At 67.7% G+C, this 56,137-nt stretch carries 54 protein-coding genes and 1 tRNA gene (1 of these 55 cut by a window edge); 33 read left to right on the forward strand and 22 right to left on the reverse strand.

Features of this window, described 5'->3' with window-relative positions:
• Positions 1–160 precede the first annotated feature (160 nt).
• Positions 161–1,444 carry an SGNH/GDSL hydrolase family protein gene (locus BSE24067_RS20825; protein WP_151066587.1) on the reverse strand — a complete coding sequence of 428 codons (1,284 nt, stop codon included), beginning with the start codon at positions 1,442–1,444 and terminating at the stop codon, positions 161–163.
• A 196-nt stretch (positions 1,445–1,640) separates the two neighbouring features.
• Between BSE24067_RS20825 and paaA the strand changes: the two genes are divergently transcribed.
• The 9 genes from paaA to BSE24067_RS20870 all read left to right on the forward strand — a co-directional run bounded on the left by paaA (position 1,641) and on the right by BSE24067_RS20870 (position 9,040).
• Positions 1,641–2,639, forward strand: coding sequence for a 1,2-phenylacetyl-CoA epoxidase subunit PaaA (gene paaA, locus BSE24067_RS20830; RefSeq protein WP_151066589.1), 999 nt, complete (start codon positions 1,641–1,643; stop codon positions 2,637–2,639).
• 36 nt (positions 2,640–2,675) lie between these two features.
• Positions 2,676–2,960 (forward strand): 1,2-phenylacetyl-CoA epoxidase subunit PaaB, encoded by a 285-nt coding sequence (paaB, locus tag BSE24067_RS20835; protein ID WP_006752453.1) that lies wholly within the window; start codon positions 2,676–2,678, stop codon positions 2,958–2,960.
• A 10-nt stretch (positions 2,961–2,970) separates the two neighbouring features.
• On the forward strand, positions 2,971–3,774 hold the full coding sequence (gene paaC, locus BSE24067_RS20840; protein WP_151066591.1) for a 1,2-phenylacetyl-CoA epoxidase subunit PaaC: 804 nt from the start codon (positions 2,971–2,973) through the stop codon (positions 3,772–3,774).
• A 25-nt stretch (positions 3,775–3,799) separates the two neighbouring features.
• Positions 3,800–4,363 (forward strand): 1,2-phenylacetyl-CoA epoxidase subunit PaaD, encoded by a 564-nt coding sequence (gene paaD, locus BSE24067_RS20845; RefSeq protein WP_151066593.1) that lies wholly within the window; start codon positions 3,800–3,802, stop codon positions 4,361–4,363.
• Positions 4,364–4,365: 2 nt separating this feature from the next.
• Entirely contained in the window at positions 4,366–5,454 is a 1,089-nt protein-coding gene (paaE, locus tag BSE24067_RS20850) for a 1,2-phenylacetyl-CoA epoxidase subunit PaaE (RefSeq protein ID WP_151066595.1), read from the forward strand.
• A gap of 129 nt (positions 5,455–5,583) precedes the next feature.
• Positions 5,584–6,405, forward strand: coding sequence for a DUF1835 domain-containing protein (locus BSE24067_RS20855; protein ID WP_151066596.1), 822 nt, complete (start codon positions 5,584–5,586; stop codon positions 6,403–6,405).
• Positions 6,406–6,421: 16 nt separating this feature from the next.
• Positions 6,422–7,027, forward strand: coding sequence for a TetR/AcrR family transcriptional regulator (locus tag BSE24067_RS20860; protein ID WP_151066598.1), 606 nt, complete (start codon positions 6,422–6,424; stop codon positions 7,025–7,027).
• Positions 7,028–7,262: 235 nt separating this feature from the next.
• On the forward strand, positions 7,263–7,898 hold the full coding sequence (locus BSE24067_RS20865) for a GNAT family N-acetyltransferase (protein WP_151066600.1): 636 nt from the start codon (positions 7,263–7,265) through the stop codon (positions 7,896–7,898).
• 758 nt (positions 7,899–8,656) lie between these two features.
• A complete protein-coding gene (locus BSE24067_RS20870) occupies positions 8,657–9,040 on the forward strand; it encodes a DUF805 domain-containing protein (RefSeq protein ID WP_170297528.1) in 384 nt (127 codons plus the stop codon).
• A gap of 17 nt (positions 9,041–9,057) precedes the next feature.
• Here the strand turns inward: BSE24067_RS20870 and BSE24067_RS20875 are convergent, their stop codons facing one another.
• Entirely contained in the window at positions 9,058–9,573 is a 516-nt protein-coding gene (locus BSE24067_RS20875; RefSeq protein ID WP_151066604.1) for an Lrp/AsnC family transcriptional regulator, read from the reverse strand.
• 212 nt (positions 9,574–9,785) lie between these two features.
• On the opposite strand from BSE24067_RS20875, the gene hppD reads away from it, so the two are divergent.
• A complete protein-coding gene (gene hppD / locus BSE24067_RS20880; RefSeq protein WP_151066606.1) occupies positions 9,786–10,883 on the forward strand; it encodes a 4-hydroxyphenylpyruvate dioxygenase in 1,098 nt (365 codons plus the stop codon).
• A gap of 166 nt (positions 10,884–11,049) precedes the next feature.
• Here hppD and BSE24067_RS20885 read toward each other — a convergent pair whose 3' ends face one another.
• Positions 11,050–11,244, reverse strand: coding sequence for a hypothetical protein (locus tag BSE24067_RS20885; protein WP_151066607.1), 195 nt, complete (start codon positions 11,242–11,244; stop codon positions 11,050–11,052).
• A gap of 318 nt (positions 11,245–11,562) precedes the next feature.
• On the opposite strand from BSE24067_RS20885, the gene BSE24067_RS20890 reads away from it, so the two are divergent.
• Positions 11,563–15,153 (forward strand): indolepyruvate ferredoxin oxidoreductase family protein, encoded by a 3,591-nt coding sequence (locus BSE24067_RS20890; RefSeq protein ID WP_151066609.1) that lies wholly within the window; start codon positions 11,563–11,565, stop codon positions 15,151–15,153.
• 168 nt (positions 15,154–15,321) lie between these two features.
• Here BSE24067_RS20890 and BSE24067_RS20895 read toward each other — a convergent pair whose 3' ends face one another.
• Positions 15,322–17,592, reverse strand: a complete 2,271-nt coding sequence (locus BSE24067_RS20895; protein WP_151066611.1) for an NADP-dependent malic enzyme — start codon at positions 17,590–17,592, stop codon at positions 15,322–15,324.
• A gap of 457 nt (positions 17,593–18,049) precedes the next feature.
• Here BSE24067_RS20895 and BSE24067_RS20900 point away from each other — a divergent pair, with 457 nt between their 5' ends.
• From BSE24067_RS20900 to BSE24067_RS20930, 7 genes are all read left to right on the forward strand, one after another.
• The gene (locus BSE24067_RS20900) at positions 18,050–18,736 is read left to right on the forward strand and encodes an orotate phosphoribosyltransferase (protein WP_006752465.1); all 687 of its coding nucleotides are present in this window, start codon (positions 18,050–18,052) and stop codon (positions 18,734–18,736) included.
• A 248-nt stretch (positions 18,737–18,984) separates the two neighbouring features.
• Positions 18,985–19,587 carry a YbhB/YbcL family Raf kinase inhibitor-like protein gene (locus BSE24067_RS20905; RefSeq protein WP_151066613.1) on the forward strand — a complete coding sequence of 201 codons (603 nt, stop codon included), beginning with the start codon at positions 18,985–18,987 and terminating at the stop codon, positions 19,585–19,587.
• A gap of 220 nt (positions 19,588–19,807) precedes the next feature.
• Positions 19,808–20,380: a flavodoxin family protein gene (locus tag BSE24067_RS20910; protein ID WP_151066614.1), complete on the forward strand. Its 573-nt coding sequence runs from the start codon at positions 19,808–19,810 to the stop codon at positions 20,378–20,380.
• Positions 20,381–20,568: 188 nt separating this feature from the next.
• The gene (gene argC, locus BSE24067_RS20915) at positions 20,569–21,519 is read left to right on the forward strand and encodes an N-acetyl-gamma-glutamyl-phosphate reductase (RefSeq protein WP_151066616.1); all 951 of its coding nucleotides are present in this window, start codon (positions 20,569–20,571) and stop codon (positions 21,517–21,519) included.
• A 428-nt stretch (positions 21,520–21,947) separates the two neighbouring features.
• The gene (locus BSE24067_RS20920) at positions 21,948–23,357 is read left to right on the forward strand and encodes a DUF2957 domain-containing protein (protein ID WP_151066618.1); all 1,410 of its coding nucleotides are present in this window, start codon (positions 21,948–21,950) and stop codon (positions 23,355–23,357) included.
• Between the two features lie 157 nt (positions 23,358–23,514).
• The gene (locus tag BSE24067_RS20925; RefSeq protein ID WP_151066620.1) at positions 23,515–24,756 is read left to right on the forward strand and encodes a DUF2957 domain-containing protein; all 1,242 of its coding nucleotides are present in this window, start codon (positions 23,515–23,517) and stop codon (positions 24,754–24,756) included.
• A gap of 16 nt (positions 24,757–24,772) precedes the next feature.
• Entirely contained in the window at positions 24,773–25,606 is an 834-nt protein-coding gene (locus BSE24067_RS20930; RefSeq protein WP_151066622.1) for an OmpW/AlkL family protein, read from the forward strand.
• A gap of 210 nt (positions 25,607–25,816) precedes the next feature.
• Here BSE24067_RS20930 and BSE24067_RS20935 read toward each other — a convergent pair whose 3' ends face one another.
• Positions 25,817–26,737 carry a LysR family transcriptional regulator gene (locus BSE24067_RS20935; RefSeq protein WP_151066624.1) on the reverse strand — a complete coding sequence of 307 codons (921 nt, stop codon included), beginning with the start codon at positions 26,735–26,737 and terminating at the stop codon, positions 25,817–25,819.
• Between the two features lie 98 nt (positions 26,738–26,835).
• Between BSE24067_RS20935 and BSE24067_RS20940 the strand changes: the two genes are divergently transcribed.
• Positions 26,836–28,131: an MFS transporter gene (locus BSE24067_RS20940; RefSeq protein ID WP_151066633.1), complete on the forward strand. Its 1,296-nt coding sequence runs from the start codon at positions 26,836–26,838 to the stop codon at positions 28,129–28,131.
• 202 nt (positions 28,132–28,333) lie between these two features.
• Here the strand turns inward: BSE24067_RS20940 and BSE24067_RS20945 are convergent, their stop codons facing one another.
• Positions 28,334–28,969, reverse strand: a complete 636-nt coding sequence (locus BSE24067_RS20945; RefSeq protein WP_151066626.1) for a LysE family translocator — start codon at positions 28,967–28,969, stop codon at positions 28,334–28,336.
• Between the two features lie 71 nt (positions 28,970–29,040).
• Entirely contained in the window at positions 29,041–29,910 is an 870-nt protein-coding gene (locus BSE24067_RS20950; RefSeq protein ID WP_151066627.1) for an NAD(P)-dependent oxidoreductase, read from the reverse strand.
• 95 nt (positions 29,911–30,005) lie between these two features.
• On the opposite strand from BSE24067_RS20950, the gene BSE24067_RS20955 reads away from it, so the two are divergent.
• Positions 30,006–30,794: a Mut7-C RNAse domain-containing protein gene (locus BSE24067_RS20955; protein WP_151066629.1), complete on the forward strand. Its 789-nt coding sequence runs from the start codon at positions 30,006–30,008 to the stop codon at positions 30,792–30,794.
• Positions 30,795–30,975: 181 nt separating this feature from the next.
• On the opposite strand, the gene BSE24067_RS20960 is transcribed toward BSE24067_RS20955, so the two are convergent.
• Complete coding sequence (locus tag BSE24067_RS20960) at positions 30,976–31,209, reverse strand: hypothetical protein (RefSeq protein ID WP_151066631.1); 234 nt, start codon at positions 31,207–31,209, stop codon at positions 30,976–30,978.
• 370 nt (positions 31,210–31,579) lie between these two features.
• Here BSE24067_RS20960 and BSE24067_RS20965 point away from each other — a divergent pair, with 370 nt between their 5' ends.
• From BSE24067_RS20965 to BSE24067_RS20980, 4 genes are read left to right on the forward strand one after another with little or no spacing between them, the layout of a single operon-like run.
• A complete protein-coding gene (locus tag BSE24067_RS20965) occupies positions 31,580–32,785 on the forward strand; it encodes an efflux RND transporter periplasmic adaptor subunit (RefSeq protein WP_174904839.1) in 1,206 nt (401 codons plus the stop codon).
• A gap of 10 nt (positions 32,786–32,795) precedes the next feature.
• The gene (locus BSE24067_RS20970; RefSeq protein WP_151066532.1) at positions 32,796–33,494 is read left to right on the forward strand and encodes an ABC transporter ATP-binding protein; all 699 of its coding nucleotides are present in this window, start codon (positions 32,796–32,798) and stop codon (positions 33,492–33,494) included.
• 18 nt (positions 33,495–33,512) lie between these two features.
• A complete protein-coding gene (locus BSE24067_RS20975) occupies positions 33,513–34,667 on the forward strand; it encodes an ABC transporter permease (RefSeq protein WP_151066531.1) in 1,155 nt (384 codons plus the stop codon).
• A 4-nt stretch (positions 34,668–34,671) separates the two neighbouring features.
• On the forward strand, positions 34,672–35,838 hold the full coding sequence (locus BSE24067_RS20980; protein WP_151066530.1) for an ABC transporter permease: 1,167 nt from the start codon (positions 34,672–34,674) through the stop codon (positions 35,836–35,838).
• Positions 35,839–35,879: 41 nt separating this feature from the next.
• Here BSE24067_RS20980 and BSE24067_RS20985 read toward each other — a convergent pair whose 3' ends face one another.
• Positions 35,880–36,506 carry a DUF2239 family protein gene (locus tag BSE24067_RS20985; protein ID WP_151066528.1) on the reverse strand — a complete coding sequence of 209 codons (627 nt, stop codon included), beginning with the start codon at positions 36,504–36,506 and terminating at the stop codon, positions 35,880–35,882.
• Positions 36,507–36,651: 145 nt separating this feature from the next.
• A complete protein-coding gene (locus BSE24067_RS20990; RefSeq protein WP_151066527.1) occupies positions 36,652–37,374 on the reverse strand; it encodes a glutathione S-transferase family protein in 723 nt (240 codons plus the stop codon).
• A 98-nt stretch (positions 37,375–37,472) separates the two neighbouring features.
• Between BSE24067_RS20990 and BSE24067_RS20995 the strand changes: the two genes are divergently transcribed.
• From BSE24067_RS20995 to BSE24067_RS21005, 3 genes are all read left to right on the forward strand, one after another.
• Entirely contained in the window at positions 37,473–38,387 is a 915-nt protein-coding gene (locus BSE24067_RS20995) for a LysR substrate-binding domain-containing protein (protein WP_208455067.1), read from the forward strand.
• A gap of 218 nt (positions 38,388–38,605) precedes the next feature.
• Positions 38,606–39,946, forward strand: coding sequence for an MFS transporter (locus BSE24067_RS21000; RefSeq protein ID WP_151066523.1), 1,341 nt, complete (start codon positions 38,606–38,608; stop codon positions 39,944–39,946).
• 63 nt (positions 39,947–40,009) lie between these two features.
• Positions 40,010–41,410, forward strand: a complete 1,401-nt coding sequence (locus BSE24067_RS21005) for an enolase C-terminal domain-like protein (protein WP_151066521.1) — start codon at positions 40,010–40,012, stop codon at positions 41,408–41,410.
• A 46-nt stretch (positions 41,411–41,456) separates the two neighbouring features.
• On the opposite strand, the gene BSE24067_RS21010 is transcribed toward BSE24067_RS21005, so the two are convergent.
• Positions 41,457–42,449 (reverse strand): arginase family protein, encoded by a 993-nt coding sequence (locus BSE24067_RS21010; RefSeq protein ID WP_151066519.1) that lies wholly within the window; start codon positions 42,447–42,449, stop codon positions 41,457–41,459.
• Positions 42,450–42,528: 79 nt separating this feature from the next.
• Here BSE24067_RS21010 and BSE24067_RS21015 point away from each other — a divergent pair, with 79 nt between their 5' ends.
• Positions 42,529–43,200: a CGNR zinc finger domain-containing protein gene (locus BSE24067_RS21015; protein WP_244130563.1), complete on the forward strand. Its 672-nt coding sequence runs from the start codon at positions 42,529–42,531 to the stop codon at positions 43,198–43,200.
• A 104-nt stretch (positions 43,201–43,304) separates the two neighbouring features.
• Here BSE24067_RS21015 and BSE24067_RS21020 read toward each other — a convergent pair.
• From BSE24067_RS21020 to BSE24067_RS21040, 5 genes are all read right to left on the reverse strand, one after another.
• Positions 43,305–43,380 (reverse strand) — tRNA-Ala (locus BSE24067_RS21020).
• A gap of 64 nt (positions 43,381–43,444) precedes the next feature.
• A complete protein-coding gene (locus BSE24067_RS21025) occupies positions 43,445–43,804 on the reverse strand; it encodes a c-type cytochrome (RefSeq protein WP_151066518.1) in 360 nt (119 codons plus the stop codon).
• On the reverse strand, positions 43,801–44,598 hold the full coding sequence (locus tag BSE24067_RS21030) for a BON domain-containing protein (RefSeq protein ID WP_151066516.1): 798 nt from the start codon (positions 44,596–44,598) through the stop codon (positions 43,801–43,803). The genes BSE24067_RS21025 and BSE24067_RS21030 overlap by 4 nt, the downstream gene beginning before the upstream one ends.
• Positions 44,599–44,615: 17 nt before the next feature.
• Positions 44,616–45,200 (reverse strand): SIS domain-containing protein, encoded by a 585-nt coding sequence (locus tag BSE24067_RS21035; protein ID WP_151066515.1) that lies wholly within the window; start codon positions 45,198–45,200, stop codon positions 44,616–44,618.
• Between the two features lie 127 nt (positions 45,201–45,327).
• A complete protein-coding gene (locus BSE24067_RS21040; RefSeq protein WP_174904843.1) occupies positions 45,328–45,756 on the reverse strand; it encodes a YraN family protein in 429 nt (142 codons plus the stop codon).
• 46 nt (positions 45,757–45,802) lie between these two features.
• On the opposite strand from BSE24067_RS21040, the gene rsmI reads away from it, so the two are divergent.
• Positions 45,803–46,681 carry a 16S rRNA (cytidine(1402)-2'-O)-methyltransferase gene (rsmI, locus tag BSE24067_RS21045; protein WP_151066511.1) on the forward strand — a complete coding sequence of 293 codons (879 nt, stop codon included), beginning with the start codon at positions 45,803–45,805 and terminating at the stop codon, positions 46,679–46,681.
• Positions 46,682–46,786: 105 nt separating this feature from the next.
• Here the strand turns inward: rsmI and BSE24067_RS21050 are convergent, their stop codons facing one another.
• Complete coding sequence (locus tag BSE24067_RS21050; RefSeq protein WP_151066509.1) at positions 46,787–47,398, reverse strand: septal ring lytic transglycosylase RlpA family protein; 612 nt, start codon at positions 47,396–47,398, stop codon at positions 46,787–46,789.
• A gap of 659 nt (positions 47,399–48,057) precedes the next feature.
• Here BSE24067_RS21050 and BSE24067_RS21055 point away from each other — a divergent pair.
• The 3 genes from BSE24067_RS21055 (at position 48,058) to BSE24067_RS21065 (ending at position 49,908) form a co-directional block, all read left to right on the forward strand.
• Complete coding sequence (locus BSE24067_RS21055) at positions 48,058–48,702, forward strand: MBL fold metallo-hydrolase (protein WP_151066506.1); 645 nt, start codon at positions 48,058–48,060, stop codon at positions 48,700–48,702.
• Positions 48,699–49,358, forward strand: coding sequence for a 3'-5' exonuclease family protein (locus BSE24067_RS21060; protein WP_151066504.1), 660 nt, complete (start codon positions 48,699–48,701; stop codon positions 49,356–49,358). Before BSE24067_RS21055 ends, BSE24067_RS21060 begins: the two co-directional genes overlap by 4 nt.
• Before the next feature lie 79 nt (positions 49,359–49,437).
• Positions 49,438–49,908, forward strand: a complete 471-nt coding sequence (locus tag BSE24067_RS21065) for an Lrp/AsnC family transcriptional regulator (RefSeq protein WP_006477376.1) — start codon at positions 49,438–49,440, stop codon at positions 49,906–49,908.
• 43 nt (positions 49,909–49,951) lie between these two features.
• On the opposite strand, the gene BSE24067_RS21070 is transcribed toward BSE24067_RS21065, so the two are convergent.
• The 3 genes from BSE24067_RS21070 to BSE24067_RS21080 form a co-directional block, all read right to left on the reverse strand.
• Positions 49,952–51,109, reverse strand: a complete 1,158-nt coding sequence (locus BSE24067_RS21070) for a cation diffusion facilitator family transporter (RefSeq protein WP_151066503.1) — start codon at positions 51,107–51,109, stop codon at positions 49,952–49,954.
• A 234-nt stretch (positions 51,110–51,343) separates the two neighbouring features.
• Positions 51,344–51,637 carry an H-NS histone family protein gene (locus BSE24067_RS21075; RefSeq protein WP_151066536.1) on the reverse strand — a complete coding sequence of 98 codons (294 nt, stop codon included), beginning with the start codon at positions 51,635–51,637 and terminating at the stop codon, positions 51,344–51,346.
• A 354-nt stretch (positions 51,638–51,991) separates the two neighbouring features.
• Positions 51,992–52,651 (reverse strand): HugZ family pyridoxamine 5'-phosphate oxidase, encoded by a 660-nt coding sequence (locus BSE24067_RS21080; protein ID WP_151066502.1) that lies wholly within the window; start codon positions 52,649–52,651, stop codon positions 51,992–51,994.
• Positions 52,652–52,916: 265 nt separating this feature from the next.
• Between BSE24067_RS21080 and BSE24067_RS21085 the strand changes: the two genes are divergently transcribed.
• Positions 52,917–54,131, forward strand: a complete 1,215-nt coding sequence (locus tag BSE24067_RS21085) for an MFS transporter (protein ID WP_151066501.1) — start codon at positions 52,917–52,919, stop codon at positions 54,129–54,131.
• A gap of 111 nt (positions 54,132–54,242) precedes the next feature.
• On the opposite strand, the gene BSE24067_RS21090 is transcribed toward BSE24067_RS21085, so the two are convergent.
• Positions 54,243–55,385 (reverse strand): branched-chain amino acid ABC transporter substrate-binding protein, encoded by a 1,143-nt coding sequence (locus tag BSE24067_RS21090; protein WP_151066500.1) that lies wholly within the window; start codon positions 55,383–55,385, stop codon positions 54,243–54,245.
• 432 nt (positions 55,386–55,817) lie between these two features.
• A protein-coding gene (locus BSE24067_RS21095) for an NAD(P)H-dependent flavin oxidoreductase (RefSeq protein WP_151066499.1) crosses the window boundary here: on the reverse strand, positions 55,818–56,137 show its end. The gene runs 763 nt beyond the window's last position; only the last 320 of its 1,083 coding nucleotides appear in the window; the start codon falls outside the window, past its right edge; it ends in the stop codon at positions 55,818–55,820.

Here is a 56,137-nt window from a genome sequence, read left to right on the forward strand (position 1 = left end):
CTAGGCACCCATCCCACCCCGCGCAACCCCTTTGTGAAAATATTTTTGAAAAAGCCCCCGTGCGCTGCCGCGCACGGCGGCTTTGGGCCGAGCGGACAGCGATCGTCGGAGCCCGTCAAGCAGTCCGCCACTCCTCGCGTCCTCTATACATATGGCGCCATCAGTCGCCGCGCACCATCGCGTGCAGTTGTTCCACCGGCACGGCGTCGGCCATCGCAGCGTACCCAGCGTCGCTCGGATGAATGCCGTCGCCACTGTCGTACCGGCGCTGCAGCACGCTCGGTCGCACAGGATCGCGCAGCACCGCATCGAAATCGACCACCCCATCGAAGCCGCCGCCGCTGCGGATCCACCGGTTCACCTCGAGCCGGATCGCCTCTCGCCCGGCCGGCAACGCGGCCGGCGTAAGCGTCGCGCCGAAGACCTTCACGCCACGGCGGTGCGCGGCATCGATCAATCGGCGATAGCCGTCGATCAGCGACGCGGCCGTAACCTGCGTGTGCGGGCTGTCGCAATCGAGCCCCGCTCGCGGCGGCATCGCCGCGAAGTTGATGTCGTTGATGCCGATCAGCACGATCGCCGCTTTCACGCCTGCCCGCGACAGCGCATCGCGCTGGTACCGCGACGCCAGCGACGTGCCGTAGCACGCCGAGTCGCTGAGCAGCCGGTTGCCGCTGATCCCGAGATTCACGACGCCGAACGACGCCGAACCGGACTCGGCCAGCCGGCGCGCGAGCGCGTCGGGCCAGCGGCGGTTGCGGTTCAGGCTCGAGCGCAGGCCGTCAGTGATCGAGTCGCCGATCGCGGCGACCGTCGCCCGCGCCGGGCCGCCCTCGACCGCAAGTTCGGTCACCCACGCATATTGGGTAAAGCGCGTGCGGAATGCGCCGGCGCCCGGATCGCTCACGTGATCGCCGGGCGCCGACACGTAATTGACCTGGTTCGACACACGGTGCCATACCGTCATCCGCTGGTTCGGCCCCATCCGCAGGCTGATCGCATATGGGCGCCCGGCCGCCACGTCGATCGCCACCGGGTCGCTTTCGAGTTCCTGGCCCGGCGCGAGCGTCACCGACGCGTTGCCGCCGAAGCGCACGGCAACGCTCGCCGCATCGGCCAACGCCGCGCCTTCGCCCGCGCGCGCGAGACCTGCCGCCTCGATCACCAGCGGTGCGCGACCGTACGCATTGCTCACGCGAATCCGCGCGGCGCGTCCCGAGACCGTCGGGTAGACGATCTGCCGGACCGTCCGCCCGGCCACGTCGGGTGCGCGGTACAGCGGCGGCGGCGCAGCCAGGTCGGGAATCGGCTGCAACGCCGTCGCCCACGCGGCGACCCAGCCGACGGACGCGACTGGCGTGGCCCCCGCCGCCGAAGCGCCGAGCGGTGACAGGAAAACGGACGCGCCCAACACGGTCGCGACGAAACTGCTTCGAAATGACATCGGCGAAATCCTCATCGGAAAGCGGGCATTGTGCCGCAGAAGCCGCCACCGTCACGCGCTCTGCATCCCAATCATGGATCACGCCCCGGCGACCCTCGTTTACCCGAGTCATCCCCGAAAATCCGCAAGAAGTTTATTAACCGACCGGTCGGTTGGTTTATACTTCGCTCACATTCAACCGGACGAGAACTCCGCCATGTACACGCAATCCCTCGACATCCCCGGCAACGTCGCGCCGCTCGACGCCGCAGCCGAGTCGCCCGAGCAAGCGCGGTTCGACGCGGTCATGGCCGCGGACGGCAAGATCGAACCGCAGGACTGGATGCCCGATGCCTATCGCAAGACGCTGATCCGTCAGATCTCGCAGCATGCGCACTCGGAAGTCGTCGGCATGCTGCCGGAAGGTAACTGGATCTCGCGCGCGCCGAGCCTGAAGCGCAAGGCGATCCTGCTCGCGAAAGTCCAGGACGAAGCGGGCCACGGCCTCTATCTATATAGCGCGGCGGAAACGCTCGGCGTGTCGCGCGATTCGCTGATCGACGCGCTGCACGCCGGCAAGGCGAAATACTCGAGCATCTTCAACTACCCGACGCCGACCTGGGCCGACGTCGGCGTGATCGGCTGGCTCGTCGACGGCGCCGCGATCATGAACCAGATCCCGCTGTGCCGCTGCACGTACGGCCCCTATGCGCGCGCGATGATCCGCGTGTGCAAGGAAGAGTCGTTTCATCAGCGCCAGGGTTTCGATGCGCTGCTGTCGATGATGAAAGGCACCGACGCGCAGCGCGCGATGGTCCAGCAGGCCGTGAACCGCTGGTGGTGGCCCGTGCTGATGATGTTCGGCCCGAGCGACGCGGATTCGGTCCACAGCAATCAGTCCGCGAAATGGGGCATCAAGCGGATCTCGAACGACGACCTGCGGCAGAAGTTCGTCGATGCGACGGTCGAGCAGGCGAAGGTGCTCGGCGTCACGCTGCCCGACCCCGATCTGAAATGGAACGACGCGCGCGGCCACTACGACTACGGCGCGATCGACTGGGATGAATTCTGGCGCGTCGTGAACGGCGACGGCCCGTGCAACAAGGAGCGCCTCGCGACCCGCGTGAAGGCGCACGACGACGGCGCATGGGTGCGCGAAGCCGCGCTCGCGCACGAAGCGAAGCGCCGCGCCCGCGCCGAACAGCACGCCGCCTGAGCGGCAACCACCGAATACAGGATTCAGGAGAGAGTGATGAACAAGGAATGGCCGATCTGGGAAGTGTTCGTGCGCAGCAAGCAGGGCCTCGATCACAAGCACTGCGGCAGCCTGCACGCGGCCGATGCGTCGATGGCGCTGCGCATGGCGCGCGACGTCTACACGCGCCGCCAGGAAGGCGTGAGCATCTGGGTAGTGCCGTCGTCGGCGATCACCGCGTCGGATCCGGCCGAGAAAGCCGAGCTGTTCGAACCGGCGGGCGACAAGATCTACCGTCACCCGACGTTCTATACGCTGCCCGACGAAGTCAACCATATGTAACGCCCGCGCCATGACCATCACGCCCGAACACCTCTCCTACGTGCTGCGCCTCGCGGACAACGCGCTGATCCTCGGTCAGCGCAACGCCGAATGGTGCGGCCACGGCCCGATCCTCGAGGAAGACATCGCGCTCACCAACATGAGCCTCGACCTGATCGGCCAGGCCCGCATGCTGTATACGCTCGCCGCCGAGCTCGAACGCCAGCTCAACGGCACCGCGAAGACGGAAGACGATTACGCGTATTTCCGCACCGAGCGCGAGTTCGCGAACTTCACGCTCGCCGAGCTGCCGCATTACGGCCCGCTCGCCGGCACCGCGCACGCGGACAAGGACTACGCGGTGACGATCGTGCGCAACTTCCTCTACGCGACGCTGATGTTGCACGTATGGGCCGCGCTCGAAACGTCGACCGACGCGCAACTCGCGGCGATCGCCGCGAAATCGGTGAAGGAGACCCGCTATCACGTGCAGCACGCGCGCGAATGGCTGGTGCGCCTCGGCGACGGCACCGACGAATCGCATCGCCGCGCACAGGCGGCGCTCGACTACCTGATTCCGTACACGCGCGAATTTTTCGCGGCCGACGCAATCGACGCGGCAATCGCCGAGGACCGCATCGGCCCCGCACCGGCCGCACTCGAAGCCGCATGGCGCGCGGACGTGGACGATGCGCTCGCCGAAGCGACGCTCACGCTGCCGGCGCCCGTGCAGCACGTCACGACCGGCAAGCAGGGCGAGCACTCGGAGCACATGGGCTACCTGCTCGCGGAAATGCAGAGCCTCGCGCGCCAGCACCCCGGCGCGAGCTGGTAACTGGCCGACCCAACGGAGCCCGACGATGTCCGTTCAGACTGCCGCCACCGCACATGCCGCCCCCGCCGCGCACCGCAACGACCCGCTGCTCGCGCGTGCGTGGGACGTGCTCGAAGCGGTGCCCGATCCAGAAATCCCGGTCGTGTCGATCCGCGAGCTCGGCATCCTGCGCGACGTCCGTCGCGCGGACGACGGCGTGCTCGAGGTCGTGATCACGCCGACCTACTCCGGCTGCCCGGCGATGTCGCAGATCGCCGAGGACATCGCCGCGGCGCTGCAGGCCGCCGACCTGCCGCCTCACCGGATCGAGACGGTGCTCGCGCCCGCGTGGACGACCGACTGGATCACGCAGGAAGCGCGCGACAAGCTGCGCGCGTACGGCATCGCGCCGCCCGTCGGCCAGTGCGGCAGCGCCGCGCCGCGGGAAAACGTCGTGCGCTTCGTGCCGCGTCCGGCGGCCGCGCCGGTTTGCCCGCGCTGCGGCTCCGCGAACACCGAGCGGCTCGCGCAATTCGCGTCCACGGCGTGCAAGGCGCTGTATCGCTGCGTCGACTGCCGCGAACCCTTCGACTACTTCAAACCCTACTGAATATGGCGACCCCGCAATTTCACCCGCTGCGTATCCGCGACGTGCGGCCCGAAACCGCCGACGCCGTCACCGTTTCGTTCGACGTGCCGCCGGAGCTGCGCGACGCGTATCGCTTCACACAGGGCCAGTTCGTCACGCTGAAGACCCACATCGACGGCGAGGAAACGCGCCGGTCGTACTCGATCTGCGTCGGCACGACCGACTACGACCGCGACGGCGAACTGCGCATCGGCATCAAGCGCGTGCGCGGCGGCCGCTTCTCGAACTTCGCGTTCGACTCGCTGAAGCCCGGCCACACGATCGACGTGATGACGCCGGACGGCCGCTTCTTCACGCACCTGAATGCCGACCACGGCAAGCAGTACGTCGCGTTCTCCGGCGGCTCCGGCATCACGCCGGTGCTCGCGATCGTGAAGACGACGCTCGAACTCGAGCCGCGCAGCACGTTCACGCTGATCTACGGCAACCGCAGCGTCGACGCGATCATGTTCGCGGAGGAACTCGAGGATCTGAAGAACCGCTACATGAACCGCTTCGTGCTGTATCACGTGCTGTCGGACGACCAGCAGGACGTCGAGCTGTTCAACGGCGTGCTCGATCAGGCGAAGTGCGCGGAATTCCTCGCAACGCTCGTGCCGGCCGACGCGATCGACGAAGCGTTCATCTGCGGCCCGGCGCCGATGATGGACGCAGCCGAAGCCGCGCTGAAGGCGGCCGGCGTGCCGCCGGCGAAGGTGCACGTCGAGCGCTTCGGCACGCCGCTGCCGCAGGCCGGCGCGCCCGTCGTCGAGATCACCGACGAGACGCCGGCCGCCGATCTCGAAATCGTGCTCGACGGCAAGAAACGCAAGCTGCGCCTGCCTTACGAGGGCGCGAGCCTGCTCGACGTCGGTCTGCGCGCGGGCCTTGCGCTGCCGTATGCGTGCAAGGGCGGCGTGTGCTGCACGTGCCGCGCGAAGGTGATCGAAGGCGAGGTCCGGATGGAAAAGAACTACACGCTCGAGGACCACGAAGTGAGGGATGGCTTCGTGCTCACGTGCCAATGCCACCCGATCAGCGACAAGGTCGTCGTGAGCTTCGACGAGCGTTGAGCGGCGTCGTACCGGCGCGCGGCGCCGGTTTCTCGTCGTCACACATCTCGCTTACACTAGGGGCCGCCGGCCGGCTGGACATCGCAACGTCCGCCCGGCCGGCGGTTTTCTTTTGTTGACGACAGGCCGATGAGTACCATTCACGTGATTCAGGGCGGCACTGCCGCCGCGTCGCTGCGCGAGGCGCTCGAGCTGGCCGGACGCGACGAGCGTGTCGTCGGATTGCTCGACGATCTCGCGGTCGGCCCGCTGAAGGGCGCGGACGAGACGCCCGACACGCGTGCCTCGTTCTGGCAGCGCGTGCTCGGCGACCAGATTCCCGACTGGAACGCTGAAATCGAAGCCGAATTCGCGCGCCTCGACCAACTCGCGATGGACACCGGTCAGGTGGTGGTCTGGCATGCGCCGAGCGTCGGCGACAAGCTGCTGCTGCGCCGCGTCGCCTATCACCTGCGCAACGTGCCGCAGCGGCTGAACGAGGTGCGGCTGTCGGCGGCCGATCTCGACGCGGCGCAGCGCGCGGCGCTGACGCGCACCGACCAGGCCTGCGCGACGGGGATGTTCCCGCCGGCGGCGCTCGCCCGCAAACGACCAGCCGCCGCGCCGGTCTCGGTGCTGCGCATCGGCCGCCTCGCGCTCGAATGGCAGGAGGCGAAGCACCTGAACGCCGAACTGCGCTACTGGATCAGCAATACGATCAAGAGCGGCTCCTACGCCGATCTGGACGCGCTGATCGTCGCGCACGCAGAATCCGGCTGGCAACCCGCGCAGCATCTCGTCGGCGCGATCATGGCCGGCGCCGATCGCGGCGGGCTGTTCGTCAGCGACTCGATCGCATGGTGGCGCTGCCGCGAACTCGCGGCCGCGGGCCGGCTCGAGCTGCAGGACGACGCGCCCGCCGCCCTCTCTTCCACGCAGGTGCGCGCGCCGGCCGCGCCCCGCCAACGCTAACTTTCCGCATTCGACCATGGCCCGTACCCGAGCGCCCGACCACGAATCCCAGCGCGAACAGATCCTCGATCTCGCCGCCGAGAAATTCGCGCAGACGAGCTACCCGAGCACGTCGATGTCCGATCTCGCAACCGCGAGCGGCACGTCGAAGGCGCGTCTCTATCACTATTACGAAAGCAAGGAAGCGATCCTGTTCGACCTGCTCGACCGCTACACGAAGCGGTTGATGCTGATCATCGCCGAGGTCGAAGGTGCGAGCCAGCGGCGCGGGCTCAGCGAGCGCGACGCGTTCGCCGAACTCGTTCGCGCGTTCCTCGCCGAGTACGAGACGTCGCACAGCCGCCACGTCGCGCTGCTCAACGACGTGAAATATCTCGAGGACGCGCAGCGCGAAATCGTGCTCGATCGCCAGCGCGACATCGTCGCGGCCTTCGCGCGCCAGCTCGCCCGCGCGTATCCGGACCGGATCTCGAAGGAGAACCAGACGTCGGTCACGATGATGGTGTTCGGGATGATCAACTGGACGTTCACGTGGCTCAAGCCGGGCGGCCGCCTCGGCTACCGCGACTTCGCCGAACAGGTGATCGACCTGATGGAACACGGGCTGTCGCCCCGCGCGTGATTGCCGCACAGCAGCATGCGTTGCGCGGCGGGTACACTGCGACGGGCTGCCGCGCATTTCATATGACGAATTTTAAATCTCCATAAAATCAGCGACTTACAGAATGAACTAAGCGGATTTAGAATTCCTCCTCAGCACAAATAACGTCAAATACGGGTTTTCCCCAACCCCGCTCGGGTAGAATGCTGTTGCGTCGCACAAGCCGTTTGTGCAGCAACACACTGAGGAACCCACGATGAACACGCAATCGAACCGCCGTGCCGCTGCTGTGGGCCAGGCCGGTACTGCGCCGGTTCTCGTCAGGGAACTGGCTTCCAAAGACCGTGAGCGCATGCTCACCCACTTTCTCTCGCTCAACGAAGAGGACCGCCTTCTGCGCTTCGGCCAGATGGTGCCCGATCATGTGATCGAGAACTATGTCCGCACGATCGACTTCGGTCGCGACACCGTGTTCGGCGTGTTCGACCACGCGCTCGAGCTGATCGGCGTCGGCCATCTGGCCTACCTGCCGGCGGAAGGCGACACGCGCACGGCCGAATTCGGCGTGTCGGTGCTCGAAAGCGCACGCGGCCGCGGCGTCGGCTCGAAGCTGTTCGAGCGCGCGGCGATCCGCAGCCGCAATACGCGCGTGACGACGCTTTACATACATTGCCTGTCGCGCAACGCGACGATGATGCACATCGCGAAGAAGTCGGGGATGCGCATCGAATACGCATACGGCGAAGCCGATGCGTACCTGTCGCTGCCGCCAGCCGATCACTCGACGATCCTCGCCGAAATGCTGCAGGAGCAAGCGGCGGTGTTCGACTATGCGCTCAAGCGCCAGGCGCACCGCACGTCGAAGTTCATCGAATCGCTGATGCCGGCTTGACGCAGCCCTGACTCGCCAGTCTCACGTACCTCGCACGCTGTCGCTGCAGCGTGCGGGAACGGGACGCGCCGCCTTTCGTGCTCGATGGATATCGACATCGCCGGCACTCCATCGCCGCACGGATACTGCCCCCTTCGCAGTACACATCCTGGTATGTTTCCCGCGCGCCCGGTTAAGCGATCGCCGACAAAGCGCAGTCAAGCCCGTCTGTCGCTGGACGGTACTCCCGCAGAAGAGCAATCACTTTCGTAGCTGTCCCGTTGATCTTTCGCCGCCTGTCGACAGATGATCGGCTACTTATTTCATTCGGCGAAAGATCGGAAGCGAGGGGCCGGCTACCAGGGGTCCCACCGGCGTCTACCTGTTGATCGAGCAACTGCACGCAAAATCCGGACTGCCGTCGTTGGCCAACACGATTGGCTCGTCCAATCTGCAAATCTACCGGACCGTTGCCCAACTGTAAGAGACTGCCGATATCTACATCGACAATCAACGGGCCCTGTCTGGCGAGATGACCATGTGGCAAATGCTCAAGGGAGCGTTCGGTATCGATGTCGTCACGCGCCCCAATGGTAAAACCCGCTCTCCCTATATCTTCGGCACCGATCCCCTACCCGACATCCAACTCTACCGGCACGCAAAATCCGTATTTATGCAGCGCCATGGCGGACAGTCTCCGGCCACGGCAATGGCGAAATACCATCGCCAGACCCGAGAGCTCATCCGACTCAATACAATCGGCGAAATCGGAGATGACGATGAAAACCGCGCTGCATGCATGGCTGAACGGCTATCGGCGCATGCTGTCATTTCGTGGCCGAGAGCGGCGCCGCGATTTCCTGTGCTTCCTGCTAGGCCATTACCCGCTTTTTTACCTCCTGATCACGCTGAGCAAATGGTCACACAACCGGCTTTCCGCCGACCCGACACTGACCTCACTCCTGCTGTTCATGGCCGGGCTTGCGTCGCTATGCGCGACCCTGGCCTACAACGTCAGGCGTCTGCACCACAGCAATCGCTCCGGCCTGCTATGCATCGGCTACTTCCTGTTCGCAGCCCCCATCGTGATCCTCGTGTCGCTGTGGCTCGCACCACGCAACACCGATAACCGCTACGGCCCCGATCCGCGCCGCGCGGCGTAGACGCCACACGTCGCCCGTCAACGAATCGGCAACGCCGTCGTCTCCTTGAAGCACTCCAGCGAAAAGCTCGTCTTCACGTCGATCACCGACGGATGGTGCAGCAGATGCTCCTGGACGAAGCGGGAAAAATGTGCCATGTCCTCGACCTGCACACGCAGCAGGTAATCCATGTCGCCCGTCATCGCGTGACACGCGACGACTTCCGGCCAGGTCTGCACGGCCGCACGGAACAGTTCCGCGTGCGTCGCCCCTGCCCGCGCGACCGTCTCGTCCGTCCGGCCCGGCGCGACGCCGCCGCGCTTCTCGAGCCGCACGCTCACGTACGCGAGCAGATCGAGCCCGAGCTTCTGCGGATCGAGCAGCGCGACGTAGCCGGTGATCACGCCCATTTCCTCCAGCCGCCGGATCCGCCGCAGGCACGGGCTCGGCGACAGGTTCACCCGCTCGGCGATCTCCTGATTCGACAACCGGCCATTCTCCTGAAGAATCGCGAGAATTCGCCGGTCGATGGCGTCCAATTCGACCTGCGCCATTTTCTGCCCTCCGATGATTATTTCGAGACCGGAAATTGCGCCATCGTAGGGACGGACAATTAAGTTCGCAAGTTTACGCTCCGCGCCGCCCGCTACACTTTGTCGCATGGACCGATGCTGCGCGCGCACCGCCGCACGCATCGCCTTCCCCATGACACCGGCCCGAGCATCCGAGCGCCCCGGCCGATCGCAAAGCAGACAGGAGACACGGCATGCAGATTCCCAACTGGGACAACCCCGTCGGCACCGACGGCTTCGAATTCATCGAATACACCGCGCCGGATCCGAAAGCGCTCGGACAACTGTTCGAACGGATGGGTTTCACCGCGATCGCGCGCCATCGCCACAAGGACGTGACCGTCTACCGTCAGGGCGACATCAACTTCATCATCAACGCCGAACCCGATTCGTTCGCACAACGCTTCGCGCGCCTGCACGGCCCGTCGATCTGCGCGATCGCGTTTCGCGTGCAGGACGCCGCGAAGGCGTACAAGCACGCGCTCGACCTCGGCGCGTGGGGCTTCGACAACAAGACCGGCCCGATGGAGCTGAACATCCCGGCGATCAAGGGCATCGGCGACTCGCTGATCTATTTCGTCGACCGCTGGCGCGGCAAGAATGGCGCGCAGCCGGGCGCGATCGGCGACATCAGCATCTACGACGTCGACTTCGAGCCGATCGCCGGGGCAAATCCGAACCCGGTCGGCCACGGCCTCACGTACATCGACCACTTGACGCACAACGTGCATCGCGGCCGCATGCAGGAATGGGCCGAGTTCTATGAGCGGCTGTTCAACTTCCGCGAAGTGCGCTACTTCGACATCGAAGGCAAGGTGACAGGCGTGAAATCGAAGGCGATGACGTCACCGTGCGGCAAGATCCGCATTCCGATCAACGAGGAAGGCTCGGACACGGCCGGCCAGATCCAGGAATACCTCGACGCGTATCACGGCGAAGGCATCCAGCACATCGCGCTCGGCACGAACGACATCTACGGCGCGGTCGACGGCCTACGCAGCAAGGAAGTGAAGCTGCTCGACACGATCGACACGTATTACGAGCTGGTCGACCGCCGCGTGCCGAACCACGGCGAATCGCTCGACGAGCTGAAGAAGCGCAAGATCCTGATCGACGGCGCGCGCGACGATCTGCTGCTGCAGATCTTCACCGAGAACCAGATCGGCCCGATCTTCTTCGAGATCATCCAGCGCAAGGGCAACCAGGGCTTCGGCGAAGGCAACTTCAAGGCGCTGTTCGAATCGATCGAGCTCGATCAGATCCGCCGCGGCGTCGTGCAGGACAAGGCCTGACGCGAGCGGCCGGGAAGCCGGCTGGCCGTGCGAACCCGCGGCAGCCGGCAGCCACCGAGAGCAATCGGCGGCAACCGGTGACACGAAGAAAAAGGGCGGGAATCGCGAGATTCCCGCCCTTTTTCGTTTTCCCGTTCCGGCGCGGCCCGGCAGCCGCGCGAACGGATCAACGCACGGCCGCCTTCGGCGCGACGGCGCGCGTGGCCGCCGGCTGCGCGTCCACCTCCTGCACCGGCGCGAGCTGGCGCATCTGCGCGCCGGCTGCTGCCAGCGCGCTCGCGCCTCGCGCGTGCGCCGGGCCGGTCATCGCGAAAAACGCGGCGGACACGATCAGAAAACTCTGGATATGACGTGTGTTCATTGCACCTCCTTTAAAACTGCCGGCGCCTCCCCGGCGCGTCGAAACGAGCCGACACGACCGGGCACCTCCGGCAGGCCGACAAGATTAACGGCATTTGAACGACGAAGGGACCGGCTTTACATGCTTTTACATGATGTAACGCATCCTTCCGCGCAATTTCATTGACGCGCCGCGGCACGCAGGCCGGTGGGCGGCGGGTTTATCCCAGTGCTACCATCACCTGAAACCGGCCAATATGCCGGCCACTGCCGACACGTTCACAAGACGTCGACGCAATCGAAGTTTTGGTGATCCCAAACTGGGTGGAGGAGACTGTTAATGAATGCCCCGCTAGACGCAGACCAACGCGCGTCGCTCGAAGCCGCGCTGAAGTCCGTCACGCTTGACGACAAATACACGCTCGAACGCGGCCGCGCGTACATGAGCGGCATCCAGGCGCTCGTGCGCCTGCCGATGCTCCAGCAGGAACGCGACCGCGCCGCCGGCCTCAACACCGCCGGCTTCATCTCCGGTTATCGCGGCTCGCCGCTCGGCGGCCTCGACCTGTCGCTGTGGAAGGCCAAGCAGCACCTCGCCGCCCACCAGATCGTCTTCCAGCCCGGTCTCAACGAAGATCTCGCCGCCACCGCCGTGTGGGGCTCTCAGCAGGTGAACCTGTATCCCGGCGCGAAATACGACGGCGTGTTCGGCATGTGGTACGGCAAGGGCCCGGGCGTCGACCGCACCGGCGACGTGTTCAAGCACGCGAACTCGGCCGGCTCGTCGAAGCACGGCGGCGTGCTCGTGCTCGCCGGCGACGATCATGCGGCGAAATCGTCGACGCTCGCGCACCAGTCCGAACACATCTTCAAGGCGTGCGGGCTGCCGGTGCTGTTCCCGTCGAACGTGCAGGAATATCTGGACTTCGGGCTGCACGGCTGGGCGATGAGCCGCTATTCGGGCCTGTGGGTCGCACTCAAGTGCGTGACGGACGTGGTCGAATCGTCGGCATCGGTCGACATCGACCCGCATCGCACGGAGATCGTGCTCCCCACCGACTTCATCCTACCGGAAGGCGGGCTGAACATCCGCTGGCCGGACCCGCCGCTCGTGCAGGAAGCGCGGCTGCTCGACTACAAGTGGTACGCGGCGCTCGCGTACGTGCGTGCGAACAAGCTCGACCGGATCGAGATCGACTCGCCGAACGCGCGCTTCGGAATCATGACGGGCGGCAAGGCGTATCTCGACGTGCGCCAGGCGCTGATCGACCTCGGGCTCGACGACGAAACCTGCGCGCGGATCGGCATCCGCCTGTACAAGGTCGGCTGCGTGTGGCCGCTCGAGGCGCAGGGCGCGCAGGCGTTCGCGCGCGGCCTCGATGAAATCCTGGTCGTCGAGGAAAAGCGCCAGATTCTCGAATACGCGATCAAGGAAGAGCTGTACAACTGGCCCGATGCGCAGCGCCCGCGCGTATTCGGCAAGTTCGACGAAAAGGACGGCGCCGGCGGCGAATGGTCGGTGCCGATGGGCAACTGGCTGCTGCCCGCGCACTACGAGCTGTCGCCGGCGATCATCGCGAAGGCGATCGCGACGCGCCTAGACAAGTTCGAGCTGCCGTCCGACGTGCGTGCGCGCATCGCCGCACGGCTCGCGGTGATCAACGCGAAGGAAATGGCGCTCGCGAAGCCGCACGTGCAAACCGAGCGCAAGCCGTGGTTCTGCTCCGGCTGCCCGCACAACACGTCGACCAACGTGCCGGAAGGCTCTCGCGCGATCGCCGGGATCGGCTGCCACTACATGACCGTGTGGATGGACCGCAACACGAGCACCTTCAGCCAGATGGGCGGCGAAGGCGTGCCGTGGATCGGCCAGGCACCGTTCACCGACGAGAAGCACGTGTTCGCGAACCTCGGCGACGGCACCTATTTCCATTCGGGGCTGCTCGCGGTGCGCGCGGCGATCTCGTCGAAGGCGAACATCACCTACAAGATCCTCTACAACGACGCGGTCGCGATGACGGGCGGCCAGCCGGTCGACGGCGTGCTGACGGTGCCGCAGATCACGCATCAGCTCGCGTCCGAAGGCGCGAAGAAGATCGTGATCGTCACCGACGAGCCGGAGAAGTACGACAGCCAGAAGGCGTTGCTCGCGCCCGGCGTGACGGTCCATCACCGCGATCAGCTCGACGACGTGCAGCGCGAGCTGCGCGAGATCGAGGGCACGACGATCCTGATCTACGACCAGACCTGCGCGACCGAGAAGCGCCGCCGCCGCAAGCGCGGCACGTATCCGGATCCGGCGAAGCGCGTCGTGATCAACGATGCGGTGTGCGAAGGCTGCGGCGACTGCTCGGTGCAGTCGAACTGCCTGTCGGTCGAGCCGCTCGAAACCGAATTCGGCACGAAGCGACAGATCAACCAGTCGAGCTGCAACAAGGATTTCTCGTGCGTAAAGGGCTTCTGCCCGAGCTTCGTCACGGTCGAAGGCGGCCAGTTAAAGAAGCCGAAAGCCGTGTCGGTCGACGGCGGGGCGCTGCCGCCGATTCCGGAGCCGACGCTGCCGGCGATCGACCGCGCGTACGGCGTGCTCGTCACGGGCGTGGGCGGCACGGGCGTCGTCACGATCGGCGCGCTGCTCGGGATGGCCGCGCACCTGGAGAACAAGGGCGTGACCGTGCTCGACGTCACGGGCCTCGCGCAGAAGGGCGGCGCCGTGATGAGCCATGTGCAGATCTCGCACGCGCCGACCGACATCCATGCGACGCGGATCGCGATGGGCGAAGCCGACCTCGTGATCGGCTGCGACGCGATCGTCACGGCCGGCGACGAATGCACGTCGCGGATGCGGCACGACGCGACGCGCGTGGTGGTCAACAGTTCGCAGACGCCGACGGCCGAGTTCATCAAGAACCCGAACTGGGCGTTCCCCGGGCTGTCCGCCGAGAACGACATCCGCGCGGCGGCCGGCGAATCGGTCGACTTCATCGACGCGAACCGTTTCGCGGTTGCGCTGCTCGGCGACGCGATCTACACGAACCCGTTCGTGCTCGGCTATGCGTGGCAAAAGGGCTGGCTGCCGTTGACGCTCGCGTCGCTCGAACGCGCGATCGAGCTGAACGCGGTGTCGGTCGAGAAGAACCGCGCGGCGTTCGACTGGGGCCGGCGCGCTGCGTACGATCTCGCGAGCGTGAAGCAGGCCGCGGCCGGCGACGCGCGCCCCGCGCAGGGCGCGACGGTGATCGCGCTGCACACGAAGAAGGCGGTCGATGCGCTGATCGCGAAGCGCGTCGAGTTTCTGACCGCGTACCAGAACGCCGCGTACGCATCGCGCTATGCGGCGTTCGTCGACAAGGTGCGGGCAACCGAACGCGCGCTCGCGGACGGCGACGCGACGCAGGAGCCGCTGACCGAAGCGGTCGCGCGCAACCTGTTCAAGCTGATGGCGTACAAGGACGAATACGAGGTCGCGCGGCTGCAGTCCGATCCGGCGTTCCTCGCGCGTCTGTCGTCGCAGTTCGAAGGCGACTGGAAGCTGAAATTCCACCTCGCGCCGCCGCTGTTCGCGAAGACGGATGCACACGGCCATCTCGTGAAGAAGGCGTACGGCCCGTGGATGCTGTCGGCGTTCCGGCTGCTCGCGAAGGGGAAATTCCTGCGCGGCACCGCGCTCGATCCGTTCGGCCACACCGCGGAACGCCGGACCGAGCGCGCGCTGATCGGCGAGTACGAAGCGCTGATCGGCGAAGTGCTGGCAGGGCTGAACGCAGCCAATCGCCCGCTTGCACTGGAGCTGGCGGCGTTGCCGGACGGCATTCGCGGCTACGGCCACGTGAAGGAGAACAACCTGCGCGCGGTGCGCCAGAAGTGGGACACGCTGCTCGCGAAGTGGCGTTCGCCGACGGGCGGGCAGTCAAATCAGCAGGTCGCGTAGCGGAGCGCGGCGGGCGTTCGCGGTCTGAACGCCCGCCGCCGCACGGCCGGTGTCGGCGCTCAGCGCTCGACGCTCGGCGAGTTCCACAAAAAAAACGCCACGGAACGCTGGTTCCGTGGCGTTTTCATTTGCGCCGCGCATCGCGCGCGGCACACGCAGCGCGCGAACTTACTTCGTGTTCGCGTTCGCGGCAGCAACGGCCGTCATGTTGATGATCCGGCGCACGGTCGCGGCCGGCGTCAGGATGTGGACCGGCTTCGCCGCGCCGAGCAGGAACGGGCCGACCGTCACGCCTTCACCGCCGACCATCTTCAGCAGGTTGTACGCGATGTTCGCCGCTTCGACGTTCGGCATGATCAGCAGGTTCGCTTCGCCCGACAGCGTCGTGCCCGGGAACGCGGCCTTGCGGACCGCTTCGGACAGCGCCGCGTCGCCGTGCATTTCGCCGTCGACTTCGAGGTTCGGTGCACGCTCGCTGATCAGCTTGCGGGCTTCGGCCATCCGGCGCGACGACGCCGACGGCGCGCTGCCGAAGTTCGAGTTCGACAGCAGCGCAGCCTTCGGCGTGATGCCGAAGCGCTCGATCTCGGCGGCGGCCTGGATCGTCATGTCGGCGAGCTGTTCGGCGCTCGGCAGCTCGTTCACGTACGTGTCGCACAGGAACAGGTTGCGGCCCGGCAGCATCAGCAGGTTCATCGCCGCGTAATGCTCGGCACCCTGCGCACGGCCCAGCACCTGCTCGATGAACTTCAGGTGCGTGTGGTACGTGTCGATCATCCCGCAGATCATCCCGTCCGCATCGCCCAGGTGCACGAGCATCGCGCCGATCAGCGTATTGAACTTGCGCAGCGCGGCCTTCGCGACTTCCGGCGTGACGCCGTCGCGCGCGCCGATCTCGTGGTACGCCTGCCAGTAGCGGTGGTAGCGCGTGTCGTCTTCCGGATTCACGATCTCGAAATCGACGCCGGCCTTCAGCTTCGAGCCGATCTTCGCGAGGCGCATCTCGACGACCGACGGACGGCCGATGATGATCGGCTTCGCGATCTTCTCCAGCAGCACGAACTGCGCGGCACGCAGCACGCGCTCGTCTTCACCTTCGGCGAACACGATGCGCGCTTCCTTCTTCTTCGCGGTCGCGAACACCGGACGCATCACCATGCCGGTGCGGTAGACGGTCGCGCCGAGCTGCTCGCGGTAGGCGTCCATGTCCTGGATCGGGCGCGTCGCGACGCCCGAGTCCATCGCGGCTTGCGCGACGGCCGGCGCGATCTTGATGATCAGGCGCGGATCGAACGGCTTCGGAATCAGGTAGTCCGGCCCGAACTCGAGCGAATGGCCTTCATACGCCTTCGCGACTTCCTCGCTCTGGTCGGTTTCCTCGGCGAGCTCGGCGATCGCGCGCACGCACGCGAGCTTCATTTCTTCCGTGATCGTCGTCGCGCCGACGTCGAGCGCGCCGCGGAAGATGAACGGGAAGCACAGCACGTTGTTGACCTGGTTCGGGTAGTCCGAACGGCCGGTCGCGACGATCGCGTCCGGGCGCACGGCCTTCGCGTCTTCCGGGCGGATTTCCGGTTCCGGGTTCGCGAGCGCCAGGATCAGCGGGCGGTCGCCCATCGTCTTGACCATGTCCTGCTTCAGCACGCCCGCGCTCGAGCAGCCGAGGAACACGTCCGCGCCGACGATCGCGTCGGCAAGCGTGCGCGCATCCGTGGTCGCCGCATAGCGCTGCTTCGACGGATCGAGGTTGCCGCGGCCTTCGTAGATCACGCCCTTCGAATCGGCGACGAGGATGTTCGACTTCGTGAGACCGAGGTTCACCAGCAGGTCCAGACACGCGATCGCGGCCGCGCCCGCGCCGGAGCACACGAGCTTCACGTCGGCGAGCTTCTTGCCGACGACCTTCAGGCCGTTCAGGATCGCGGCCGACGCGATGATCGCGGTGCCGTGCTGGTCGTCGTGGAAGACGGGAATCTTCATGCGCTCGCGCAGCTTCTGCTCGATGTAGAAGCACTCGGGCGCCTTGATGTCCTCGAGGTTGATGCCGCCGAGCGTCGGCTCGAGCATCGCGATCGCGTCGACGAGCTTGTCGGGGTCGGACTCGGACAGTTCGATGTCGAACACGTCGATGCCCGCGAACTTCTTGAACAGGCAACCCTTGCCTTCCATCACCGGCTTCGCGGCCAGCGGGCCGATGTTGCCGAGACCGAGCACGGCGGTGCCGTTCGTCACGACGCCGACGAGGTTGCCGCGCGACGTGTACTTCTGCGCGTCGAGCGGATCGGCGTGGATCGCCTCGCACGCCGCGGCAACGCCCGGCGAATACGCGAGCGACAGATCCAGCTGGTTCGACAGCGGCTTGGTCGGCGTGACCGAAATCTTGCCGGGCTTCGGGTTCAGGTGATAAGCGAGTGCGGCCTGCTTCAGTTGTTCGTCCATGATTGACCTGCGAGAGACATGCGGAATTTTGACGGTTCAGTACACAGCACCTTGGGCCGCGTCTGCCTGAATCGAGGGGGTGGTCGACTGCGAGACGGCGCGCGACGCGCCGGGTCGGCACGCCATCGAACCTTGGCGGGTGGCAAGAGGAAAGTACAAAGTACTGAACGATTTCTAAGGGTCGCCTAGTGTACACCCCCTAAATGACCTCCGTTGGTGCAACGCCGCATGCCGCGGATCAGCATCGGACGATCGCCCCAGTTGTTTCGCGGGTGGCGAGCCGCGTGCCGAATCTGCGCGAATTCCGCCGAAAACTGGCCTGAATCGGGTAAAATAGCCGGCTACGCGCGCAGCGATGCGATCGGCCCGCCGATCGCACCCCGGCCCTTCGGGCAGGTTCCCCTTGCTGCGCCACCGGGCCCGCGCCCGCTCTTCGCTCATCACCCAAGGAATGCCCATGACAGGCTACGATCGTCAGTCGATCTCGGATACGACCGCCAAAATTCTGCTCGAAGTGCAGGCGGTGCACTTCAATGCCGAAAAACCGTTCATTTTCACGTCCGGCTGGGCAAGCCCCGTCTACATCGACTGCCGCAAGCTGATCTCGTATCCGCGCGTGCGTCGTGCACTGATGGAAATGGCGGAAACGACGATCATGCGCGACGTCGGCTTCGAGCAGATCGATTCGGTGGCGGGCGGCGAGACGGCCGGCATTCCGTTCGCGGCCTGGCTCGCGGATCGCATGATGGTGCCGATGCAGTACGTGCGCAAGAAGCCGAAGGGTTTCGGCCGCAACGCGCAGATCGAGGGTCATCTGGAAGAAGGCTCGCGCGTGCTGCTGGTGGAAGACCTGACGACCGACAGCCGCAGCAAGATCAACTTCGTCAACGCGCTGCGCACTGCGGGCGCGACGGTGAACCACTGCTTCGTGCTGTTCCACTACAACATCTTCAAGGAAAGCGTGTCGGTCCTGAAGGACATCGACGTCGACCTGCACGCGCTCGCGACCTGGTGGGACGTGCTGCGGGTCGCGAAGGCATCGGGCTACTTCGAGACGAAGACGCTCGACGAAGTCGAGAAATTCCTGCACGCGCCGGCCGAATGGTCGGCCGCGCACGGCGGCGCAACGGCGCCGAAGGAATGAGGCCGCGCCGGCTTGCAGGCCGGCCCCCGGCCTGAAAGTGGCTCAAAAACCGCTCGCGTGACCGCGAGCGGTTTTTTTTCGTCGGTCGATCGGGATCACGGTCGGGCCGAATCGCGGGCCGCGGCATGCGTCCTCATCGAACCCTAATGCTAGACTTGATCCATCGCCGCCATCAGCTGCGCGGGCAACGTACAACGCCAACAATGCCGGGAGCCTCGGCCCGGCCCACGTGACGGGAGAAGCGCCATATGCGTGTGGATCGCCGGATCACTTCGCCTGCGTCTCCGGGTCGTCCGTCTCCGTTCGTCGCCGTCCTTCTCTGCGCCGCCGCATGCGCCGCGCTCGCTTCGCTGCCAGCACGCGCGGACGGTCCGTTCATCCTGTCGAGCACCGAACTCACGCCCGGCGGCCGCGTGCGCACAGCGAACGTGTTCGACCGCGGCGACTGCAAGGGCGAAAACCGTTCGCCGCAGCTCAGCTGGCGCAATCCGCCGGCCGGCACGCGTGCGTACGCGATCACGATCTTCGATCCCGACGCGCCCGGCCACGGCTGGTGGCACTGGGCCGTCGCCGGCATCCCGGCCACCGTCACGAGCCTGCCCGCCGACGCGAGCGCGTCGGGCTTCCTGCGCCGCATCGGCGCGACCGAAGCGCGCAACGACTTCGGGATCGACGGCTACGGCGGCCCGTGCCCGCCGCCCGGCAAGCCGCACCGCTATGTGATCACCGTCTACGCGCTGAAGGGCACGGACCTGCGCGTCGCGCAGGGGCGCCCCGCGCCGATGTTCGAGCACGAGATCGGCACGCTGACGATCGGCACCGCGCAACTTACCGTCACTTACGGGCAATAAGCGATTGCGCACCGCCGCGCGAGCGTCCATGTCGCGATTGCTCGCGCCCGCGAATTTCAGTACGCGGCCCGCGTGCTTTTCCCCCGTCATTTCGGCTTGCTAGACTCGGCAGCACCGGTCGCGGCATCCCGCCGCGCATCCGTCGCGCCGCCCGCGGGCGGCGCGTGACGCGGCAGGCGGCGGCGTCCGCCGTGTCGCCCCCTTTTCCGGAGAACGTTTCATGTCGAACATCGTCATCGTGTATCACAGCGGCTACGGTCACACGCAGAAACTGGCCGACGCCGTCCACGCAGGCGCGCAGGATGCCGGCGCCACCGCACGCCTGATCGCCGTCGGCGAACTCGACGACGCGGGATGGGCCGCGCTCGACGCGGCGGACGCGATCGTCTTCGGCGCGCCGACCTACATGGGCGGCCCGTCCGCGCAGTTCAAGCAGTTCGCCGATGCCACGTCGAAACCGTGGTTCACGCAGAAATGGAAGGACAAGATCGCCGCGGGCTTCACGAACTCCGCGACGATGAACGGCGACAAGTTCTCGACGATTCAATATTTCGTCACGCTGGCGATGCAGCATGGGATGGTGTGGGTCGGCACGGGCATGATGCCGGCCAACTCGAAGGCGGCCACGCGCAACGACATCAACTACGTCGGCGGCTTCACGGGCCTGCTCGCGCAGTCGCCGGCGGACGCGACGCCCGACGAGGGCCCGCTGCCCGGCGACCTCGAGACCGCGAAGGCGTTCGGCCGGCGCGTCGCCGAAGCGACCGCGCGTTGGGTGGCCGGCGGCCGCTGAACGCGTTCGCGCGCCACGCGGCCCGCCCGCGCCGCCGCAGGCTGCTGCGCGGCGTGGGCGCGCCAAAGGGACACGAGACGGCCGGCGCGCCGTCTTTTTTCGGCCCATGCGGTGCAGGCCGGCCGGATGACGTCTTAAAATGGCGGTTTCAGGGCGCCGCGGCTCCCGTTTCATTCAGCGAGAACGAAATGAGCACCAAAGTTTTTGTCGACGGCCAGGAAGGCACGACCGGCCTCAAGATCTTCGAATACCTGTCGGCGCGCAACGACATCGAGATCCTGCGCATCGAGGAAGCGAAGCGCAAGGACGTCGACGAGCGCCGCCGGCTGATCAATGCGTCGGACGTCACGTTCCTGTGCCTGCCGGACGTCGCGTCGCGCGAATCCGCATCGCTGGTCGAGAACCCGGGCACGACGCTGATCGATGCGAGCACCGCGTTCCGCACGAACGCCGACTGGGCGTACGGGCTGCCGGAACTGACGCGCGCGCAGCGCGAAAAGATTCGCACGTCGAAGCGCATCGCGGTGCCGGGCTGCCACGCGTCGGCATTCGTGCTCGCGATGCGCCCGCTCGTCGATGCGGGCATCGTCGCACCGACCTTCGCCGCGCACAGCTACTCGATCACCGGCTACAGCGGCGGCGGCAAGTCGATGATCGCCGAATACGAAAACGCGGCGCCGGGCGGCAAGCTCGCGAGCCCGCGGCCGTACGCGCTCGCGCTCGCGCACAAGCACCTGCCCGAAATGGCCGCGCACACGGGCCTCGCGCACGCGCCGATCTTCACGCCGATCGTCGGGCCGTTCCTGAAGGGTCTCGCGGTGACGACGTACTTTTCGCCGGAACAGCTCGCGAAGCGCGCGACGCCGCAGGACGTGCAGCGCGTGTTCGCCGAGTACTACGCGGACGAACCGTTCGTGCGCGTCGCGCCGTTCAACGCGGACGAGAATCTCGACAGCGGCTTCTTCGACGTGCAGGCGAACAACGACACGAATCGCGTCGACCTGTTCGTGTTCGGCAACGAAGAGCGCTTCGTCACGGTCGCGCGGCTCGACAACCTCGGCAAGGGTGCGTCGGGCGCGGCGATCCAGTGCATGAACCTCAACATCGGCGCCGCCGAGGATACCGGCCTCAAGCGCTGATCCCGCTTGCATCCGATGCAAAGCCGGCCGCTGGCCGGCTTTTTATTTGCCCGTGCGAGGCAATAGATTAAATCCGGTTTACGTATTTACAATTATTTACAAGCTTTCCGTTGCGCGATTACCGGCAAATTAATTTCGCCTTCTTTTCTCCAGTCGATCCCGCATAGGGATAAACCGGATACCGCCGCTTTAAACAGTGCCGCTATACGCGGGAAGGCTCGGCAGCTCGCCCCGGCGTCGCGGGGACCCTGCTCAAGCGGGACTCTAGCGCCCTCTACTCGTTTTAATTCTTACTGAAAGCCCGATCCTGCAAGGCTGTATGACGCGCCTTTTGTTTCAATCGTCTTTTTTAGACGAGTTCATCAATTGACAGCAAAAATCCGCGCGGCGACATTAGCTCGCACAATTAAACGATTGGAGACAGCGGCATGTCGCACGCCTTATCGAAGGGGGTGGCAACGGCCTTTGCCATCGCCCCTTTCCTGGTTGCCTGTGGTGGAGGGGATTCCGGTGGATCGCTCGCGCCGATCAACAGCCCTCAATGTTCCGGATCGAGTTGCGGCACGCAAGGGCCGCCGCCGTCGCAGCCCATCAACGGTGCGCTGTGTCCGGCCGACGCCGACATCGTGAAGAGCACGTACCTCGGCGGTGCCGGTAGCGGCGAGATCGTCAGCGTCAACATCGACGCGGTCGCGATGACGTACACGCTGAAGTGGCTCGAGTCGCCGATCCCGCTCGCGACCGGCACGGTCACGCCGAGCCGCGCCGGCACCACGATCACCGGCAAGGTCGTTCATCCGCCGACGGGCACGCTGCCGACCGCGGAACAGACGCGGTGCGCGTTTGTCCTCACGCCGGGCTCGGGCACGGCGCCGAACGGCTCGACCTATTCGACGGCCGCCGACTTCAACCAGGCGAACCCGCCGATGCTGCTGGTCGGCATGGGCGTCGCGGGCGGCGGGATTCCCGGTGCGACGGTTCAGTTCGACGGGCTGACGATCATTCCAGGTGTGATCCAGAACGTCGGCCAGGTGCCGAACCGCCACTTCGACTTCTATCCGTTCCTCGGCTTCGCGAGCACGACGACCGATCTGTCGAAGCTGCCCGGCACCTACAACGCGCTGATCTACCACCTCGTGCCGTCGGGCAACTACGCGACGAAGGGCATCAACTCGAGCGAGACGTTCGACGCCAACGGCGCGTGCACGTCGAGCTCCGGGAGTTGCCAGACGACGGGCAATCCGTGGACGGCGAACGCCAGCGGCGGCTACCTCAACAGCACGCAGGCGCCGCAGATCCTGCCGCAAACGTCGCTGCCGCTGATCGGCGCGACCGGCAAGTCGGCGACCGCGCACATGGTGATCGGTCAGCTCAACGGCGCGACGGTGCCGGTGATCGTGCGCACGGGCGACGTGAATCTCGGCACGGCGCCGCTACATGCGGACGCGAAGGTCGACGACGAATCGGGCATCGCAGTGCTCGCCAACGCGACCGCGATCCAGTCCGGCGCGATCGACGGCGGCTACGCGGGCGCGGATTCGAACTTCAAGTACACGGCCGCACTGATCCGCGGCGGCAACGCGTCGTTCATCAACCCGACCACGCAGGCCGAGGAAGACGGCTTCACGCTCGACTACGGCCAGACGACGCCGGGCCTGCTGAACACGACGACGATTCCGAAGAGCGGCTCGGCCGCATCGGGCGTCGTGATCGCGACGGGCGGCCTCTACGCGGCGCTGATCCAGGGCACGGTGAACGGCGGCGTCACGCCGACGTCGGCGAACTCGAGCACGTCGTCGTCGCCGTACTTCGGCGTGGGCGCGCAAATCAGCAAGTAGCGATCGGGGACGCGGCGGCGGCTGAGCGCCGCCGCCGCGCAATGCACGGAACGCACGAAACGACGGCGCCCGGCACGGCACGGGCAGCACGAGCACAAGCAACAGAAGCGGCCGACAGGGAGCTGGCCGCCGGACAAGACAAAACTGGAGGAGCAACATGAAGCGCAACCTCGTTCTGGCGGCGGCCTTTGCCGCCCCCCTTCTTTCCGCATGCGGCGGCGGCGGCGACAATCCGCCGCCGCTCGTCGAAGAGCGGCTGTGCCCGGCATCGCTCGACTACAACACCGTGTTCACCGGCGGCGCCGGCAGCGGCGAACTCGCGAAGGTCCAGCTCGACACGACGAAGATGACCTGGCAGGTCACCTATATCGAATCGGCGGTGCCGCAAAAGACCGGCACCGTCACGCCGACCCGCGCGGGCACCGTCGACAGCGGCACGCTTACGCAGGAAACGCTGCTGCCGACCAACAAGCTGAACCAGTGCGCGTTCCGGCTGAACGGCGCGAGCCTCGACGCGTCGCGGCCGGCGCGGATCTTCGTCGGCTTCGGCGTCGCGGGCGGCACGATTCCCGGCAAGGAGATCCAGTTCGACGGCGTGCTCGGCCAGGCGGCGGTGCCCGACACGAAATTCCCGTACTACCCGTTCATCGGCTTCTCGTCGATCGAGACCGACATCACGAAGGTCGCGGGCACGTACAGCCACATCGGCTTCGGCGAAGTGCCGTCGCAGAAGTTTGCGCCGGCGTCGATCGACGCGAAGGTGACGATCAACGCGGACGGCACGTGGACGAAGTGCGACACGACCGGCCAGTTCGCGGGCGGTGCGTGCGTGCAGCAGGGCACGAACTTCGTGCAGTCGGCCGACGGCAGCGGCGCGTTCCAGTCGAACAACTACGCGAGCCAGCTGAAGCCGACGCTGTCGGCGACGCCGCAGGGCAAGGGCTTCATGATCGTCGGCAAGCTGCGCAACCAGCTGGTGCCGATCCTCGTGCGCACGGGCGTCGCGAACCCGAACCCGACGCCCGACAGCAACGGCGTGCCGGGCCTGACCGCCGACGACGAATCGAGCATCTCGATCCTCGCGCCGCAGACCGCGATCGCGGCAGGCTCGCAGAACGGCGAATACATCGGCGTCGACAGCCAGTTCGACTACCGGACCACCGCGCTGATCGACAAGCAGGCCACGCTGCTCGATCCGTTCCAGCCGTCGCAGGCGTCGCTCGCGACCGCGCTCGATCTCGACTACACGCAGAAGGTGCCGGGCACGGTCACGACGATCCACACGGGTTCGGGCAGCACGTCGCCGACCGGCAAGTTCATCTTCACGGGCGGCGTGTTCGGTTTCCTCGACAACGCGGGATCGACGCCGTATTTCACGATCGGCGCGTTCGTCCAGTAAGCGGAGGCAAGCCGTGATGAAGAAGACTCTTCTCTGCGCGGCGGCCGGAGCCGCCGCCCTGGCGCCGCTCGCGGCGCACGCGCAGAGCGCCGGCAGCAACGTCGTCACGCTCGGCTGGTTCCATATCATGCCGCAGCAGAGCAGCACGCCGATGACGACCAACGTCGCGCCGACGCCGATCAACACGCCGCTGCGGCTGCCGCCGTCGTTCACGTCGCCGGGCACCGGGCTGCATACGAGCGGCGCGGACACGGTCGGCCTGACGGTCAGCCACTTCCTGACCGACCACATCGCGGTGACGTCGGTGGCCGGCGTGCCGCCGGTGTTCAAGGTGTCCGGCCAGGGCACGATCAGGCCGCCGGGCCCGGCCGGCGCGCTCGGCACGCAGAACATCGGGCTCGCGTCGGTGAACCCGATCGTGAAGAGCGTGCGGCAATGGAGCCCGGCGGCGATCCTGCAGTACTACTTCGGGGCAGCGAACGCGAAGTTCCGGCCGTTCCTCGGTCTCGGCGTGTCGTACAACTGGTTCAGCGACCTGCAGCTCAACACGAACTTCATCAAGCAGACGCAGGACAACCTCGGCGCGATTCTCGCGGCGGGCGCGGGCAAGCCGGGTACGACATCGGTGGAGGCGAAGGCGTCGTCGTCGTGGCAGCCGGTGTTCAACGCAGGCCTGCAATACAACATGACCGAGCATTTCGGGCTGGTCGCGTCGGTGACCTACATCCCGTTGAAGACGACGTCGACGGTGACGATCAAGGCAGCCGACGGCACGGTGCTGTCCGAATCGAAATCGGACCTGAAGGCGGACCCGATCATCAGCTACGTCGGGATGACCTACAAGTTCTGACGCGGACGAACGAAGACGAAGCCGGACGAAGGACGAATGGACAACCCGCGCCAAAAACGCGGGCAAAAAAAAGCCCGCCTAAGAGGCGGGCTGAATCCATATCAGAGGAGACATGGAGGAGACAGGTGTAACTATAGCGAATCGATTTCTGCATTGCAACATTTCCGTAGAGAAAATAAGGATTTTCCCTCGACTGCATGCTCTAGATTGCTAGTCGTCATTCGACCCCTTGAAGGTCTCACGCTCCAGCACCTCGCCAAGCGCGTCGCGCAGCAGCGCGACCGGCCGCGTCAGGCGGCCCGGCAGCGAACCGTGCACGATCCACACGTTGATTCGCGTTTCCAGCCCCGCCGTTTCCACCACCCGCAGCGCATCGCGATGGGCGCTGCGCGCCAGCGCGTTCGGCGGCGCGATGCCGATGCCGGCGCCGCGCGCGACGAGCGACAGTTGCAGCTCGGAGCCGAACGCCTCGACCGCGACGTCGAACGGCAGCCCGGCCGCGCCGAGCGCACGGCTCAGCGCCGAACGCATCCCGCAGCCGTCCTGGCTCAGCACCCACGGGAAACCCGACAGCACGTCGAGCGACAGCGGGCCGTCCGGCAGCGGGAAGTCGCGCGCCGCGACGAGCACCGTCGGCTGCGTGCCGAGCAGCGTCGCCGTCAGCGTGTCGGGCAGCGCCGCGCTCGCCGGCACCATCACCGTCGCGACGTCCAGCGTGCCGCGCTCGATCGCCTGCACGAGCGCCGGCGACCAGCCGGCCGTCACGCGCAGCGTGAGCCGCGGAAACGCGTCGCGCAGCCGGTCGATCGGCCGCTCGAGCGCCAGCTCCGACAGGAACGGCGGCACGCCGATGCGCAGCTCGCCGGACGGCTCGCTGTCGGGCGCGCCGGCCGCCATCAATTCGTCGACCGCACCGAGCACGTTGCGCGCGAGCCCGTAGACGTCGCGCCCGGCCGCGGTCGGCTTCAGCGGCTTGCTCTGCCGATCGAGCAGCGGCATGCCGAGCAGCGTTTCGAGGTTCTGCACGCGCCGGGTGAGGCCCGGCTGCGTCAGATGCAGCTTCGCGGCCGCGGCCACCATCGACCCGCTGTCGACCACCGCGACGAACGCCTGGAGATCACGCGTATTCAAATCAAACTCGCATAATCTTGTTAGACATATTTCAATTGTCGCATAAACATCGGGGGCCTACGATGGGGATTCCTGCGATCAACCTGCCGGGTTTCCCGATGAACTGCCCTGCCGATTCTGCCCATTCTGCCGATTCCCGCCCTGCCGCCGGCCGGACCGCGCGCGGCGCAGCGCCCGCGCTGAGCGCGGGCATGACGCTCTTCTTCGCCGCGACCGTCGGCGTGATCGTGATGGACCTGTTCGCCGCGCAGCCGCTGACAGGCCCGATCACCGCCGACCTGCATCTGCCGTCCGGCCTCACGGGCCTCGTCGCGATGCTGCCGCAGCTCGGTTACGCGGCCGGCCTCGTGCTGCTGGTGCCGCTCGTCGACCTGCTCGAGAACCGCCGGCTGATCGTCGCGACGCAGGTCGCGTGCGCGGCCGCGCTCGCACTGCCGGCGTTCACGCGGTCCGGCGCCGTGTTCCTCGTCGCGACGCTGGCGGCCGGCGCCGCGTCGAGCGTGATCCAGATGCTGGTGCCGATGGCCGCGTCGATGGCGCCCGAAGCGCAGCGTGGCCGCGCGGTCGGCAACGTGATGAGCGGGCTGATGCTCGGCATCCTGCTGTCGCGGCCGCTCGCAAGCCTGATCGCGGGCACCGCCGGCTGGCGCGCGTTCTATGCGCTGGCCGCCATCGCGAACGCGGCGATCGCGGCGGTGCTCGCGCTGCGCCTGCCGCCGCGCGTGCCGGCGGCGACGGCCGGCTATCGCGCGCTGCTCGCGTCGATGGGCCGGCTGCTGGCTGACGAGCCGGTGCTGCGCCGCCATGCCGTGTCTGCCGCGCTCGCGATGGCCGCGTTCAGCGCGTTCTGGACCGCCGTCGGGCTGCGGCTCGCGCAGCCGCCGTTCGGCCTCGACCTGCACGGGATCGCACTGTTCGCGTTTGCCGGCGCGAGCGGTGCGATCGTCACGCCGCTGGCCGGCCGCGCCGGCGATCGTGGTGACGGCCCGCTCGCGCAGCGCATCGCGCACGTGACGATGCTCGCCGCACTCACGGTGCTCGGCATCGCGGGCGCCGGCTGGTTCGGTTTCGATGCGCATGCGCACCGCGGCGCCGCGCTGGCGTTGCTGGCCGGCGGCGCGGCGTCGCTCGATGCGGGCGTGATCGTCGACCAGACGATCGGCCGCCGCGAGATCAATCTGCTGAACCCCGCCGCGCGCGGGCGGCTGAACGGGTTATTCGTCGGGGTGTTCTTCGTCGGCGGCGCGCTCGGCGCGGCGCTTGCTGGCAGCGCGTGGGCGTGGGGCGGCTGGAGCGCCGTGTGCGGCGTGGGCTTCGCGTTCGCGGGGGCAGCCGCCGCGTTCGGCGTGGCGGCTGGGCGGCGGACCGGTGCGACCGCGTGGGCGCGCCGGTGATTGCGGCGTCGCCGGGGTGTCTTCGGGGTGTCTTCGGAACGTCTCGGGGCATCGTCGGGGCGTATCGTGGCGCGATCTGAAAAACGCCTCGCCCGCTAACGGGCCGCGCGCGAGTGATCGGAGCGCGACCGCAGCCGGACGTGAAAACGCCCCGCCCTCTGACGAGGCACGGGGCGTCCGGCAGGCCGCGGCGGCTCGGGAATCAGTGACGGACCAGTGCCATCATCGCGCCGAAACCGACGAAGAGGCCGCCCGTCAGCCGGTTGAAGAGCCTCGCGACGCTCTGGCTCTTCAACGTCGCGCCGATGCGCGTGCCGAACGACGCGTAGACGAGATACCAGCTGACCTCGATCGCCGCGAACGTGACGACGAGGACGCCGAACTGCGGCAGCGTCGGCTCCGCCGCGTTGATGAACTGCGGCAGCAGCGCGGCCGCGAACAGGATCGCCTTCGGGTTGCTGCCGGCCACCAGGAAACCGTTGCGGAACAGCGTCCAGCGCGATGCCGATACGCCATGCGACACCGCATCGACGTCGGCGGCCGGCGCGTCGTCGACGCGGGCGCGCCACGCCTTCACGCCGAGATAGATCAGGTACGCGGCGCCCGCGAAGCGCAACGTGTTGAACATCGCCGGCCAGGCCTCGAGCACCGCGCCCAGCCCTGCCGCGGACACCGCGAGCATCAGCACCAGCGCGCTCAGGCAGCCGGCCATCGTCGCCGACGAGCGGCGCAGCCCATGCCGCGCGCCGTGCGTCATCACGAGCAGCATGTTCGGGCCGGGAATCGCCGACACGACGAATACCGTCGCCACGAAAAGCCACCACGTATGCAGATTCATGAGCGCCTCAGCCGAAAGAGAAACGAAACGTCGATTATGCCGCGCGCGCGGCGCTTCTGTCGCGCGCCGGCTCAGCGGCCCGCGCGGCGCAGCGCGACTTCGCCGAGCACCGCGAAGTCCTGCTCACCGCCGCCGTGCGCGAGCGCGTCGAGCAGGCTGTCGCGCACGACGCTCGCGACCGGCAGCGGCACCGACGCCGCGTCGCCGGCCTCCAGCGCGAGCCGGACGTCCTTGAGCCCGAGGCGCGCCTTGAAGCGCGCGGGTTCGTAATTGCGCTCGGCGATCATCCCGCCGTAGCCGGCGTAGACGGGCCCCGGAAACACGCTGTTCGTGATCACGTCGAGGAAGTCGCGCATCGCGACGCCGTGCGCGCCGAGCAGCGCGGACGCCTCGCCGAGCGTCTCGATCGCCGACGCGAGCGTGAAGTTCGCGGCGATCTTCGCGACGTTCGCGTGCTGCGGCAGCGAGCCGAGGCGCCAGGTCTTCTGGCCGATCGCGTCGAACAGCGGCTGCACGCGGTCGATCGCCTCGGCCGGGCCGGCGGCCATGATCGTCAGACGCGCGGCGGCCGCGACGTCCGGGCGGCCCATCACCGGCGCGGCCACGTAGTCGACGCCGCGCGACGCATGCGCATGCGCGAGCGATTCGGCGAGCGCGACCGACACCGTCGCCATGTTCACGTGGATCAGCCCGCGCGGCGCCTGCGCGAGCAGCGCGTCGTCGAATACCGCGCGCGCGGCCGCATCGTCGGCGAGCATCGAGAACACGGCGTCGCCGCGAAACGCGTCGGCCGGCGACGCGACGATCTGTGCGCCGAGCGCCGCGAGCGGCTCGGCACGCTCGCGCGACCGGTTCCATACCCGCACGGTGTGCCCCGCCTTCAGCAGGTTCGTCGCGATCGCCTGCCCCATTTCGCCCAGCCCGATAAATCCGAGATCCATTGCCCGCTCCTTCGACTCGTGAAGCGGGGAGTTAAACACAGATGGACGCGGCCTGCAGCCCGGCGGCCGGCCGTGCGCGGTGCGATACTGCGCGGATGGCGACCGCGATTTTCCGCTTCCACGACGAGCTGAACGCGTTTCTTGCGCCCGCGCAGCGCGGTGGCGCATTCGTGCACGCGTTTGCACGCGACGCGACGCTCAAGCATGCGATCGAGGCGCTCGGCGTCCCGCATACGGAAATCGGCCGGCTTTGCGTGAACGGCGCGCCGGCCGCGCTCGATCGGCCGCTCGCCGACGGCGACCGTGTCGACGTCCGGCCGGAACGCGCTCAGCCGGAGCCGGCGGCCGGCCCGGTGCCGCCGCAGCCGGAGCGCTGGCGCTTCGTCGCCGACGCGCACCTCGGCGGTCTCGCGCAGCTGCTGCGCCTCGCCGGCTTCGACACCTGCTACGACAACCATTACCGCGACGACGCGCTCGTCGCGCTCGCCGCGCGCGAAGGCCGGATCGTGCTGACTCGCGACCGCGAACTGCTCAAGCGCCGCGCGGTCATGCGCGGCTGCTACCTTCACGCGCAGCAGCCGGATGCGCAATTGCGCGAGCTGTTCACGCGGCTCGATCTCGCGCCGCACATGCGGCCGTTCCGGCTATGCCTGCGCTGCAACGCGCCGCTGCACGCGCTCGCTGCCGCCGACGCCGCACCGCGCGTGCCGCCCGGCGTGCGCGAGCGGCATCGGCGTTTTGCCGCGTGCGACGTGTGCCGGCGCGTGTTCTGGGAAGGGTCGCACTGGCAACGGATGCGTGCGGTGGTCGACGCGATGCGCGCGCCGCCGCGCAGCACAGGCCCAACGGCCCCGGCGCCGCCCGCCGACCCGGCCGACGCCTGAAAAAAATCCTCGGGCCGGAGCGACGCGAGGCGCGCGCCGCCCCCGGTGCGGGACCGACGGGCTCGGCGGGCTCGACCGACACAGCGGCCCAGCCGACGCCGGAAAAAACAAAACCCCGCAGGCCGGGGCGTGCGGGGTTTCGCGACGGGCGGCCGGCGGTGCCGGCCCCGGTGCAGCGTGCTTAGTTCTGCGTGCCTGCGTCGTTCGTGCCAGCCGCCGATGCAGCCGCAGCCTTCGCCTGGCCCTTCTTCGAGCCGTGGTGCTTCAGCGCGTGCTTCGGCTTGCTGTGATCCTTCTTGGCCGGTGCCGATGCAGCAGCCGACGCGTCGGCTGCCGGCGCCGACGCCTGTGCGAATGCCGAAACCGATGCGAGAGCGAATGCTGCGGTCATGATCGAAGCGAGCGTCTTCTTCATTGTTCTTCCTTTAGCGGAGAAAAAGTCAAACGTACCGGTAAAAGATGCGAGGCATCCGCATCGGAACGCCAGTCGCGCCGGGTTGCCGGCCGCCGCCGGACGGGCCGGTTCGCACCGTTCCGCCTCGATCCATGACTGACGCACTCGCTCCATAACGCACCGCCCGCGCGCCGAGTTGACACGTTCCGCGCATCCTTCGGGTTTCCACGGAGACCCCGCTTTCAAGCCCGCGCGACGGGCATCCGGCGCGCGTGTCAATCGTCCGACAAACCGCCTCTCGCGCCCGCCGCGGCGACGCTATACTGGCCTCCTTCCGATCCAGCCGGATCGCGGCCGGTCACACGACGGCCGTCGACGCGAGGCGCCCAAATTGCCCGATCACAATCTGGACAAACTGAAAATCGACCGGCGTCCGGCGGCGCCCGCGCCGCGCCGGCGGCGGTGGGGCCGCTACGCGGCCGCCGCCGCGCTCGTCATCGCCGCGATCGGCGCCGCGCTCGCGCTCACCGGCCGGCCGACGGTCGATACGACGTCCGTCACGTCCGCCTACCCGTACCAGAACGACACGCAGCTGAACGCGACCGGCTACGTCGTGCCGCAGCGCAAGGCCGCGGTCGCATCGAAGGGCCAGGGGCGCGTCGAATGGCTCGGCGTACTCGAAGGCACGCGCGTGAAGCAGGACGAGATCATCGCGCGGCTCGAAAGCCGCGACGTGCAGGCGTCGCTCGCGCAGGCGCGCGCGCAGGTGCAGGTCTCGCGCGCGAACCTCGGCGTCGCGCAGGCCGAACTGCGGGACGCGGAGATCGCGCTGCGCCGCACCGCCGCGCTCGCGCCGAAAGGCGCGGTGCCTGCCGCGCAGCTCGACATCGACACGGCGCGCGTGAACAAGGCGCGCGCGACGGTCAACAGCGACCAGGCCGCGATCGTATCGGCGGAAGCGAACGCGCAGGCCGCGCAGGTCGCTGTCGACCAGACGGTGATCCGCGCGCCGTTCGACGGGATCGTGCTCGCGAAGCACGCGAACGTCGGCGACAACATCACGCCGTTCTCGTCCGCGTCGGACAGCAAGGGCGCGGTCGTGACGATCGCCGACATGGACACGCTCGAGGTCGAGGCCGACGTCGCCGAATCGAACATCGCGAAGATCCACGCGGAGCAGCCGTGCGAGATCCAGCTCGACGCACTGCCGGACCTGCGCTTCGCGGGCCGCGTGTCGCGCATCGTCCCGACGGTCGACCGCTCGAAGGCGACCGTGCTCGTGAAGGTGCGCTTCGTCGATCGCGACGAGCGCGTGCTGCCCGACATGAGCGCGAAGATCGCGTTCCTGTCGAAACCGGCGTCGCCGCAGGACCGAAAGCCGGTGACGGCCGTGCAGGCGAGCGCCGTGGTCGAGCGCGACGGCCGGCCGGTCGTGTTCGTCGTGAAGGACGACACCGTGCACGCAACCGCGGTGACGAAAGGCGCGCGGATCGGCGAGCTCGTCGCGATCGGCGGCGTGAAGCCGGGCGACACGGTGGTGCTCGCGCCGGGCCCGAAGCTGAAGGACGGCGCGAAAGTGACCGTCGCGAAGAAGTAGCGTGGCGCGCGTGAACGACGCCCTGCCGCCGCTCGTCGAGATCAGCCACGTCGCGAAGTCGTACCGGCGCGGCAACCAGGTCGTGCCGGTGCTGACCGACATTACGCTCGACATCGCCGAAGGCGACTTCGTCGCGTTGATGGGGCCGTCCGGCTCCGGCAAGAGCACGCTGCTCAATCTGGTCGCCGGCATCGACCGGGCCGACAGCGGCGAGCTGCGCGTGGGCGGCCTCGACATCTCGCAGCTCGACGAAGCGCAACTGGCCGAATGGCGCGCGGCGAACGTCGGCTTCATCTTCCAGTTCTACAACCTGATGCCGGTGCTGACCGCGTTCGAGAACGTCGAGCTGCCGCTGATGCTCACGAACCTGTCGCGCCGCGAGCGGCGCGAGCGCGTCGAGCTGGTGCTCGACATGGTGAATCTCGGCGATCGCACGAGCCACTATCCGTCCGAGCTGTCGGGCGGGCAGCAGCAGCGCGTCGCGATCGCGCGCGCGCTGATCACCGATCCAGCGCTGATCGTCGCCGACGAGCCGACCGGCGACCTCGACCGCGCGTCGGCCACCGACGTGCTCGCGATGCTGCAGCGGATGAACGCCGAACTCGGCAAGACGATCATCATGGTGACGCACGACGCGCACGCGGCCGGCGCCGCGCGCGCGCTCGTGCATCTGGAGAAAGGGGAGCTGATCGATGGGCACGCGGCCTGACCGACGCGAGCGCGCGCGATGTTCGTGCTGAAGCTGATTGCGCGCAACGCGCTGCGGCACCGGCTGCGCACGCTGCTGACCGTGCTCGGGCTGACGATCGCCGTGCTCGCGTTCGGCCTGCTGCATACGGTGGTCGACGCGTGGTACGCGGGCGCGGCGGCCGCGTCGAGCGGCCGGCTCGTCACGCGCAACGCGATCTCGCTCGTGTTCCCGCTGCCGGTCAGCTACGAGAACCGGATCCGCGGCGTCGACGGCGTGACGGCGGTGGTGCGCTCGAACTGGTTCGGCGGCGTGTACCGCGATCCGAAGAACTTCTTCGCGAGCTTCGCGGTGTCGGAGAACTACCTCGACCTGTATCCGGAATTCCTCCTGCCGGCGCAGCAGCGCGCCGACTACGACCGCGACCGGCGCGGCTGCCTCGTCGGGCGCCAGCTCGCGACGCAGTTCGGGTTCAAGGTCGGCGACGTGATCCCGCTGAAGGGCACGATCTATCCGGGCACGTGGGATTTCGTCGTGCGCGGCATCCTCGACGGCCGCGACGACTCGACGATCACGCGCCAGCTCGTGTTCCACTGGGACTACCTGAACGAGACGGTGCGCAAGCGCACGCCGAAGCAGGCCGATCAGGTCGGCGTGTTCGTGCTCGGCGTCGCGAACCCGGACGACGGCGCCGCGATCGCGCGCAACGTCGACGCCGTCTTCAAGAACTCGCTCGCCGAAACGCTGACCGAGACCGAGCAGGCGTTCCAGCTCGGCTTCGTCGCGATGTCGAACCAGATCATCGCGGCGATCCGCGTCGTGTCGTACGTGGTGATCCTGATCATCATGGCCGTGATGGCCAACGCGATGGCGATGAGCGCGCGCGAGCGCACCGCCGAATACGCGACGCTGAAGGCGCTCGGCTTCGGCCACGGCTTCATCGCGCTGATCGTGTTCGGCGAATCGCTCGTGATCGCGGTGGCCGGCGGCGCGCTCGGCATGCTCGCGACGCCGCCGGCCGCGAGCCTCTTCAAGCAGGCCGCGGGCGGCATCTTCCCGGTATTCAAGGTGTCGACCGCGACGATGGCGCTGCAGACCGTGTGCTCGGTGGCGGTCGGCATCGCGGCCGCGCTCGTGCCCGCGTGGCAGGCGGCGCGCGTGCGCGTGGTCGAAGGCCTGCGGGCGATCGGATAGGCGCATGGCGATTCCGCTCACCTACATCGCGCGCAACCTGTGGACCCGGCGGCTCACGACCGCGCTCACCGCGGGCGGAATGGCGCTCGTGATCTTCGTGTTCGCGACGGTGCAGATGCTCGACGCCGGGCTCACGCAGACGCTCGTGTCGACCGGCGAAGCGGACAACGCGGTGGTGATCCGCAAGGGTGCGGAAACGGAAATCCAGAGCGCGATCGACCACCAGCAGGCGAACGCGCTCGAGATGCACCCGGCCGTCGCGCTCGGGCCCGACGGCCGGCCGCTGGTGTCGAAGGAAGCCGTCGTGCTGATCTCGCTCGTGAAGACGTCGAGCGGCAAGCCGTCGAACGTCGTGATCCGCGGCGTGTCGCCGGCCGGCCTCGCGCTGCGTCCCCGCGTGAAGCTCGTGGCCGGCCGCGCATTCGCGCCCGGTTCGTCGGAGATCGTCGTCGGCAGCGCGATCGCGAAAGGCTTCAGCGGCACGCAGCTCGGCGACCGGCTGCATTTCGCGCAGCGCGACTGGACGGTGGTCGGTGTGTTCGACGCGGGCGGCAGCGGCTTCGATTCGGAGATCTGGGGCGACGTCGATCAGCTGATGCAGTCGTTCCGGCGCACCAGCTATTCGTCGATGGTGCTGCGCATCCCGAGCGCGGACGGCTTCGCGCGCTTCAAGGCCGACATCGACGTCGACCCGCGCCTGACCGACGAGGCCAAGCGCGAGCAGACGTTCTACGGCGACCAGTCGAAGGCGCTGTCGACCTTCATCAACATCCTCGGCATCACGCTGTCGACGATCTTCTCGATCGCCGCGATGATCGGCGCGATGATCACGATGTACGCGTCGGTCGCGAACCGCACGGCCGAGATCGGCACGCTGCGCGCGCTCGGCTTCAAGCGCCTGAACGTGCTCGCCGCGTTCCTGCTCGAAGCGCTGCTGCTCGGCTTCGTCGGCGGCGTGATGGGGCTCGCGTGCGCGTCGCTGATGGAGTTCGCGTCGTTCTCGACCACCAACTTCCAGACCTTCGCCGATCTGTCGTTCCGCTTCGTGCTGACGCCCGCGATCGTCGTGAAGACGCTGCTGTTCTCGCTCGTGATGGGGCTCGTCGGCGGGTTCCTGCCGGCGATGCGCGCCGCGCGGCTGAACATCGTCGACGCGCTGCGTGCGCAGTGACGGGCGCGGGCGCCGCGCGCACGGCGCTCAACGATCAGCGTTCACCGTTCGTCGGCCGACGGCGGCAGATCGCCGCGCGCGAGCGCCAGCGCATGACCGCGCACGTCGTCGGGCCAGCCGGCGATCAGCTCGGCCATCCGCGCGAGGTCGTCCGCATACAGCGCACGCGCCGCTTCCTCGAAATTCGGCAGATCGCCCGCGATCGCCGACATGAAGTGGTACGCACGTGTTTGCGCGTCGCGGTGCCGGTCGGCCGCCGCGTGCGTGCGCCGCGCGTCCTCGACGAGCTTGCGCAGCGCGACCGACGCGCCGCCCGGCTGCGCGGCGAGCCAGTCCCAGTGACGCGGCAGCAGCGTGACCTCGCGCGACACGACACCGAGCTTCGGACGGCCGCGGCCGCGCTGTTCGCCGGCACTCGCCGCATCACCGGCCGGCGTGGCCCGATCGGCCGGCGCGGGCGCGTAACGCGCGCGGATGTCGTCGGCGGTGCCGCGCAGGTCGAGATCGATCGCGCGGCCGGTCGCGTCGTCGAAGATCACGATCGAGCCGGACATCGTGTCGCCGTACGCGCGCCGGATCGCGACCGCCACCGTCGCGAGCGCGCCCGATGCGACGCGCCGATGGCCGTCGAACGCCGTATAGGAAGGAAGCAAGGTGGAAAGCGTCATCGTGGCCGCCCATGGGCTGAAATCGGAATGGCGCTATTTTTATCCGGGTATAAATTGATTGTCAATATCACCCGGATAAAATTCGCCGATTCGATGCCCTTTGCCGACGGCCGCGCCGCCCGGTCGCTCGGTGGTCCGCGCCGGTTCAGGCCTGAAGCGCCGTCACGCGTGCGCTGGCGAGCGCTTCGTCGAGCGACACTTGCCCTTCGAACACCCGCGATGCCGGCAGCGGCAGGTCTTCCTCGATCGCATGCGCGAACTGCACGCCAGTGTCGTCCGCGAGCCGCGCGCGTAGCGCGGCGATACGCGGAAACGCATCGCGCTCGAACACTGCGTGATAGTCGGCCCATCGCGCGATTCCCGCGAAATACGCATCGGCGAGCGTGCGCCGCGCGCCGAGCAGCCACGGGCCGCCGCCGCGCGCGAGCAGCGCTTCGAGATGGCGATGCGCTTTGAGCACCTTGCCGCGGCCGTATGCCTGCAGCGCATCCTTCTCCGCGCCTTCGGCGCCGTGCTCGTACACGTGCCAGAGCGCGCCGAACGCACTGAAGAACGTCGTGTTCAGCCACGCGAGCATCCGGTTCAGCTGGTCGAAATCCGCGCTGCCCTGCCGGAACGCGAGGCCGCTGTCGCGCGCATGCGCGCCGATATGACCGAGGATCGCGATGCTTTCGGTCAGCACGTCGCCGTTCGCGGTCACGAACGCGGGCGTCTCGGCGGCCGGATTCAGCACGACGAACGCGTCGCTCGTCACGAGGCCGGGCATCGTGATGCGTGACAGCCGGTACGGCTGCCCGGCCCATTCGAGCGCGACGATCGAGCCGAACGAGCAGCCGGCCGGAATGCCGTAGAGAAGGATCGGGGACATGGGGGCTTCGTTGAAGTTGATCGAGCGACCATGCTCCCACGGCGAACGATGGCGCGGTAGCCGCTAGAATTGAAACCCGTCGTTTCTCCTGGTGGACGCTGACAGTGAACTTGAATGATCTCTATCTCTTCGTGCAGGCGGTCGACGCGGGAAGCATGTCGGCGGCCGCGCGCCGGCTCGACCTGCCGAAATCGACGGTCAGCAAACGCGTGGCCGCGCTCGAGCACACGCTCGGCGCGCGGCTCGTGCATCGGACCTCACGCAGCTTCCGGCTGACGCCCGTCGGCACCGAGTTCTTCGAGCATGCGCGCGCGGCGGTGATCGAGGCCGAAAGCGCACGCGACGCGGTGCTGCGTCAGGCTGCCGAACCGGCCGGCATCGTCCGGATCACGAGTTCGGTGCCGGTGGCGCAGCACATCCTCGCGCCGTGCCTGCCGGCGCTGGCGATCGCGCATCCGAAGCTGCTGCTGCAGATTCATGCGAGCGACCGGCTCGTCGACATTGCGCAGGAAGGCTTCGACATCGCGGTGCGCAGCCATTTCGCGCCGCTTCCCGATTCCACGCTCGTGCAACGGCCGCTGGCCGCGTCGCCGATCGTCGCCGTCGCGTCGCCGGCCTATCTCGCGCGTGCCGGCACGCCGGACGCGCCGGCCGACCTCGCGCAGCACGACGGGCTGCATCCGGGCCAGCAGGCGTGGCGGCTGCAGCGCGGTGGCGAAACCGTCGAAGTCGCGCCGCGCATCCGGTTCCAGGCCGACGAATCGACGCTGCTGCTGCAGGCCGCGACGGCCGGCCTCGGGATCGCGTGCCTGCCCGACTGGATCGCCGGCGCCGCGCTCGCGTCGGGCGCGCTCGTGCGCGTGCTGCCAGGCTGGCGGGCCGGCACCGTCACCACGACGCTCCTGATGCCGCACCGGCGCGGCCAGCTGCCCGGCGTGCGCGCTGCCGTCGCGTTTCTCGCGCAACACGTGGCGGCTCATCACGGCGCAAGCCCGGACGACGCGCGGACCTGAACGAATCCGCCGGCGCTCGCCGCCCATCGATTCAAATCCTGAATCGATCAAGTCAGCAATTGGCATGAAGACGCAAGTTTCACCATGACAGAATGATCCGCGCGCCCCGCCACCGTGCATCGGCGCCCCGGCCTCCGGCCCGCGACATCACCACAGAAGACGCACACACCGACGCGCAGCCGCACGACGGCACCTTCCGCCCTTCGGAGGAGACAGTCATGAATCCGCTTCACGCATTGCCGGCATCCGCGTCGGCAACGGCCCGGCGCACGCGCGTGCGCTGGCTCGTGCTGACCGTGCTGTTCGCGGTCACGACGATCAACTACGCGGATCGCGCGGCGATCGCGATCGCCGGCCCGTCGCTTGCCCGTGCGATGCACCTGACGCACGTGCAGATGGGCTTCATCTTCTCGGCGTTCGGCTGGTCGTACGTGGTCGCGCAACTGCCGGGCGGCTGGCTGCTCGACCGCTTCGGGTCGCGCATCGTCTATGCGTTCAGCATCTTCTTCTGGTCTCTGTTCACGCTGCTGCAAGGCGGCATCGGCTTCTTCGGCGGGGCGGCCGCGTTCGCGCTGCTGTTCGCGCTGCGCTTTCTCGTCGGCGCGGCCGAGGCGCCGTCGTTCCCCGCCAACAGCCGGATCGTGTCCGCGTGGTTTCCGGCCGCGGAGCGCGGCACCGCGTCGGCGATCTTCAACGCCGCGCAGTACGCGGCGACCGTCGTGTTCGCGCCGTTGATGGGCTGGCTCGTGCACGCGTTCGGCTGGCAATCAGTGTTCGCGGTGATGGGCGTGCTCGGCTTCGCGTTCGTGCTCGTGTGGAACCGGACGATGTACGACCCGAAGGTGCATCCGCGGATCAACCGTGCGGAACTCGACTACCTCGGCGAAGGCGGCGCGCTCGTCAACATCGATCAGGCGACGGGCGCGCGCGACGGCGGCCCGTCGCTGCGTCACGTGAAGGCGCTGCTGAGGAACCGGATGCTCGTCGGCGTGTACGTCGCGCAGTACTGCATCAACGCGCTCACGTACTTCTTCATCACGTGGTTTCCGGTCTATCTCGTGCAGGCGCGCGGGATGTCGATCCTCAACGCCGGGCTCGTCGCGTCGGTCCCGGCCGTGTGCGGCTTCCTCGGCGGGATCCTCGGCGGCATCGTGTCCGACGCGCTGCTCAAGCGGGGCCGGTCGCTGTCGGTCGCGCGCAAGGTGCCGATCGTGATCGGCATGCTGCTGTCGATGTCGATGATCGTCTGCAACTACACCGACTCGCACGTGGTCGTCGTCGTGTTCATGGCGCTGTCGTTCTTCGGCAAGGGGCTCGGCGCACTCGGCTGGGCCGTCAACGCCGACACCGCGCCGCGCCAGATCGCCGGGCTCAGCGGCGCGCTGCTCAACACGTGCGGCAATCTTTCCAGCATCACGACGCCGATCGCGATCGGCTATATCGTCGACCGCAGCGGCTCGTTCAACGGCGCGCTGGTGTACGTCGTCGCGCACGCGCTCGTCGCCGTGGTCTGCTATCTGTTCGTCGTCGGCGAGATTCGCCGCGTCGAACTGAACTGAACGGCGCGGGCCGCGCCGGCGCGTCCGGCCGCCCGCCCCTCACCGGAACCAGGAGCGAAACCGATGTCCGAATCCCGCCGCGCCGGCACGCCGCGCGTCACGCGCATGCAGGTGATCCCCGTCGCCGGCCGCGACAGCATGCTGCTGAACCTGTGCGGCGCGCACGCGCCGTATTTCACGCGCAACCTCGTGATCCTCGACGACGACAGCGGCCACACGGGCGTCGGCGAAGTGCCCGGCGGCGAAGGCATCCGCCAGGCGCTCGAACGAATGACCGGCCTCGTCGTCGGCCAGTCGATCGGGCGTTACCAGGCGACGCTGAACGCGGTGCGCGCGGCGCTGTCCGGCGCGGGCGCCGGGCCCGGACGCACGATCCGCCACGAAGTGACGTCGGCCGGCGAGGCGGCCGTGCTGCGCCAGCCGCACGAGATCAACCTGCGGCTCGACAACGTGATCACCGCGATCGAGGCCGCGCTGCTCGACCTGCTCGGCCAGCATCTCGACGTGCCGGTCGCGGCGCTGCTCGGCGAAGGCCAGCAGCGCGACGCGGTGCCGATGCTCGCGTATCTGTTCTACATCGGCGAGCGCCGCCGCACCGACCTGCCGTATCGCGACGAGACGCAGGCGGCCGATCCGTGGTTCCGGCTGCGCAACGAGGCGGCGCTCACGCCGGCCGCGATCGCGCGGCAGGCCGAGGCCGCGGTCGAACGCTACGGCTTCGCCGATTTCAAGCTGAAGGGTGGCGTGATGGCCGGCGCGGAAGAAATGGAAGCGATCGCGGCGATCAAGGCGCGCTTTCCGGACGCCCGCGCGACGCTCGACCCGAACGGCGCGTGGTCGCTCGACGAAGCGATCGCGCTGTGCCGCGGGCAGGGGCACCTGCTCGCGTATGCGGAGGATCCGTGCGGGCCCGAAGCCGGCTACTCGGGCCGCGAGGTGATGGCCGAATTCCGGCGCGCGACCGGCATTCCGACCGCGACGAACATGATCGCGACCGACTGGCGGCAGATGGATCACGCGGTGCGGCTGCAGGCCGTCGACATTCCGCTCGCCGACCCTCACTTCTGGACGATGCAGGGCTCGGTGCGGCTCGCGCAGCTGTGCCGCGACTGGGGACTCACGTGGGGCTCGCATTCGAACAACCACTTCGACGTGTCGCTCGCGATGTTCACGCATGCGGCGGCGGCCGCGCCGGGCACGATCACCGCGATCGACACGCACTGGATCTGGCAGGAAGGCGACGCGCGGCTCACGCACGAGCCGCTCGAGATCCTCGGCGGGCAGGTCGCGGTGCCGGAACGGCCGGGGCTCGGGATCGAGCTCGACATCGCGCAGGTGGAGGCCGCACACGCGCTGTATCGGGAAGTCGGCGGCACGGCGCGCGACGATGCGATGGCGATGCGGTATCTGGTGCCGGGGTGGACGTACGATCCGAAGCGGCCGAGCTTCGGGCGTCGCCAATAAGCTCGCGTTCGCACCGCGACGGCTGTCGTCCGCGCGGCGGATCGCGTTATTGCGTGCACGCGGCCGGCAACGCAGCGGCGGTCCGCGCGATGGTGCGCGCGATCCGGTCCGCATGCGCGAGCCCGGGATCGAGCGCTGGATCGTAGATCGTGAAGTCGATCCCTGCTACGCGGCCCGACGCGACGAGCGGCCCCAGCAATGCGTCGAGCCCGGCGAAATCGAGCCCCGGCGAGCCCGGCGAATCCACGGCCGGGAGCGCCGACTGATCGAGCACGTCGAGATCGACGTGCAACCACACGCGCCGAAGCGCGCGCATGCGCAGCCAGCCGACGAGTTCGCCGGCAACGGCGGCAGGCCCGCGCGCCAGCAGTTGCTGGATCGTCGTACGCGTGATCGCGGTCCGTACGATATCGCCGTACGCCGCCTCGAACGCGGCTGTGCCGGCGTCGCGCTCGCCGATCTGGCAGGCGTCGCGATCGTCGACGAGCGGGCCGTCCAGATCCGGCCAGCGCGTCAGCAGCGGCTCTCCGCGGCCGGTGGCCAGCGCGAGGTCCATCCCCGCCGCGGAGCCGAGCCGCGTGGACGTGTCGTAGTTGCCCGGATGGAAGAAGTCGCTGTGTCCGTCGACATGAATGAGTCCGCTGCCGCCGGCCCGCCGGTTTCCCAGCAGGCAGCCGAGCAGAATGCTGCAATCGCCGCCGAGCACGATCGGAAACGCGCGCCGCTCGAGCGCGCCGGCGACGTGCGACGCGAGTTCGAGCGAGAACGCGCGGATCGACGCGCCGTTGCGGATGCGCGTGCCCGGTTGCGGCTCGAACGCATAGCGCGGATGTGCGAGCCACGAAACGCGCGCGCCGAGACGGGCGGCGAGCCCGGTCGCAAGCAGCGTTTCCGGGCCGCGCCACGTGTCGGGCTCGCGGCCGGCGCCGTTCGGCTTGAGGCCGAGGCTGCTCGGCGCGGCAATGAGCTCGACGGGTCGCGCAACCCTCGCTGACGAATCGTTGGCCTGCCGATCGGCTGAAGCGGATGTCGCCGTCATGACTTCTCCTCGCGCAATCGCGGTCATCGTGCGTGATAACCTGTCAAAAGGTCATCGAAGGTTAGCATCAATTTAACCCATGTCAAAGGTTTCACCGGTTATGGAAGCGCACACGTTCGAGGTGCGCGATTTCATCGGCGGTCACGCCGTTCTCGACTTCGTCAACACGGTGACCGGCCGCGACGAGACGCCGCGCGACTGGCTGCCCGATTACCCCGCGTATCTGGCGTGGCTGGCAGCGTCGGCGCGGCTCCCGGCTTCAGACCTGAAGCGGCTCGCGACGCGCGCGGCGCAAGCGCCGGCGGCAGCCGAGCGCGCGCTGCGCGATGCGAGGCGCCTGCGTGAAGCGTTGTTCGGTATCTTGGATGCGCTGGCGCACCGCGCATCGCCGGATGCAGCGGATCTCGCGACGCTGGAGCACGCGTGGCGGCGGGCCGTCAGCGGCCAGCGTTTGATCGCGACGGACGGGCGCGTGCAATTCGGCGACGCGCCGGATGCGCACGACGGCGCGAACCTGCAGATGCCCACCGACCAGATTGCGCTCGACGCCGTGAAGCTTCTGGAAGCGATACCGGTCGATCGGCTCCGGATGTGCGCGGGGCCCAATTGCGCATGGGTGTTCATCGACAGTTCGAAGACCGGGCGGCGCAAGTGGTGCGACATGGCAACCTGCGGCAACGTCGCGAAGGCGCGACGGCACTACCGCGCGACGAGGCACGGGCCCGCACGCGATCGCGACCGCGCCGACTAGCCGCAGGCCGGGTTCAAGGTTAGTGCGCGAACCGCCGGCGTCGCGTGCGACATGCCGGAAAGCAAAAAGGGCCCGGTCTTGCGACCGAGCCCTTCGGATTCCGTTGGTGGAGCGGAGGAGGATCGAACTCCCGACCTTCGCATTGCGAACGCGACGCTCTCCCAGCTGAGCTACCGCCCCAACAGTCGTCCATCATACACAGGCATTTCCGCGCTTGGCAATAGGGGTTGCGCACCCCGGCGCGTCACTTCGACGGCGCGCCGGCCAGCACCCATTCGACCACGGCACGCAGATCGGCGTCGCTCATCCGCGGGTGCGCGGGCATCGGAATCGCGCCCCACACGCCCGAGCCGCCGTCCTTCACCTTCTTCGACAGCTTCGCGACGGCCTGCGGATCGGACTTGTAGCGGGCCGCGATGTCCTTGAACGACGGGCCGACGAGCTTGCGGTCCACCGCGTGGCAGCCCATGCACGCGTTGCCGCGCGCGACCTTCAGGCCGTCGCCGACGTCCGCGTGCGCGGACCCGAGCGCACCGGCCGCCAGCACGACGGCCGCGGCGCCCTGCATGATCCGTTGCGCGATCCTGATTTGCGTCGGCTTCATTGCGGCGTCGCCTTCGGATTGCCGGGGTGCACGCTCGACGAATTCGAGATCGGCGCGGGCGGTTGCAGCGGCGTCGACTGGACCGACGCATCCGGCACCGCGCCGACCGTCGCGGCATCCGCCGGCGCGGCCGCGGGCTGCGCACCGGACGCGCTGCCCGGCGAGGCGGCCTGCAACGCCTGTGCGTCCTGCGGCCGGATGTACTGGAACACCTTCACGACCTTCTCGACGCCCGGCACCTGGCTCGCGGCATCCGCGCCGCGATTGCCTTCGTCGACGGTCACGAGGCCCATCAGGTAGATGTTGCCGCGCTCGCTGACGACCTTGTAGTAGTTCGCCGAAAGCCCCTTCGTCGCGATGAACTCGGACTTCACGCGCCCTTCGAGGTACGAGTCGTTCGCGCGCGACGACAGCGACGACGCCGGCTCGACCGACAGCTCGTTGACGATGCCGTTCACGTTGTTGATGCCGCGCACGATTTCCTCGGCACGCTGCTTCGACGCGTCGTTCGGCACTTCGCCCGTCAGCAGCACGCGGCGGTTGAACACGGTCACGTTCACGTGCGACTGGTCCGGCAGCCCGTTGTTGATCTGCGTGAGCGCCTTCACCTGGATCTCGCGATCTTCGGTCTGCGCGCCGAGCGTGCGGCGATCGGTCGCGATCAGCGCGCCGCCGCCGGCCGCCGCACCGAGCACGCCGAGCACGCAGCCCTGCAGCGACATCGCGAGGCCCGCCATCAGCGCGGCGAGCAACGTGGTTCTGACGAGCGTCTGTTTGACGCGGCTTTGATTCATCGACGGCTCTCCTTCGTTCAATCCTCACCCAGCAGCATCGCATCGATGCCGTCGCACAGGCAGTGGATGGTCAGCAGATGGACTTCGTGGACGCGCGCCGCGCGAGAGGCGGGCACGCTGATCGGAATATCGGTGTCGGACAACGCGGCCGCGACCGCGTGGCCATCGCCGCCCGTCAGCGCGACGACGGTCATCTCGCGCTCGTGCGCTTCGCCGATCGCGGCCAGCACGCGCGGCGACGCGCCGCTCGCATCGAGCACCAGCAGGATGTCGCCGGTCTGCCCGAGCACGCGCACCTGCTGCGCGAACAGCTGATCGGCGGCCGTCGCTCCGGCGAGGCCGCCCTGCGACGCATCGGTGGCCAGCGCGATCGCCGGCAGGCCCGGACGCTCGCGCTCGAAGCCGCCGACGAGCGACACGGCGAGGTAGTGCGCGGCGGCGGCCGACGGGCCGTCGCCGCACGCGACGATCTTGTTGCCGTTCGCCAGCGCGGCGAACATCGCATCGACCGCGGCTGCGATCGGCAGCGACAGCGCGTCGGCCGCTTCGGCATGAAGCGCGGCGGTGTCGCGGAAATGTTGCTGAATACGTTCGACTGACATCGATTCCTGGTGAACTGGGCGCGTGGGCACCCCGCGCGCAACGTCATGAGTGCGGCGAGTTTACCGCACTCCGGCGCGCTCTCCGGGGGTATGGCAAGAACTCTTTACATCTCGTCACAGCTCGCGGCTACGCGTCGTCGGCACGAAATGCATCGCGCAGCCATTCGAGCCGGCCGGCCTCGAACGCGACGACGTCGAAACGGCACGCGGCACCCGCACCGTGCCGCACCCAGAAATGGAGCGCGGCCGCAACCACGCGCCGGCGCTTGCGCCAGCCGACGCTCGCGGCCGCGCCGCCGTGCCGCGTGCTGCGGCGTGCGCGCACCTCGACGAATACGAGCGTGCCGTCGGGCGCGCGCATCACGAGATCGAGCTCGCCGCCGCGCACCGTGACGTTCGCCGCGACGAACGCGAGGCCGCGGCGCTCGAGGAATTGCCGCGCGCGCTGTTCGAACGTCGCGCCTACCGCTCTGGATCGCACCGTGCCGGAAAAATTGCCGCCGCCGCGCGGCAAACCGCCCCCGCCATCCGGCCCGCGCGCCGCCGCGTGGCACAATGCCGTCCTTGTTCCGCTTGCGCCGCCCCTGCGCGCATTGCCTGCCATGACTGCCCTCCTCGAACTCGCGCAAACGCAGCACTATCCGGACGCCGCGCTCTACGTGGTCGCGACGCCGATCGGCAACACCGCCGACATCACGCTGCGCGCGCTGCACGTGCTCGGCCTCGCCGACCGCATCGCGGCCGAAGACACCCGCAACACGGGCCAGCTGCTGGCCCGCTACGGGATCTCGAAACCGCTCGTCGCCGTGCACGAGCACAACGAACGCGAAGCGGCGCTGCGCGTGATCGAACTGCTGCGCGCGGGGGAACGCGTCGCGTACGTGTCGGACGCCGGCACGCCCGGCATTTCCGACCCCGGCGCACGGCTCGTCGACGCGGTACGCGCGGCCGGCTTCGCGGTGGTTCCGCTGCCGGGCGCGAGCGCGGCCGTTACCGCGCTGAGCGTGGCCGGCGACTGGGCCGGCGCGTTCACGTTCGCGGGCTTCCTGCCGCCGAAGGCGAAGCAGCGCGCGAGCGCGCTGCAAGCGCTCGTGCGGCACCCGTACGCGCTGGTGTTCTACGAAGCGCCGCACCGGATCGCAGAAACCGTCGCCGCGCTCGCCGACGCATTTGGCCCCGCGCGCCGGCTGCTGATCGCGCGCGAGCTCACCAAATTACACGAGCAACTGTTCCAGGGCACCCTGGCCGAAGGACAGAGCTGGCTCGACGGCGACGCGAACCGCCAGCGCGGCGAATTCGTGCTGGTCGTCGAAGGCGCGCCCGCCGACGTCGGCGAAGCCGACGACACCGCGCACGATGCGTTGCTCAAGCTGCTGCTGGAAGAAGTGCCGGTGAAGAGTGCGGCGAAGCTCGCGGCCGCGCTGACGGGCGCGTCGCGCAACGCGCTGTACGCGCGTGCGCTGGCGCTGAAGGACGGCTGACGAGCGAGCACGGGCAGCAGCGCCGCCACGCGAGCGGAAACGAAAAAGGGCTGCCGGAAGGCAGCCCTTTTGCATCGTGCGGAACGAACCGCCGCGTGACGTCGGTTACTTCGACGACAGCGACGCGAGCATCTCGTCGCGCGCCTCGCGCGCTTCCTGCGGCGACAGCCCTTCGATCTTCACGCGGCCGGTGCCGGCATGCACGAGGCCGATCATCTTCGCAGCCGCATACGACAGGTCGAGCACGCGACCGCGCTTGTACGGCCCGCGATCGTTGACCTTCACGACGACCCACTTGCCGGTCGACGGATTCGTCACCTTGATGTACGACGACAGCGGCAGCGTGCGGTGCGCGGCGGTCAGCGCGTTCATGTTGAAGCGCTCGCCGTTCGCGGTGCGGCGGCCGTGGAAGCCCTTGCCGTACCACGATGCGCGGCCCGTCTGGCGGAAGTCGGATACGTCCGAGCCTTCGATCGGCTCGGCGTCGGCCAGCGACGACTTCTTCGCGTCGTGGCTGTCGGCGGCCGGCATCGATGCCAGCGCGGAATCGAAATTCAGTTGCTGCTTGTCGTCGTCCGCTTTCGCGGCAGCGGCCGTCTTGTTGACCGCGCTCTTCTGCGTGGCGCTGCCGGTGGTCTGGCTGGATGGCACCGCACAGCCCGTCAGCGCGAGAAATAATGCAATGGTCCCGAATCGAGTCGGAAATCGAAAGTTCATCGACGTGTCGCCTTCTGGTTCGGGCCGCACCGATACAACGCTGCTGAACAACGCAGATACGCGGCCCGGACGGCAAATGCGTGCACGCCCCGCTCGGATGCGAGCAGGCGGCTAGCATGGGCGCGGCTTTCGTCTGTGCCGCAACCGTCCTGATTAGTTTTCACGTCTGGCGCAACCTGTCCCCGGCAGCCTGACCAGACCCCACATGCCGCCATCGAACATGGCTCTCACGTTCGCGCGCGTCGCGTACAGCCAACGCACAGGAACGGCGGCACAGGCCTCATCCGGCGGCGCGGCAGCAAGGCCGCAGACGGGCGCGCAGCACCCGGCCGGACAAGACGTGAGCACCGAACGCTCGGTGCTGGATACACCGCCGGACTCCCCGGCGGCCGATGCTTGACGGTGCTTCCGATGCCCCTCCTTTAACGGGGCCGAAACACCAGCGAATTGCGTGAAATTCACGCGCAATGGGGCGCATTATACATAAATCAAAACGCTGTCTCGAAAAGCACCCCCGGCGGACCATTGATTCTGTCTATGGCGGTAACAATCGGGATGCTCCGGGATTGCCCGCAGACGCCCGCGATGCGTTGTGTCGCAGGGGCGGCGGGCCGCGGGCGCGACCGGTACAATCGATCCTTTTAGCCGCCGGTGCATCCATGAAAGTCACGCTCATCCCGGTCACGCCGTTCCAGCAGAACTGCTCGCTGCTCGTCTGCGAAACGACCGGCCGCGCCGCCGTCGTCGATCCGGGCGGCGACATCGAACGGATCGAACAGGAAATCGCGCGGCAGAACGTGCAGGTCGAAAAGGTGCTGCTCACGCACGGCCACGTCGATCATTGCGCGGGCGCGAAGGCGCTCGCGACGCACTACGGCGTGCCGATCGTCGGGCCGCAGGAAGACGAGCGCTTCTGGATCGAGCAGTTGCCGATGCAGAGCCAGCGCTTCGGCTTTCCGGCCGCCGACGCGTTCGAGCCGGACCACTGGCTGAACGACGGCGACACCGTGCAGTTCGGCGACGAGACGCTCGAGGTCTATCACTGCCCGGGCCATACGCCCGGCCACGTGGTGTTCTTCAGCCGCGCGCATCGCGTCGCGATCGTCGGCGACGTGCTGTTCGCCGGCTCGATCGGCCGCACCGACTTCCCGCGCGGCAACCACGCGGACCTCGTGCGTTCGATCAAGGAGAAGCTGTGGCCGCTCGGCGACGACGTCACGTTCGTGCCCGGCCACGGCCCCGTGTCGACCTTCGGCGACGAGCGCCGCACGAATCCGTTCGTGTCCGACAAGGTGTTCGGATGAACCAGACCGCGATCCCCGAAATCTACGTCAGCACCGACGTCGAGGCCGACGGCCCGATTCCCGGCCCGCACTCGATGCTGAGCTTCGCGTCGGCCGCCTATACCGAGGACAAGCAGCTGATCGCGACGTTCTCGGCGAACCTCGAAACGCTGCCGGGCGCGAGCGCGCATCCGGTGCAGGAGGCGTGGTGGAAGACGGAACCGGACGCGTGGGCCGCGTGCCGACGCGACCTGCAGGCGCCGGAGGCGGCGCTCGTCGCGTACGTCGAGTGGGTCGAGGCGCTGCCGGGCAAGCCGGTGTTTGTCGCGATGCCGGCCGGCTTCGATTTCACGTTCATGTTCTGGTACATGATGCGCTTCGCGGGACGCTGCCCGTTCTCGTGGTCGGCGCTCGACATCAAGACGCTCGCGTTCGCGATGACGGGCCTGCCGTACCGCAAGGCGATCAAGCCGCGCTTTCCGAAGCACTGGTTCGACGACTACCCGCACACGCACGTCGCGCTCGACGACGCGATCGAGCAAGGCGCGCTGTTCTGCAACATGCTCGCGGACCTGCGCCGTCAGCAGGCGGCGCTCGCCGGCCTCGCGGTATCCGACACCGATCGGTCCGAACAGGCGGGGGCGGGACAAAACCCTACAGATCCGCGCGCAAATTAGCGAATCTCGCTCACCGGCACGCCGCAAGATTGCCTTTCTTTTTCCGGCCCTCTAACATTCAGCGTGTTGTAGCTGCCGCATGGAGGCGCAGGTGACGCTCGATTCCTTTTCGCAAAAAATCCTTCGCCTGTTGCAGCTCGACGCGCGCCGTTCCGTGCAGGAAATCTCCGACCAGGTCGGGCTGTCGAGCACGCCGTGCTGGCGCCGCATCAAGGACATGGAACAGTCCGGCGTGATCCAGCGCTACACCGCGCTGCTCGATCGCGAGAAGCTCGGCCTGCACGTGTGCGCGCTCGCGCACGTGCACCTGACCCGCCACAACGAAGGCGGCGTCGAGCAGTTCGAGCGCGAGATCGCGACCTGCCCGGAAGTCACCGAGTGCTACAGCACGACCGGCGAAGCCGATTACATCCTCAAGATCGTCGCGCCCGACATCAAGGCCTACGACGTGTTCCTGCACGAACGGATCTTCAAGATTCCGGCCGTGTCGCAGGTGCGCACGAGCGTCGTGCTGCGCGAAATCAAGTTCGACACGCAATTGCCGCTGTAACGCACATGCCGCGCTCGCCCTGCGCGCGCTTTCGCGCACGCGCTTACGCCTGCGCAGGCAGCCCGCGCGTGAAGCCGATCCGGCGCGCGCCGAACTCGCGCTTCAACGTCTCGACGTCGAGCCGGCCGGCCAGCGCCGCGTCGGTATCACCCGCGGCGGCGTCGAGCGTCACGTCGATCTCGAGCCCCGTGCTCAGGTAGTGAAGGTTGATCGCGGCCGGATGCAGCCCGCGTTGCGCGAGCGCGGCCTCGAGCCGCGCCGCGATCTCGTCGCGCGGCGGCAGCGCGAGCGCCGGACGGCGCGCCGCGTCGTTCTCCGGATCGACGTGGATCAGCGCGTCGAGCACGCGCGGATCGCGCAGCACGCGCGCACGCGCGGTTTCCGCGATGTAGTGCCCTTCCGACACCGAGATCATCGGATCGACGAGGATGTGCGCGTCGACGAGCGCCGCATCGCCCATCTTGCGCGTGCGCAGGTCGTGCACGTCGCGCACGCCCGGCGTCGCGGCGAGCAGCGCGCGGATCTCGGCCGACGCGGTCGCGTCGAGCGCGCGATCCGACAGGTCCTGCAGCGCGTCATAGCCGAACGTCCAGCCCATGCGCGCGACCATGAAGCCGACGATCGCCGCGGCGATCGGATCGAGCAGCCGCACGCCGGCCAGGCTGCCGACGATGCCGATCGCGACGACGAGCGACGACGCGGCGTCGGAGCGCGCATGCCACGCGTTCGCGACGAGCATCGCGGAACGCACGCGCCGCGCCTCGCGCAGCATGTAGCGAAACAGCCCCTCTTTCGACACGAGCACGGTCAGCGCGACGACCAATGCGGAAAAATGGACGGCCGGAATGTTTTCGAGATTGACGAGACGGTTGCCGGCGCGCCAGAGCATGCCGATGCCGACCGCGATCAGGATCGCGCCGAGAAACAGCGACGCGACCGTCTCGTAGCGGCTGTGGCCGTAATTGTGATCGGCATCCGGCGATGCACCACTGTGGCGATTCGCAACCAGTACGACAAAATCCGAGATCAAATCGGAAATCGAATGGACGCCATCGGCAATCAATGCCTGCGAATGCGCAACCGCGCCCACGGCGATCTGAAACGTCGCAAGCACGACATTCAGCACGATACTGACGAGCGTGCTCTTGCGTGCGACCGCGTGCTTATCCGCGCTTTGCGCGTCGCCAGAAAACGTGGACATGAAATACGAGATATCGGTTGGGATACGGAATTCTATCAAACGTAGCCCGCGGGGCATTCCGATAACCTCAAATTTTCCATTTAAATCAACCGCTTATGCGAACGGGTCGCATTTTCATTCACGCACCGATTCTGACATTTCCATGACAACGCGCGCACGTTTCGTTGCGCCATACAAAAAGCCGCGCTCCTGCACGGATACGCGGCTCTTCTGGCAGGCGATTTAAACGAGCGTTTAAATCGTGAACTGGTCGCGGTTCTTGCCGGCGATCCAGCGCGGCGGCTTGCCGCGGCCCGACCACGTCGCACCCGTTTCCGGATCGCGGTACTTGGCGGCCACGCCTGCGCGCGGGCGACCGACCTTGCCTGCCTTCGCGCGGCTGAGGCCGAGTTCGGCGAGCGAAAAGCCGTAGTCGGCAATTTTCTGCTTCACGTCATTCAGCACTTCGGCGTATTCGCGCGACTTCGCTTCTTCGATTTGCTTCTCCAGCTTCTCCCGCTGGGCCAGCAGGTCCTTGTAAGAAGACATAGTTTCCCTTTCGATATGATCAATGGCACCGATCTGCAGCCGGCTCGCCATTCATGGAATATTTGTGCCTCGGATTTTCGAAGGCAGAGATTAGCACAAAAAAGATTTGATACAAGCCGTGATTCACGAAAATCCCGAGATCAATTGTAATTCACGCATGTCATTTTGACCGGCCGCGGCCTTTTCTCAAATTTTTACGCTGCTGCATAGAGATTAGGACATTACCGATCCGGTATTCGGCCTATCAACATACGCAATTACCCTGTATCCGGGAAAATCGAAGCTTTCATCCCGCGACAAGTTCGCGAAAATCACGCGGGCGCATCGCGCTGAATCGCCGATGCCCCCGCGGCGTCACGTCACATCGCGCGCGGATGCGATCAGCCGCTCGCGTAGCGCGCCGGCGTCGCCCGGCACCGGGTCGAACGGCGTGCGCACGCGCCGGCCGTCGCAGCGCCAGTCGGCGCCGTGGCGGTCGACGCCGAGCAGTTCGAGCCCGTCGCGACGCGCATCGCTTCCGTCGTACGCGGCCCACAGCGCCCGTTCGTCGTCGAACCCGAGTGGCGGCAGCGCGTCGAGCGCCGTGCCGTCCACCCAGCCCATCCGGCCGAACCCGCCGATATAGCGCAGCCGCTCGATGTCGAGCGCCCAGAACGCGAAATCGCCGAGCGCGAGATAGCGCGCGGCATCCGGTTCGTAGCGCGTATAGCGCGCGGCGACATGCGGATCGTCGGCAAGCGGCACGAAACGACCCACGAGCGTCGCGCGCTCGGCGTTCAGCACGTCGCCGTCCGGCGCATCGACGACGAGGAAGCCCGCGCGCGGATCGGCCGCGAGGTTGCGCGTGTGCTCGGCAAGACGGCTCACGAGAATCACCGGCCGATGCGTTGGATCGGGTGCGAACGGCACGACCGTCGGGTACGGAAAGCCGTGCGGGTCGCGCGCGTGGGTCGCGAGCGTGCCGAGCGCGCAGCGGTGCAGCAGATGCAGGGCAAGGTCGGGATCGATGTTCAAGGTCACTCCTGCGTTCGGTAAATCGGCGGCGGTGGAAGCGCGCGGCGCCAGGGCCTCGGGCATGCCGCCTGCGCATCGATGTTACCCGCGGCGGCGGCCCGCCGCGCATAGGCCGGATGGCCGATGCGAATCGCGCACGCGCGATGCGCCGGCGCTCTCGGTCGGCCGAACGGCCAGCGCGCAGGCAAGACCGTAAGCGCTTCGATAGAATCGGACGAATCCCGACGGGCGCCGCGCCCGCGCATTTTTCATTGAAGAGCCTTCCGTGTCCGAATCCTCGTCCCGATCCTCGTCCGACTTCGCCGCACCGCCCGACGCGCATCGCATGCTCGCGCTGCCCGTCCGCCAGCGCGCCCGCACGGCGACGATGGCGCTGTTCTTCGTCGCCGGCATGATGTACGCGTCGTGGGGCGTGCACGTGCCCACCGTGCGCGACAAGTTCGCGCTGAGCCCCGGGCTGCTGTCGATCGCGCTGTTCGCGGTCGCCGGCGGCTCGATCGCCGCGATGCTGACGATCGCGCGCTGGATCGCCCGGGTCGGCTCGCGCACCGCATGCGTCGCCGGCGGCCTCGTGATGTCCGCGTGCGCGGCGGCGATACTCGTCGTGCCCGACTACTGGATGCTGCTCGTCGTGCTCGCGCTGTTCGGGTTCTCGATGGCGACGCTCGACGTCGCGATGAACGCCGAGGCAAGCGCGGTCGAGCTCGCGCTCGGCAAGCCGATCATGTCGTCGCTGCACGGGATGTTCAGCATCGGCGGGATGTCGGGCGCCGCCGCCGGCGGCGCGCTGCTGTCGGCGGGCATGGCGCCGGCCGTGCACCTCGCGCTCGCGGCCGCGCTCAACGCGGCGGTGCTGCTTGCCGCGAGCCCGGCCGTGCTGCCGCACGTGCCGCACCACGACCACGCGCACGGGGGCGGCAACCGCTGGCGCTCGGCCGCGCTGTGGATGCTCGGCGGCATCGCGCTGGTCGCGCTGATCGCCGAAGGCGCGATGTACGACTGGGCGACGGTCTACATGCGCGACGTCGTCGCGGCGAGCCCCGCGCTCGCGAGCGCCGCGTATGCGGCGTTCTCCGGTGGAATGGCGATCGCGCGGTTAGCGGGCGACGCGGTGCGCGCACGCTTCGGTGCGCCGCAACTCGTGTTCGCGAGCGCGTCGCTGGCCTGCGCCGGGATGATCGGCGCGCTGCTGCTGCCGAATGCGGTGGCCGTGCTCACCGGTTTCACGCTGATGGGCCTCGGCCTCGCGAACATGATGCCCGTGCTGTTCGCCGCCGCCGCGCGCGTGAAAGGCATTCACGCGGCCGAAGGCCTCGCGCACGTGGCCGGGCTCGCGTACTTCGGGCTGCTGTTCGGTCCGGTCGTGATCGGCGGGGTCGCGCAAACCGCCGGCCTGACGGTCGGCCTGTCGGTGGTCGCGCTGTGCGCTGCGCTCGTCGCCGTTGTCGCGCCAAAGGTGCTCGCGCGCCTGAAGATCTGACTATGGCGCGAGTGCAGCCTGCTGCCGCGCCGAACCGCGCCGCGCAAAAACAAAGGCGCGCCTGCGTTACCGCAGGCGCGCCTTCACCCCTTCTGTCGACCGCTTGTCAGCTTACATCTTCACTTCGTCGAGCAGCGTCTTCTTGCCGCTCTTGTAGTTGTACAGCGAGATCACGCCGTGCTGCAGGTCGCCCTTCGAGTCGAAGGTCGTCGTGCCGATCACGCCCGTGTACTTCGTCGCCGGCATCGCCGCGAGGATCTTCGCCGGGTCCGTCGAGTTCGCGCGCTTCATCGCGTCGGCGATGATGTACACGGCGTCATACGTGAACGGTGCGTAGATCTGGATCGGCTGGCCGAAGCGCTTCTCGTACTTCGCCTTGAACGCGCCGCCGCCCGGCATCTTCTCGAGCGAAGCACCGGCTTCCGAGCACACGATGTTGTCGGTCGCGTCGCCGGCCAGGTCGGCCAGCTTTTCCGTGCACACGCCGTCGCCCGCGAAGATCTTCGCGCGCAGGCCGAGCTGCTTCGCCTGTTTCGCGAACGGGCCGCCGGTGGCGTCCATGCCGCCGTACATGATCGCGTCCGGGTTCTCGCCCTTGATCTTGGTCAGAATCGCGCGGAAGTCGACCGCCTTGTCGTTGGTCGCGTCGTGCGACATCACCTTCAGGCCGAGCGCCTTCGCCTTCTTCTCGAACTCGTTCGCGAGGCCCTGGCCGTAAGCGGTCGAATCGTCGACCACCGCGACGCTCTTGATGCCCTTCGAATGCGCGTAGTCCGCGAGTGCCGGGCCTTGCTGCGCATCGGTCGCGACCACGCGGTACGTGGTCTTGAAGCCCTGCTGCGTGTAGGCCGGGTTGGTCGCCGACGGCGAGATCTGCACGATGCCCGCGTCGCTGTAGATCTTCGATGCCGGGATCGACGTGCCCGAGTTCAGGTGGCCGACCACCGCAACGACCTTGTCGTCGACGAGCTTCTGCGCAACCTGCGTCGCCTGGCGCGGGTCGGCCGCGTCATCCTGCGGATCCAGTTGCAGCGTGATCTTCTGGCCGCCGATCGTGAGACCCTTGGCGTTGATCTCCTCGACTGCGAGACGTGCACCGTTTTCGTTGTCCTTGCCCAGGTGTGCAATGCCGCCCGTCAACGGCGCGACGTGGCCGATCTTGACGACTTGATCGGCGGACGCGTTGCTTGCAGCTGCAGCACACAGCATCGCCGCTGCGGTGATCGGCAACAGCTTTTGCATCTTGATATTCATGTAAGTCTCCAGTTCGGTCCCAAAAAACGCCATCGCCCGGTGCCCCGCTGCCATCCCTGTGTTTGCATTCACTGGACGATTCGCCGGTTGCATCCTTCATGCACTTGGCCTCAAGCACGTGGGGAAACGGCCGCTTTTAGCAGCTGCCCGCCCGTACTTGCGCGCAAGTGTAGGTGATCAAATTAATTTGTGGGACTTTTTTGGGGTAGTGGTAACACTACCGATACGCCTGCTCTGGAACGACGACTCGAATATCGTTGCAAGCCCCGCCGGATAAGGGTTTCCGCTAATCACGGACGTACCGCGCGAAAGGTCGATTTAATGCATTCGCGCGTCATTTCGCTTCGGTATTTTGTGCGCGCGATCGTTGAATGAAACGCGCGTGACAGCACGCGCGTTTCGAGCCTCGATGCGCGCCGCTCATGCAACCGCTCATGCAGCCGCCGCGCGCCATTCGGCGTCGAGCGCGTCGACGAGCTGCGACGTGGTCAACGCCGCGTCGCGCCGCCGTGCGAGCGGCGCGCCCTGCCCGGCCCACAGCGACAGGTAGTCGCCATCGTTCGCGCGCGCGGCCGCCTGGCGCAGCGGTTGAGTCAGCGCGTTCTGCACCGGATACGGCGCGACATCGGCCACGCGCTCGCCGAGCCGCGCCATCAGCGTGTTGCGCAAGCCGCGCGCATGACGCCCGGTGATCGCGCGCGTGACCTGCGTAGACGTGTCGGTGCTCGCGAGGAGGCGCGCCTTCCAGTCGG

This window comes from Burkholderia latens (assembly GCF_902499045.1).
GTDB classification, from domain to species: Bacteria; Pseudomonadota; Gammaproteobacteria; order Burkholderiales; family Burkholderiaceae; genus Burkholderia; species Burkholderia latens.

Bases quoted from the DNA above. Each gene is read 5' to 3' on its own strand.
- BSE24067_RS20825 (WP_151066587.1), bottom strand. From the start codon at position 1,444: ATGTCATTTCGAAGCAGTTTCGTCGCGACCGTGTTGGGCGCGTCCGTT.
- paaA (WP_151066589.1), top strand. From the start codon at position 1,641: ATGTACACGCAATCCCTCGACATCCCCGGCAACGTCGCGCCGCTCGAC.
- paaB (WP_006752453.1), top strand. From the start codon at position 2,676: ATGAACAAGGAATGGCCGATCTGGGAAGTGTTCGTGCGCAGCAAGCAG.
- paaC (WP_151066591.1), top strand. From the start codon at position 2,971: ATGACCATCACGCCCGAACACCTCTCCTACGTGCTGCGCCTCGCGGAC.
- paaD (WP_151066593.1), top strand. From the start codon at position 3,800: ATGTCCGTTCAGACTGCCGCCACCGCACATGCCGCCCCCGCCGCGCAC.
- paaE (WP_151066595.1), top strand. From the start codon at position 4,366: ATGGCGACCCCGCAATTTCACCCGCTGCGTATCCGCGACGTGCGGCCC.
- BSE24067_RS20855 (WP_151066596.1), top strand. From the start codon at position 5,584: ATGAGTACCATTCACGTGATTCAGGGCGGCACTGCCGCCGCGTCGCTG.
- BSE24067_RS20860 (WP_151066598.1), top strand. From the start codon at position 6,422: ATGGCCCGTACCCGAGCGCCCGACCACGAATCCCAGCGCGAACAGATC.
- BSE24067_RS20865 (WP_151066600.1), top strand. From the start codon at position 7,263: ATGAACACGCAATCGAACCGCCGTGCCGCTGCTGTGGGCCAGGCCGGT.
- BSE24067_RS20870 (WP_170297528.1), top strand. From the start codon at position 8,657: ATGAAAACCGCGCTGCATGCATGGCTGAACGGCTATCGGCGCATGCTG.
- BSE24067_RS20875 (WP_151066604.1), bottom strand. From the start codon at position 9,573: ATGGCGCAGGTCGAATTGGACGCCATCGACCGGCGAATTCTCGCGATT.
- hppD (WP_151066606.1), top strand. From the start codon at position 9,786: ATGCAGATTCCCAACTGGGACAACCCCGTCGGCACCGACGGCTTCGAA.
- BSE24067_RS20885 (WP_151066607.1), bottom strand. From the start codon at position 11,244: ATGAACACACGTCATATCCAGAGTTTTCTGATCGTGTCCGCCGCGTTT.
- BSE24067_RS20890 (WP_151066609.1), top strand. From the start codon at position 11,563: ATGAATGCCCCGCTAGACGCAGACCAACGCGCGTCGCTCGAAGCCGCG.
- BSE24067_RS20895 (WP_151066611.1), bottom strand. From the start codon at position 17,592: ATGGACGAACAACTGAAGCAGGCCGCACTCGCTTATCACCTGAACCCG.
- BSE24067_RS20900 (WP_006752465.1), top strand. From the start codon at position 18,050: ATGACAGGCTACGATCGTCAGTCGATCTCGGATACGACCGCCAAAATT.
- BSE24067_RS20905 (WP_151066613.1), top strand. From the start codon at position 18,985: ATGCGTGTGGATCGCCGGATCACTTCGCCTGCGTCTCCGGGTCGTCCG.
- BSE24067_RS20910 (WP_151066614.1), top strand. From the start codon at position 19,808: ATGTCGAACATCGTCATCGTGTATCACAGCGGCTACGGTCACACGCAG.
- argC (WP_151066616.1), top strand. From the start codon at position 20,569: ATGAGCACCAAAGTTTTTGTCGACGGCCAGGAAGGCACGACCGGCCTC.
- BSE24067_RS20920 (WP_151066618.1), top strand. From the start codon at position 21,948: ATGTCGCACGCCTTATCGAAGGGGGTGGCAACGGCCTTTGCCATCGCC.
- BSE24067_RS20925 (WP_151066620.1), top strand. From the start codon at position 23,515: ATGAAGCGCAACCTCGTTCTGGCGGCGGCCTTTGCCGCCCCCCTTCTT.
- BSE24067_RS20930 (WP_151066622.1), top strand. From the start codon at position 24,773: ATGAAGAAGACTCTTCTCTGCGCGGCGGCCGGAGCCGCCGCCCTGGCG.
- BSE24067_RS20940 (WP_151066633.1), top strand. From the start codon at position 26,836: ATGAACTGCCCTGCCGATTCTGCCCATTCTGCCGATTCCCGCCCTGCC.
- BSE24067_RS20945 (WP_151066626.1), bottom strand. From the start codon at position 28,969: ATGAATCTGCATACGTGGTGGCTTTTCGTGGCGACGGTATTCGTCGTG.
- BSE24067_RS20950 (WP_151066627.1), bottom strand. From the start codon at position 29,910: ATGGATCTCGGATTTATCGGGCTGGGCGAAATGGGGCAGGCGATCGCG.
- BSE24067_RS20955 (WP_151066629.1), top strand. From the start codon at position 30,006: ATGGCGACCGCGATTTTCCGCTTCCACGACGAGCTGAACGCGTTTCTT.
- BSE24067_RS20960 (WP_151066631.1), bottom strand. From the start codon at position 31,209: ATGAAGAAGACGCTCGCTTCGATCATGACCGCAGCATTCGCTCTCGCA.
- BSE24067_RS20975 (WP_151066531.1), top strand. From the start codon at position 33,513: ATGTTCGTGCTGAAGCTGATTGCGCGCAACGCGCTGCGGCACCGGCTG.
- BSE24067_RS20980 (WP_151066530.1), top strand. From the start codon at position 34,672: ATGGCGATTCCGCTCACCTACATCGCGCGCAACCTGTGGACCCGGCGG.
- BSE24067_RS20985 (WP_151066528.1), bottom strand. From the start codon at position 36,506: ATGACGCTTTCCACCTTGCTTCCTTCCTATACGGCGTTCGACGGCCAT.
- BSE24067_RS20990 (WP_151066527.1), bottom strand. From the start codon at position 37,374: ATGTCCCCGATCCTTCTCTACGGCATTCCGGCCGGCTGCTCGTTCGGC.
- BSE24067_RS21000 (WP_151066523.1), top strand. From the start codon at position 38,606: ATGAATCCGCTTCACGCATTGCCGGCATCCGCGTCGGCAACGGCCCGG.
- BSE24067_RS21005 (WP_151066521.1), top strand. From the start codon at position 40,010: ATGTCCGAATCCCGCCGCGCCGGCACGCCGCGCGTCACGCGCATGCAG.
- BSE24067_RS21010 (WP_151066519.1), bottom strand. From the start codon at position 42,449: ATGACGGCGACATCCGCTTCAGCCGATCGGCAGGCCAACGATTCGTCA.
- BSE24067_RS21015 (WP_244130563.1), top strand. From the start codon at position 42,529: ATGTCAAAGGTTTCACCGGTTATGGAAGCGCACACGTTCGAGGTGCGC.
- BSE24067_RS21025 (WP_151066518.1), bottom strand. From the start codon at position 43,804: ATGAAGCCGACGCAAATCAGGATCGCGCAACGGATCATGCAGGGCGCC.
- BSE24067_RS21030 (WP_151066516.1), bottom strand. From the start codon at position 44,598: ATGAATCAAAGCCGCGTCAAACAGACGCTCGTCAGAACCACGTTGCTC.
- BSE24067_RS21035 (WP_151066515.1), bottom strand. From the start codon at position 45,200: ATGTCAGTCGAACGTATTCAGCAACATTTCCGCGACACCGCCGCGCTT.
- rsmI (WP_151066511.1), top strand. From the start codon at position 45,803: ATGACTGCCCTCCTCGAACTCGCGCAAACGCAGCACTATCCGGACGCC.
- BSE24067_RS21050 (WP_151066509.1), bottom strand. From the start codon at position 47,398: ATGAACTTTCGATTTCCGACTCGATTCGGGACCATTGCATTATTTCTC.
- BSE24067_RS21055 (WP_151066506.1), top strand. From the start codon at position 48,058: ATGAAAGTCACGCTCATCCCGGTCACGCCGTTCCAGCAGAACTGCTCG.
- BSE24067_RS21060 (WP_151066504.1), top strand. From the start codon at position 48,699: ATGAACCAGACCGCGATCCCCGAAATCTACGTCAGCACCGACGTCGAG.
- BSE24067_RS21065 (WP_006477376.1), top strand. From the start codon at position 49,438: ATGGAGGCGCAGGTGACGCTCGATTCCTTTTCGCAAAAAATCCTTCGC.
- BSE24067_RS21070 (WP_151066503.1), bottom strand. From the start codon at position 51,109: ATGTCCACGTTTTCTGGCGACGCGCAAAGCGCGGATAAGCACGCGGTC.
- BSE24067_RS21075 (WP_151066536.1), bottom strand. From the start codon at position 51,637: ATGTCTTCTTACAAGGACCTGCTGGCCCAGCGGGAGAAGCTGGAGAAG.
- BSE24067_RS21090 (WP_151066500.1), bottom strand. From the start codon at position 55,385: ATGAATATCAAGATGCAAAAGCTGTTGCCGATCACCGCAGCGGCGATG.